53 protein-coding genes and 1 riboswitch (1 of these 54 running past the window's edge) are annotated in these 55800 nt (G+C 66.9%); of the genes, 24 read left to right on the top strand and 29 right to left on the bottom strand.

Translation table 11 applies throughout. From position 1 onward, the window contains the following. Positions 1-54, top strand: partial view of a malate synthase G gene (locus tag ACN0SE_RS06000; RefSeq protein ID WP_417523591.1) — the 3' portion only. Its footprint begins 2091 nt before the window's first position; the window shows 54 of its 2145 coding nt (coding positions 2092-2145); its start codon lies off the left edge, out of view; it ends in the stop codon at positions 52-54. Between the two features lie 289 nt (positions 55-343). Here ACN0SE_RS06000 and ACN0SE_RS05995 read toward each other — a convergent pair whose 3' ends face one another. Then, the gene (locus tag ACN0SE_RS05995; protein WP_417523590.1) at positions 344-817 is read right to left on the bottom strand and encodes a ferritin-like domain-containing protein; all 474 of its coding nucleotides are present in this window, start codon (positions 815-817) and stop codon (positions 344-346) included. A 154-nt stretch (positions 818-971) separates the two neighbouring features. Here ACN0SE_RS05995 and ACN0SE_RS05990 point away from each other — a divergent pair, with 154 nt between their 5' ends. Beyond that, positions 972-1745 (top strand): gamma-glutamyl-gamma-aminobutyrate hydrolase family protein, encoded by a 774-nt coding sequence (locus ACN0SE_RS05990; RefSeq protein WP_417523589.1) that lies wholly within the window; start codon positions 972-974, stop codon positions 1743-1745. A 30-nt stretch (positions 1746-1775) separates the two neighbouring features. Beyond that, positions 1776-2537 (top strand): HpcH/HpaI aldolase family protein, encoded by a 762-nt coding sequence (locus ACN0SE_RS05985; protein WP_417523588.1) that lies wholly within the window; start codon positions 1776-1778, stop codon positions 2535-2537. Between the two features lie 113 nt (positions 2538-2650). On the opposite strand, the gene ACN0SE_RS05980 is transcribed toward ACN0SE_RS05985, so the two are convergent. After that, positions 2651-3352: a lytic transglycosylase gene (locus ACN0SE_RS05980; protein ID WP_417523587.1), complete on the bottom strand. Its 702-nt coding sequence runs from the start codon at positions 3350-3352 to the stop codon at positions 2651-2653. Between the two features lie 158 nt (positions 3353-3510). Here ACN0SE_RS05980 and ACN0SE_RS05975 point away from each other — a divergent pair, with 158 nt between their 5' ends. The 6 genes from ACN0SE_RS05975 (at position 3511) to ACN0SE_RS05950 (ending at position 8552) form a co-directional block, all read left to right on the top strand. Beyond that, positions 3511-4782 (top strand): hypothetical protein, encoded by a 1272-nt coding sequence (locus tag ACN0SE_RS05975; protein ID WP_417523586.1) that lies wholly within the window; start codon positions 3511-3513, stop codon positions 4780-4782. A 657-nt stretch (positions 4783-5439) separates the two neighbouring features. Beyond that, positions 5440-6951: an Asp-tRNA(Asn)/Glu-tRNA(Gln) amidotransferase subunit GatB gene (gene gatB / locus ACN0SE_RS05970; protein WP_417523585.1), complete on the top strand. Its 1512-nt coding sequence runs from the start codon at positions 5440-5442 to the stop codon at positions 6949-6951. Between the two features lie 4 nt (positions 6952-6955). Then, positions 6956-7192, top strand: a complete 237-nt coding sequence (locus ACN0SE_RS05965; protein WP_417523584.1) for a hypothetical protein — start codon at positions 6956-6958, stop codon at positions 7190-7192. Beyond that, positions 7182-7313: a hypothetical protein gene (locus ACN0SE_RS05960; protein ID WP_417523583.1), complete on the top strand. Its 132-nt coding sequence runs from the start codon at positions 7182-7184 to the stop codon at positions 7311-7313. The genes ACN0SE_RS05965 and ACN0SE_RS05960 overlap by 11 nt, the downstream gene beginning before the upstream one ends. Before the next feature lie 399 nt (positions 7314-7712). Then, the gene (locus ACN0SE_RS05955) at positions 7713-7988 is read left to right on the top strand and encodes a CBU_0592 family membrane protein (RefSeq protein WP_417523582.1); all 276 of its coding nucleotides are present in this window, start codon (positions 7713-7715) and stop codon (positions 7986-7988) included. 42 nt (positions 7989-8030) lie between these two features. Further along, positions 8031-8552, top strand: a complete 522-nt coding sequence (locus tag ACN0SE_RS05950) for a hypothetical protein (protein WP_417523581.1) — start codon at positions 8031-8033, stop codon at positions 8550-8552. A gap of 7 nt (positions 8553-8559) precedes the next feature. Here the strand turns inward: ACN0SE_RS05950 and ACN0SE_RS05945 are convergent, their stop codons facing one another. Then, the gene (locus tag ACN0SE_RS05945; RefSeq protein ID WP_417523580.1) at positions 8560-8820 is read right to left on the bottom strand and encodes a BolA family protein; all 261 of its coding nucleotides are present in this window, start codon (positions 8818-8820) and stop codon (positions 8560-8562) included. Positions 8821-8895: 75 nt separating this feature from the next. On the opposite strand from ACN0SE_RS05945, the gene ACN0SE_RS05940 reads away from it, so the two are divergent. Continuing rightward, positions 8896-9528, top strand: a complete 633-nt coding sequence (locus ACN0SE_RS05940) for a DnaJ domain-containing protein (RefSeq protein ID WP_417523579.1) — start codon at positions 8896-8898, stop codon at positions 9526-9528. Positions 9529-9684: 156 nt separating this feature from the next. Here ACN0SE_RS05940 and msrB read toward each other — a convergent pair whose 3' ends face one another. The 3 genes from msrB to ACN0SE_RS05925 form a co-directional block, all read right to left on the bottom strand. Next, positions 9685-10149, bottom strand: coding sequence for a peptide-methionine (R)-S-oxide reductase MsrB (msrB, locus tag ACN0SE_RS05935; protein ID WP_417523684.1), 465 nt, complete (start codon positions 10147-10149; stop codon positions 9685-9687). Positions 10150-10283: 134 nt separating this feature from the next. After that, a complete protein-coding gene (locus tag ACN0SE_RS05930) occupies positions 10284-10964 on the bottom strand; it encodes an anti-sigma factor domain-containing protein (protein WP_417523578.1) in 681 nt (226 codons plus the stop codon). Continuing rightward, on the bottom strand, positions 10961-11473 hold the full coding sequence (locus tag ACN0SE_RS05925) for a sigma-70 family RNA polymerase sigma factor (RefSeq protein ID WP_417523683.1): 513 nt from the start codon (positions 11471-11473) through the stop codon (positions 10961-10963). The genes ACN0SE_RS05930 and ACN0SE_RS05925 overlap by 4 nt, the downstream gene beginning before the upstream one ends. 210 nt (positions 11474-11683) lie before the next feature. Here ACN0SE_RS05925 and cobS point away from each other — a divergent pair, with 210 nt between their 5' ends. The 6 genes from cobS (at position 11684) to ACN0SE_RS05895 (ending at position 17954) form a co-directional block, all read left to right on the top strand. Then, positions 11684-12670: a cobaltochelatase subunit CobS gene (cobS, locus tag ACN0SE_RS05920; protein WP_417523577.1), complete on the top strand. Its 987-nt coding sequence runs from the start codon at positions 11684-11686 to the stop codon at positions 12668-12670. A gap of 163 nt (positions 12671-12833) precedes the next feature. After that, entirely contained in the window at positions 12834-13220 is a 387-nt protein-coding gene (locus ACN0SE_RS05915) for a hypothetical protein (protein WP_417523576.1), read from the top strand. A gap of 93 nt (positions 13221-13313) precedes the next feature. Further along, positions 13314-13706, top strand: a complete 393-nt coding sequence (locus ACN0SE_RS05910) for a hypothetical protein (RefSeq protein WP_417523575.1) — start codon at positions 13314-13316, stop codon at positions 13704-13706. Positions 13707-13796: 90 nt separating this feature from the next. Then, a complete protein-coding gene (cobT, locus tag ACN0SE_RS05905) occupies positions 13797-15671 on the top strand; it encodes a cobaltochelatase subunit CobT (protein WP_417523574.1) in 1875 nt (624 codons plus the stop codon). 106 nt (positions 15672-15777) lie between these two features. Continuing rightward, complete coding sequence (locus tag ACN0SE_RS05900) at positions 15778-17556, top strand: aminopeptidase P family protein (RefSeq protein WP_417523573.1); 1779 nt, start codon at positions 15778-15780, stop codon at positions 17554-17556. Positions 17557-17615: 59 nt separating this feature from the next. After that, complete coding sequence (locus tag ACN0SE_RS05895; RefSeq protein ID WP_417523572.1) at positions 17616-17954, top strand: DUF427 domain-containing protein; 339 nt, start codon at positions 17616-17618, stop codon at positions 17952-17954. A gap of 3 nt (positions 17955-17957) precedes the next feature. Here ACN0SE_RS05895 and ACN0SE_RS05890 read toward each other — a convergent pair whose 3' ends face one another. Beyond that, positions 17958-19601 (bottom strand): chloride channel protein, encoded by a 1644-nt coding sequence (locus ACN0SE_RS05890; protein ID WP_417523571.1) that lies wholly within the window; start codon positions 19599-19601, stop codon positions 17958-17960. Positions 19602-19722: 121 nt separating this feature from the next. Here ACN0SE_RS05890 and ACN0SE_RS05885 point away from each other — a divergent pair, with 121 nt between their 5' ends. Then, positions 19723-21114 (top strand): FAD-binding oxidoreductase, encoded by a 1392-nt coding sequence (locus tag ACN0SE_RS05885; RefSeq protein WP_417523570.1) that lies wholly within the window; start codon positions 19723-19725, stop codon positions 21112-21114. A gap of 470 nt (positions 21115-21584) precedes the next feature. On the opposite strand, the gene recN is transcribed toward ACN0SE_RS05885, so the two are convergent. The 13 genes from recN to ACN0SE_RS05820 form a co-directional block, all read right to left on the bottom strand. After that, positions 21585-23234, bottom strand: coding sequence for a DNA repair protein RecN (gene recN, locus ACN0SE_RS05880; protein WP_417523569.1), 1650 nt, complete (start codon positions 23232-23234; stop codon positions 21585-21587). Between the two features lie 39 nt (positions 23235-23273). Continuing rightward, on the bottom strand, positions 23274-24155 hold the full coding sequence (locus ACN0SE_RS05875; protein WP_417523568.1) for an outer membrane protein assembly factor BamD: 882 nt from the start codon (positions 24153-24155) through the stop codon (positions 23274-23276). 172 nt (positions 24156-24327) lie between these two features. Next, positions 24328-25248, bottom strand: a complete 921-nt coding sequence (gene lpxC / locus ACN0SE_RS05870) for a UDP-3-O-acyl-N-acetylglucosamine deacetylase (protein WP_417523567.1) — start codon at positions 25246-25248, stop codon at positions 24328-24330. Between the two features lie 704 nt (positions 25249-25952). Further along, entirely contained in the window at positions 25953-27554 is a 1602-nt protein-coding gene (gene ftsZ / locus ACN0SE_RS05865) for a cell division protein FtsZ (protein ID WP_417523566.1), read from the bottom strand. Positions 27555-27817: 263 nt separating this feature from the next. Next, on the bottom strand, positions 27818-29149 hold the full coding sequence (gene ftsA / locus ACN0SE_RS05860; protein ID WP_417523565.1) for a cell division protein FtsA: 1332 nt from the start codon (positions 29147-29149) through the stop codon (positions 27818-27820). Then, complete coding sequence (locus ACN0SE_RS05855) at positions 29146-30114, bottom strand: cell division protein FtsQ/DivIB (protein WP_417523564.1); 969 nt, start codon at positions 30112-30114, stop codon at positions 29146-29148. The genes ftsA and ACN0SE_RS05855 overlap by 4 nt, the downstream gene beginning before the upstream one ends. Continuing rightward, positions 30102-31022, bottom strand: a complete 921-nt coding sequence (locus tag ACN0SE_RS05850) for a D-alanine--D-alanine ligase (RefSeq protein ID WP_417523563.1) — start codon at positions 31020-31022, stop codon at positions 30102-30104. The genes ACN0SE_RS05855 and ACN0SE_RS05850 overlap by 13 nt, the downstream gene beginning before the upstream one ends. A 153-nt stretch (positions 31023-31175) precedes the next feature. Beyond that, complete coding sequence (gene murB / locus ACN0SE_RS05845; RefSeq protein WP_417523682.1) at positions 31176-32087, bottom strand: UDP-N-acetylmuramate dehydrogenase; 912 nt, start codon at positions 32085-32087, stop codon at positions 31176-31178. 79 nt (positions 32088-32166) lie between these two features. Continuing rightward, on the bottom strand, positions 32167-32451 hold the full coding sequence (locus ACN0SE_RS05840; protein WP_417523562.1) for a hypothetical protein: 285 nt from the start codon (positions 32449-32451) through the stop codon (positions 32167-32169). 186 nt (positions 32452-32637) lie between these two features. Next, a complete protein-coding gene (locus ACN0SE_RS05835) occupies positions 32638-32892 on the bottom strand; it encodes a DUF2484 family protein (protein ID WP_417523561.1) in 255 nt (84 codons plus the stop codon). Next, positions 32889-34292 (bottom strand): UDP-N-acetylmuramate--L-alanine ligase, encoded by a 1404-nt coding sequence (gene murC, locus ACN0SE_RS05830; RefSeq protein WP_417523560.1) that lies wholly within the window; start codon positions 34290-34292, stop codon positions 32889-32891. Before murC ends, ACN0SE_RS05835 begins: the two co-directional genes overlap by 4 nt. Beyond that, entirely contained in the window at positions 34289-35410 is a 1122-nt protein-coding gene (gene murG, locus ACN0SE_RS05825; protein WP_417523559.1) for an undecaprenyldiphospho-muramoylpentapeptide beta-N-acetylglucosaminyltransferase, read from the bottom strand. The genes murC and murG overlap by 4 nt, the downstream gene beginning before the upstream one ends. 31 nt (positions 35411-35441) lie before the next feature. Beyond that, on the bottom strand, positions 35442-36608 hold the full coding sequence (locus ACN0SE_RS05820; protein ID WP_417523558.1) for a peptidoglycan glycosyltransferase FtsW: 1167 nt from the start codon (positions 36606-36608) through the stop codon (positions 35442-35444). A 172-nt stretch (positions 36609-36780) separates the two neighbouring features. Here ACN0SE_RS05820 and ACN0SE_RS05815 point away from each other — a divergent pair, with 172 nt between their 5' ends. Together ACN0SE_RS05815 and ACN0SE_RS05810 are read left to right on the top strand one after the other, a co-directional pair. Next, complete coding sequence (locus tag ACN0SE_RS05815; RefSeq protein WP_417523557.1) at positions 36781-37965, top strand: NAD(P)/FAD-dependent oxidoreductase; 1185 nt, start codon at positions 36781-36783, stop codon at positions 37963-37965. Between the two features lie 67 nt (positions 37966-38032). Next, a complete protein-coding gene (locus tag ACN0SE_RS05810; RefSeq protein WP_417523556.1) occupies positions 38033-38725 on the top strand; it encodes a hypothetical protein in 693 nt (230 codons plus the stop codon). A gap of 82 nt (positions 38726-38807) precedes the next feature. Here the strand turns inward: ACN0SE_RS05810 and murD are convergent, their stop codons facing one another. From murD to mraZ, 8 genes are all read right to left on the bottom strand, one after another. After that, positions 38808-40214 carry a UDP-N-acetylmuramoyl-L-alanine--D-glutamate ligase gene (murD, locus tag ACN0SE_RS05805; RefSeq protein ID WP_417523555.1) on the bottom strand — a complete coding sequence of 469 codons (1407 nt, stop codon included), beginning with the start codon at positions 40212-40214 and terminating at the stop codon, positions 38808-38810. 101 nt (positions 40215-40315) lie between these two features. Next, the gene (gene mraY, locus ACN0SE_RS05800; RefSeq protein ID WP_417523554.1) at positions 40316-41398 is read right to left on the bottom strand and encodes a phospho-N-acetylmuramoyl-pentapeptide-transferase; all 1083 of its coding nucleotides are present in this window, start codon (positions 41396-41398) and stop codon (positions 40316-40318) included. A gap of 21 nt (positions 41399-41419) precedes the next feature. Then, positions 41420-42829: a UDP-N-acetylmuramoyl-tripeptide--D-alanyl-D-alanine ligase gene (locus ACN0SE_RS05795; RefSeq protein WP_417523553.1), complete on the bottom strand. Its 1410-nt coding sequence runs from the start codon at positions 42827-42829 to the stop codon at positions 41420-41422. Next, positions 42826-44310: a UDP-N-acetylmuramoyl-L-alanyl-D-glutamate--2,6-diaminopimelate ligase gene (locus ACN0SE_RS05790; RefSeq protein WP_417523552.1), complete on the bottom strand. Its 1485-nt coding sequence runs from the start codon at positions 44308-44310 to the stop codon at positions 42826-42828. The genes ACN0SE_RS05795 and ACN0SE_RS05790 overlap by 4 nt, the downstream gene beginning before the upstream one ends. 11 nt (positions 44311-44321) lie before the next feature. Next, on the bottom strand, positions 44322-46109 hold the full coding sequence (locus ACN0SE_RS05785; RefSeq protein WP_417523551.1) for a peptidoglycan D,D-transpeptidase FtsI family protein: 1788 nt from the start codon (positions 46107-46109) through the stop codon (positions 44322-44324). Then, on the bottom strand, positions 46106-46471 hold the full coding sequence (gene ftsL, locus ACN0SE_RS05780) for a cell division protein FtsL (protein ID WP_417523550.1): 366 nt from the start codon (positions 46469-46471) through the stop codon (positions 46106-46108). Before ftsL ends, ACN0SE_RS05785 begins: the two co-directional genes overlap by 4 nt. Next, positions 46472-47464: a 16S rRNA (cytosine(1402)-N(4))-methyltransferase RsmH gene (gene rsmH / locus ACN0SE_RS05775; RefSeq protein WP_417523549.1), complete on the bottom strand. Its 993-nt coding sequence runs from the start codon at positions 47462-47464 to the stop codon at positions 46472-46474. Between the two features lie 3 nt (positions 47465-47467). Continuing rightward, entirely contained in the window at positions 47468-47974 is a 507-nt protein-coding gene (gene mraZ, locus ACN0SE_RS05770) for a division/cell wall cluster transcriptional repressor MraZ (RefSeq protein WP_417523548.1), read from the bottom strand. An 800-nt stretch (positions 47975-48774) separates the two neighbouring features. Continuing rightward, positions 48775-48972, top strand: a riboswitch (cobalamin riboswitch). Between the two features lie 115 nt (positions 48973-49087). Between mraZ and ACN0SE_RS05765 the strand changes: the two genes are divergently transcribed. From ACN0SE_RS05765 to ACN0SE_RS05750, 4 genes are read left to right on the top strand one after another with little or no spacing between them, the layout of a single operon-like run. Next, a complete protein-coding gene (locus ACN0SE_RS05765; RefSeq protein WP_417523547.1) occupies positions 49088-50983 on the top strand; it encodes a TonB-dependent receptor plug domain-containing protein in 1896 nt (631 codons plus the stop codon). Beyond that, a complete protein-coding gene (locus tag ACN0SE_RS05760) occupies positions 50970-51800 on the top strand; it encodes an ABC transporter substrate-binding protein (RefSeq protein ID WP_417523546.1) in 831 nt (276 codons plus the stop codon). The genes ACN0SE_RS05765 and ACN0SE_RS05760 overlap by 14 nt, the downstream gene beginning before the upstream one ends. Then, positions 51797-52780, top strand: a complete 984-nt coding sequence (locus ACN0SE_RS05755; RefSeq protein WP_417523545.1) for a FecCD family ABC transporter permease — start codon at positions 51797-51799, stop codon at positions 52778-52780. Before ACN0SE_RS05760 ends, ACN0SE_RS05755 begins: the two co-directional genes overlap by 4 nt. Beyond that, positions 52777-53538 carry an ABC transporter ATP-binding protein gene (locus ACN0SE_RS05750; protein WP_417523544.1) on the top strand — a complete coding sequence of 254 codons (762 nt, stop codon included), beginning with the start codon at positions 52777-52779 and terminating at the stop codon, positions 53536-53538. The genes ACN0SE_RS05755 and ACN0SE_RS05750 overlap by 4 nt, the downstream gene beginning before the upstream one ends. Before the next feature lie 88 nt (positions 53539-53626). Here the strand turns inward: ACN0SE_RS05750 and ACN0SE_RS05745 are convergent, their stop codons facing one another. Beyond that, entirely contained in the window at positions 53627-54679 is a 1053-nt protein-coding gene (locus ACN0SE_RS05745; RefSeq protein WP_417523543.1) for a P-loop NTPase, read from the bottom strand. A 236-nt stretch (positions 54680-54915) separates the two neighbouring features. On the opposite strand from ACN0SE_RS05745, the gene ACN0SE_RS05740 reads away from it, so the two are divergent. After that, positions 54916-55128, top strand: a complete 213-nt coding sequence (locus ACN0SE_RS05740) for a DUF1127 domain-containing protein (RefSeq protein WP_417523542.1) — start codon at positions 54916-54918, stop codon at positions 55126-55128. Positions 55129-55800: the final 672 nt, after the last annotated feature.

Genomic DNA, 55800 nt, shown 5'->3' with positions numbered 1-55800 from the left:
ACCGAGCCGGTGCTGCACGCCCGGCGGCTGGAGTTGAAGGCCGCCCGGGGGTGATGTGGATGGTGGGCAGGGGCTGCCCACCCTGCGGCTCCCGGATCGGACGTGACTAAACGCGGAGGGTGGGCAGTTTGCCCACCTTTTTTGTTTGGTCAGCGGGACGGTGGGCAAGCCTTACCCCGCCTAATCTCGCGTCCCGTAGGGTGGGTATCCTACCCACCATTTCCGCGGTTCGGCAAACGCCGGTGGGCAAGACCGACCATCACCCCACCAGACAAAAAGGGCGCGCCCGAAAGCGCACCCTCTCCGATCAAGCGATGCGCCCCAAAGCCGCACCCCGACCAATTCACCCGTTGTTGATCTCCGACACCGCCAGGTTGGTCAGCTTGCTGTTGGCCGCCTTCTCCTGATCGAGGATTTCCGTCAGCAGGTCATGCGCCTCGTTGTGGCCCAGCACCTTGGCCCATTCGCGCAGGGTGCCGTAACGGGCGATCTCGTAGTGCTCGACCGCCTGACAGGCCGCCAGCAGCGCGGCATTCTTGGCCTCGCCGGTCATCTCGTCCATGATGCCCTCGGCTTCCTTGATCAGGCCTTCGATGGCATCGCATTTCTCGCCCTTGGCTTCCTTGCCAAGGCTTTTGAACACCTTCTCGAGCGTCTTGACCTGGCCCTTGGTCTCTTCGAGGTGCTCAGAGACCGCCTGCTTCAGCTTCTTGCCATTGGCCGCACTTTCGACCTTGGGCAGCGCCTTCACCAGCTGGTTCTCGGCAAAGTAGATATCCTGCAGCGTGTGTTCGAATGCGTCGGACAGAGTTTTCATGACATACCCTTTCAATGATAACCTGACTGAGAACCCGGCAGGGGCCACAAGGTTCCCCGCTGACCGGACGACACCTGTCCGCCGGAAGGCTTGGCCGTTGTAAAGCTCCGCGGCGCCGCCTTATATTAGGCCGACTCCTGTTCGAGAGGACTGCATGACCCGCCCCATCGTCGGCATCATCGGCAACCAGTACCTGATCAACGATCAATATCCCGCCCATGCCGGCGGCACGATGAACTCCGAGGCGGTGTCGCTGGTGTCGGGCTGCATGCCGCTGCTGATCCCGGCCGATCCGCGGTTTCTCTCGGTCGCCGAACTGCTCGAGACCTGCGACGGATTCCTGCTCACCGGCGGCCGGCCCAATGTCCACCCCGAGGAATACGGCGTCGCCGCCACCGAGGCGCATGGCGCCTTTGACCGGGCGCGCGATGCCATCGCCCTGCCGCTGGTGCGCGCCTGTGTCGAGCGCGGCCAGCCTTTCCTCGGCATCTGCCGCGGCTATCAGGAGGTGGCGGTGGCCATGGGCTCGACCCTGCATCCCGAGATCCGCGAACTGCCCGGCCGGATGAACCACCGCATGCCTCCCGACGGCACCATCGAAGAGAAATTTGCCCTGCGCCACAAGGTGCGCTTTACCGAGGGCGGGGTCTTTCATCGGCTGATGGGCGCGCAGGAGGTGATGACCAACACCCTGCATGGCCAAGGCGTGATGCAGCCCGGCAAACGCTTTGTCATCGACGGCTGGGCGCCGGACGAGACGCCAGAGGCCGCCTATATCAAGGATGCGCCGGGCTTCACCCTTTCTGTGCAATGGCACCCGGAGTGGGACGCCGCCAACGACCCGGTGTCGCGCCCGCTCTTTACCGCCTTCGGCGACGCCGTGCGCGCCTGGGCCGAGGCCCGCCGGCCGCTGCGCGCCAGCGCCTGACCTCTCCGAACCTGAACAGGGAAGACACCGATGGACCTGCCGCGCAATGCCTTCAAGGCCGCCCTGTCACAGGGCAAACGCCAGATCGGCTTCTGGAGCACCCTGCCCGACAGCGGGCTGGTCGAGCTGCTGGCCGGCTGCGGCTATGACTGGCTGCTGATCGACAGCGAACATGCGCCGGTCGACCCGCGCGCCATGCTGCCGCTGTTGCAGGCGGCGGCGCCCTACCCGACCTCGGTCATGGTGCGTGCCGGCTGGAACGACCCTGTCGAGATCAAGCGGCTGCTCGACGCCGGCGCGCAGTCTATCATGGTGCCCTACGTGCAATCGGCCGACGAGGCGCGCAAGGCGGTCTCGGCGGTGCGCTATCCGCCGCAGGGCACCCGCGGCGTCGCCGGCACCACCCGCGCCAGCCACTGGGGCGCGATCAAGAGCTACACCCAGCGCGCCAACGACGAGATCTGTCTGGTGGTTCAGGTCGAGACCGTGGCCGCCGCCGAGCAGATCGAGGCGATTGCCGCGGTCGAGGGCGTCGACGGTATCTTCATCGGTCCGGCGGACCTCGCGGCCTCGATGGGCTTCCCAGGCGAGACCGGCCACCCGGAAGTGCGCGCGGCGGTCTGCGACGCGGTGCGCCGGATCGTGGCGGCAGGCAAGCCCGCAGGATTTCTGTCGTCAGATCAGAGCTATGTGCGCGAGGTGGCCGAGGCCGGGGCGAGCTTCCTCGCCGTGGGTATCGACGGCGCGCTGATGCGCCGCGCGGCGGTGGACCTGCTGGAGAGCTGGTGCTGAGCGCCCGGCCTGCCTATCGTCTCAGCGCAGGCCGGTGTTCCTGATCGGGTGGCATGCTCCAGCGACTGGGCCATCCTTGCAGTCCGGGAAATTACGTCAAAGTTTGAGTAACTTCAGGCCGCCGGCGGCCAGCTGGCCGGGCGCAAACGCGGACGGGTGGTCTCGATCGGCTGGCAATAGCTCTGTTTGCTCAGCCAGCGCGCCATATCGCGGCGCTTGGCGTCCGAGCGCATCGGCCCCCAATCCGCCGCAACCCCGCGCCAGCGGCTGTCACGCAACGAGATCGCCTGATCGCGCGGCACCGTGCGCGCCATGATCCGCAAGGCGCAGGAGAGGTTGGCGGCGCCGTCCTGCAAGGCCGGCCCGCTGGTCGCGCTGCACTTGTTGAACTGCGCCGTGCCCGGCAGGATCTGCAGAAGCCCGTGCCAGAGCCCGCCGCCGCCCACCGCATGGGGCCGCCAGGTGCTTTCGTATTTCGCCAGTGTCGAGGCAAAGCCGGCCCAGAAGGCCGCCCGCGCCGAGGGCGGATTGTCGGGATAGGCCGGGCACCATTCGGCGATGTCACGCGGCACGGTCTCGACCAGCGGCTTGGCATGGCCCTTCTCCAGTGCACTCAGCATCACCCGGGTCCAGAGCGCCGCCTCCTGCGTGCCCGACGGCCAGCGCATGCGCGGATTGCGGGTGGCGCGCGCCGCCGGGCGCAGGCTTTGACCGGGCGCCAGCAGCGAGGCTTCGGGCGCCTTGGGCGCCGGATCGGCCGGCGCGGCCAGTGGCAGCATCAGCAGAAGAATCGTCAGCACTCCCCGACGCATCATCCCAAACCCCTCGAACTGCGGAACATTTGACAGAACTTTGCCGCATTGCGGCACGCTCCGCCGGTTTCTGCCATTCTCTATCTTTCCGCTGCCATGACCACGCCCAAAACGTCGCAGAGGTTGGCCAGAGCGAAATTTTGCCGACTGGTTGTATCCTTATGTTCAAGACTCTCACCGCCATCACCGACAAGACCCGTGCCGCGCTGCGCCTGGCCTCGCCGTCTGCGCCGCGGGCGTCCGCACATCAGTCCCGCAACGTCCCGGCGCTGCAGGGGGACGACCCCGGCGTGCTGTCTGCCGAACTGCTGGATCGGATCGGCCGGCCGCTGCGGACCGACACCCCCGAGCTGGAGGAATGCCGCACGCTGCTGGACCGCGGCCGCGACCTCGCCCGACAGGAGAACTGGGACAGGCTGAGCGCCCTGATCGGCGCCGCCGATGCCGCCCGCGCCTGCACCGCTGCCGGCACGCCAGAGGCCGAACTGCTCGCCGCCGGCGCGCGGTCTGACCTGAGCCGCGCGCTGGAAGAGGCCTCTTCCGCCGGTGTACTGTCGCGCAACAACCGGATGCTGGACGGGCTGCGTGCCATGGACGAGATCGCCGACGAGATGCCCGGCGACCCGGGTTGCGCCGCCGTCGTGGCGCTGAGCCACATGGACGCCGGCTGGGCCTGGTACAAGCAGGGTTGGCGCCGGGGCAAGCCCGAGCAGCACCTCGCGCCCTTCCGCGAGGCCTTTGTCCGCGCCGAGGAAATCCTCGCGCCCTTCGACAGCGACAGCGCGACCTCGCCGTTGCTGGCCTCGACCCGCTGCGCCCTGCTGGCCGGCCAGCCCGGTGCCGATGCCCAGGTGGTGACGCGCTACGAGACGCTGGTCACCCTTGCGCCGCAGGTGCCCGGCCACATGCGCGCCTTCGGCCTGCATCTGCTGCCCTGCTGGTTCGGCAGCTACGCCGCGCTCGACCTTGCCGCGCGCCGCATGGCCGCCGCCACCGGCGAGACCTGGGGCAGCGGCGCCTATGCCTGGGTCTATTTCGATGCGCTGCTGCAGGACGCCGGCGCGCTGCTGGCGCTCGACACCGGCTATTTCGTCGAAGCGGTGGAGGATATCCTGCGCCGCCACCCCGGCCAGCACATGGTCAACCTCTTTGCCGCCGGGCTGTGCCAGGTGCTTGCCGCCGGCCGCGACATGCCGCGGAGCCAGCGCCGTCCGCTCGAGAAGCTGCGCAACCGGCTGATCCGGTCCGAGATGACCGAGACGCATGGCTGGGTCTGGACCCTGACCGACATCGGCTACGCCACCCCCGGCAGCGGTCACGACACCGGGCCCTCCGGCGCCGAATGCGGTGCGCGTCAGGCCGGGGCGGCCTTGAGCAGCGTGATGTCGCGCGAGGCGCGCCGCCGGCCTGTTCAGCCGAGCCCGGCGCCTTGATTTGAGCGGTTCGGTCGGCGTATTGCCGCGCGCGCCCCGGACCTGATCCGGGGCCTCCCGCTCCGATCATCCCGTCTTCACGTCGATCAATGCCCCCGGCGCGGAATCAAGGCCGCAGGCCGCCGCGCCATCGCCGGGCCGCCCCCTCGGCCCGGCGATCGGGTTGCCGCAGGCGCTTCGCTCATTCAAAGCGCGCCAGTGGCGGGGATAAATCGAACAGAACTGCGGTAGGATCGCCGCGCCGCGGCCCGTCAATGGCGCGGCTTTCGCGGTGGGGCATTGCGAGGCGCTGGCGTCGGCCGGGAGGTCCCGGATCAAGTCCGGGACGTGGGGTACTGGCCTCGGCCGGGAGGCCCCGGATCAAGTCCGGGGCGAGTGGCGCTGGCGTCAGCCGGGAGGTCCCGGATCAAGTCCGGGACGTGGGGTACTGGCGTCGGCCGGGAGGTCCCGGATCGAGTCCGGGGCGTGTGGCGCTGGCCACGGCCGGGAGGCCCCGGATCAAGTCCGGGGCGCGGAGCGCTTCAGGACCAACGTACCGTCCTTCATGTCAAGCGAGCCATCGTTTCCCATCCTCACCTCCCAACCCCCGAACTGCCTCTTGCCCCCTTCCCGCCCCTGCCCTAGAACCCGTTTCGTTCCGAGCTGAAGGAGACGGCCATGCTGGACCTGACATATGAGACCCCCAAACCCAAGGTGATCGCCGGGGCGAAGCACGATTGGGAGCTGGTGATCGGCATGGAGGTCCATGCCCAGGTGTCCTCGCAGGCCAAGCTGTTCTCCGGCGCCTCGACGCAATTCGGCGCCGAGCCCAATTCCAACGTCGCCTTCGTCGACGCGGCGATGCCGGGCATGCTGCCGGTGATCAACGAATACTGCATCGAACAGGCGGTGCGCACCGGGCTGGGGCTCAAGGCGCAGATCAACCTGAAATCGGCCTTCGACCGCAAGAACTATTTCTACCCCGACCTGCCGCAAGGCTACCAGATTTCGCAGCTTTACGAACCGCTTGTCGGTGAAGGCGAGGTTCTGGTGGAGCTTGGCGACGGCACCGCGCGGCTGGTGCGGATCGAGCGCATCCACGTCGAGCAGGACGCCGGCAAGTCGATCCACGACATGGACCCCAACATGTCCTTCGTCGACCTCAACCGCACCGGCGTGGCGCTGATGGAGATCGTCTCACGCCCTGACATCCGCGGTCCCGAGGAAGCTGCGGCCTATGTGGTGAAACTGCGCCAGATCCTGCAATATCTCGGCACCTGCGACGGCAACATGCAGAACGGCAACCTGCGCGCCGACGTCAACGTCTCGGTCTGCCGGCCCGGCCAATACGAGAAATACCAGGAGACCCAGGATTTCAGCCACCTCGGCACCCGCTGCGAGATCAAGAACATGAACTCGATGCGCTTCATCCAGCAGGCCATCGACTATGAAGCCAAGCGCCAGATCGCCATTCTGGAAGCCGGCGGCTCGGTCGACCAGGAAACCCGGCTCTATGATCCGGACAAGGGCGAGACCCGCTCCATGCGCTCGAAGGAAGAGGCGCACGACTACCGCTATTTCCCCGATCCCGACCTGCTGCCGCTGGAAATCGAGCAGGCCTGGGTGGACGACATCGAAGCCAACCTGCCCGAGCTGCCCGACGACAAGAAAGCCCGGTTCATCAAGGACTACGGTCTGTCGGATTACGACGCATCGGTGCTGACAGCCGAAACCGTGTCGGCCGACTTCTTCGAAAAGGTCGCCGAAGGCCGCGACGGCAAGATGGCCGCCAACTGGGTGATCAACGAGCTCTTCGGCCGGCTGAAGAAGGAAGACCATTCGCTGGCCGACAGCCCGGTCTCGCCGGAACAGCTGGGTGGCATCATCGCGCTGATCCAAAAGGGCGAGATCTCCGGCAAGATCGCCAAGGACCTGTTCGAGATCGTCTACACCGAGGGCGGCGACCCGGCGAAGATCGTCGAGGAGCGCGGCATGAAGCAGGTCACCGATACCGGCGCCATCGAGACGGCGGTGGACGAGGTGATCGCCGCCAACCCGGCGCAGGTCGAGAAGGCCAAGGCCAACCCCAAGCTCGCCGGCTGGTTCGTCGGCCAGGTGATGAAGGCCACCGGCGGCAAGGCCAACCCCAAGGCGGTCAACGAGATCGTGAGCGCCAAGCTGGGGCTCTGAGCGCATGCGTCTGCGCGACGCGCTGCTCATCCACAACGAGCGGGTGAAGCTGCTGGCCAGCTTCGCCAATGCCATTGCGCTGGGGCTGATCGCCTTTGCCATCCTGCGGCCTCTGACCGAGGGTCGGTTGCAATTCGACAGGCTCAGCGCCGGCTGGGGCTTCGGCGGACTGGCAATTCACGGGCTTTCGCACTATATTCTGGGTATGCTTCGCAAGGAGGAGCCCGATGATGAGCCTTGAATTCACAGTGCCGGTGATGGCCTTTCTGGTCGTTGGCGTCGGTATCCTGATCCTCAAGCGCGACACCCGCCGGCTGGACGCCCGCTTGGAGCGGGCCAGACACCGCCACCCCGCCGAGTAGGCGCGGGCCAGACATTGTCACCCTGCTGAATGGGCCCGGGGTAGGCAATTTGTCCGCCGGTGAGGCGTGACGTTCGATATTCCGTGAGGGGATGGGGCGCCGGGTTGACGGGCGCTCTTTTTGTTTTTGGCGATGGTGGGTTGGAAACCCACCCTGCGTCTTGCGCGCGCGGCGGTGGGTTGGAAACCCACCCTACGTCTTGTGCGCGCGGCGGTGGGTTGGAAACCAACCCCACGTCTTGTGCGCGCGGGGGTGGGTTGGAAACCCACCCTACGCCTTGCGCCTAACCTCGGGGCCTTGCCCGTAGGGTGGGTTTTCAACCCACCACCACATGCCGCCCCCTTGTCCCCCTGCCCCCGAACCGGCAGGATCGCGGCATTCAAGGGTAAGGATTTCACGGTGGAGACCTTTCAGCTGTCGCTCGACACACGCGGCTTCTTCGAAGCGCTGGGGGTCACCGGCTTCCTGTTTTACGTCGGCTCTTTCGCGGCGCTGCAGCTGCGGCTGCTGGACGGAAATTCGGTGGCTTATACGCTCTGCAACATCGCCGCCGCGGGGCTGGTGCTGGTCTCGCTGATCCACGATTTCAACCTCGCCTCGGCGCTGATCCAGACCTCCTGGGTGATCATCGGATTGGGCGGATTGGGGCTCAGGATGCGGCGTCCGAAAGGCTGACAGCGATTGCGCTCGGGCGCGAAGTATGCTCTTGGGCAGGCCATGACGAGATATGATTACAAGGTGGTTCCCGCCCCCTCTCAGGGGCGCCGGGCCAAGGGCGTGAAGGGGGCTGAGGGGCGGTTTGCCTTCGCTCTCGAATGCGTGATGAACGAGATGGCTGGTGACGGCTGGGAATACGTGCGCGCCGAGACCCTGCCCAGCGAAGAGCGGCAGGGGCTGTCGGGCAAGCACACGGTGTTCCGCAACGTGCTGGTGTTTCGCCGGGCGCGCGAGGATGAGGTCGCGAGCTTCGAGCCGCGGCTGCTCGACCCGCCCAAGGAGATCCCCGTGTTGGACGCCGCCCGCGCGATGAAGAGCGAGAGTGCCAATGGCGATGCGCGCTTCGAGGACGGGGCGGTGACGGCTGAGATCGCGGGCGAGACTGCGGAGGGTGAGAGCGCGCCGGAGGATCGCAAGGACAGCGACGGCGAGGCTGCTCAGGATGCCGCCGAAGACGCAACCAGCGACGCGGAAGAGACCGGCGACGAGGCGGCGCAAGCGGCCGAGAAGCCGCCTGCCTGAGCGCCCCTCAGGGCGTGTCGAGATCCAGCGCCAGCGCGTGGATCGCGGCCATCAGATCGGCGCCGAGCGCGGCATGGACCGCGCGGTGCCTGGCGATGCGGGACTGGCCGGCGAAGGCCTCTGACCGCAGCTTTACCCGGAAGTGGCTTTCGCCCCCTTCCTGATACCCGGCGTGGCCGCGATGGGCCTCGCTTTCATCTTCAACCTGCAGCTCGACCGGCGCAAAAGCGGCCTCGAGTCTTTGGCGAATTTCTTCTGATCTCGGCATGATTTTGACCTCGGCCCCTTCCCTCTGGTTCCCGATGGTCTAAACTGCCACGTCCGAGTCGAAAAGGTGCGAACCATGAGTAAACCAGACCCCTTCGGATTCGATATGTCCGTGTCCTCTGCCAAGAAGAAAAACCCGCGCGGCCGGCGCGGGATGTCCGGCGCGTCCGAGACCTCGACCCGGGTCTGCGATCATGACGGCTGCGGCGAGAAAGGCCTGTATCGCGCGCCCAAGGCGCCCGATGTGCTCGATGATTTCTTCTGGTTCTGCAAGGATCACGTGCGCGAATACAACGCCAAGTGGAGCTTCTTCGACGGCAAGACCGAAGCCGAGATGAACGCCCAGGAAAGCGCCGACAAGGTCTGGGAGCGCAAGACCAAGGATTTCCGCGACCCCGAGGCCAAGGCCTGGGCCCGGCTCGGCATCGAGGACCCGCACCAGGTGCTGGGCCAGAACGCCACCCGCAACCCCGGCCGCGGCGGCACCGCCGCCGGACGCCGCCTGCCGCCGACCGAGCGGCGCGCGATCGAGATCCTCGAGGCCAAGGAGACCTGGACCAAGGTCGAGATCCGCAAGGCCTACAAGGCGCTCATCAAAGTGCTGCACCCGGACATGAACGGCGGCGACCGCAGCCAGGAAGAACAGCTGGGCGAGGTCATGTGGGCCTGGGAGCAGATCAAGGACAGCCGGAGTTTTCCGGACAAGTGATCGGGGCCTGAGGGGCGGACGCTGGCGGCTTTGGCGGGCGTTGCGGGTTTGGGGGCTCTGCCCCCGTCGCCAGGGGCGACTCCCCCGAGGGTATTTTTGAACAGAAGAAGACTGGGATCGGCGCTTTTCGGGCGCCGGTCCTTTTGGTTTGCAGGGTCAGGCGGGGCGGAAGACCAGGGCGACGCCGTTGAGGCAGTGGCGCTTGCCGGTGGGCGGCGGGCCGTCGTCGAAGATATGGCCGAGGTGCGAGCCGCAGCGGCTGCAGTGGCATTCGGTGCGGCTGATGAAGAGCTTGCGGTCGCGGCGGGTGCCGATGGCCCCGGGCAGCGATTGCCAGAAGCTCGGCCAGCCGGTGCCGCTGTCGTATTTGTGGTTCGAGGAATAAAGCGCCTGGTCGCAGCCGCGGCAGTGGTAGCGGCCGGGCGTCTTCTGGTCGTGCAGCGGCGAGGAGAACGGCGGTTCGGTGCCGGCCTCGCGCATCACCTCGTATTCCAGCGCGGTCAGCCGCTTGCGCCACTCGGCCTCGCTGCGGGTCACCGCGAAGGTGCCCTCGTCGGCGCGGGGCGCAGCCGGAAGCACGAGCGCGGCGGCGCTGGCGGCAAGGAACTGGCGGCGATGCAGGGTCATTCAGGGTCTCCTGGTTGCGGGCGGTAACAGGCCCGGGCGGAGCGGCCCGTTTGGCCGCCCCTGCCGGGGCCGGAGCAGCTAGACGCGCGAGGCGGCGGTTTGTTTCCTGCACGCGCCTCCGGCGTCGATCACGATGCGGTGACCGCGCCGGTGGCCAGCACCGCGCCGGTGGGCTGACCGGTGGGCGAGCCGCCCGCAGGCTCGTCCGAGATGGCCAGCACCGCGCCGTCGAGCGATTGCCAGAGTGCCGCCGGCATCGTCAGCGCCACCACCGTGCCCGGCGCCAGCAGGCCGAGCGAGACCGGCGCATTGCCGCCCTGGATCAGCCAGAGCTCGCGGGCGCGGCCGGCATCGGGGAAGAGCCCGACCAGTTCCGCCTCGACCATCCCGGTGTCGGTGTCGAGGGTGATGCGGGCCACCTCGCCCGCGGCCTCGCTGGTCAGCTGGGCGGTCAGCGGCAGGGTCTCTGGCTCGAGCCAGCCGAAGCGCAAGGCGGCAAAGGCGAGTCCTGCTGCCAGCGCCGTGCCGATCACCGCGGTGCCGAGGTTCAGCCGGCGCCAGAACGGGATCGGCGGGCCGTAGACCCGTTCCTCGATCGCGGGCCAGAGCCTGGCGGGAGGCTTCACCTCCTGGCCCGCCGCGGCCATGGCGGCGAAATGCGCGCTCCAATTGTCGCAGGCGTGGCGCAGGTCGGCCTCGAGGAACAGCCGCCTTGCAAAGGCGTCCTCCTCGGCCTCCGACAGCAGACCAAGCACGTATTCCGCGGCCAGCACGGAGTCGTCGTCGGATATGTCTGTCGCATCGGTCATCGGGTCAGGCAGGCTCTCAGGGCTAGCAGGCTGCGGCGCAGCCAGGTTCTCATGGTATTCAGCGGCACGTCGTAATGCGCCGCCAGTTCGGCATAGGTGGCGCCCTGCAGGTAGGCGAGGCGCACGGCATCGGCCTTGTCGGGGGCCAGTTCGTTGAGGCAGGCGTCGATTTGCGCGCCTTCGTCTTTTTGCAGCAGCTGCTCGGCCGGGCCGGGCTCTGGCGCTTCGAGACGGTCGATCCGGGTCTCGTCCGGGTCGGCGTTGTCGGTGGCCGCCGCGCGACGCTTGCGCAGCTGGTCGATGGCATGGTTGCGGGCGATGGTGATCAGCCATGTCATCGGCTGAACCCGCCCGGGGCGATAGGCGTCGGCACGTCTCCAGATCTTGACGTAGACATCCTGAAGCGCATCCTCTGCCAGCGCCCTGTCCTTGAGTATACGCAGGCAGATTCCGAAAAGTTTCGCGGACGTCGCGGAATAGAGCGCGGCAAAGGCCTTGCGATCGGCCATGGCAACGCGGGTCAGAAGTGTATCCAGGTCCTGGCTCGCCAAATCGTTCGCTCCTCTCGCTCTGGTCCCAGAGGATAGGCCTCTGCCCCGCCGAAACAAGGCCGCAGCGAAATCTGGCTGTCGCCGCTCTTGCCACTCCGGCGAATTTGGTGCACCAACCGGGGCGCATATTCAGCGATCAGGCGATCAGGCACCGGAAAGGACGCACCCATGGCGGACGGGCAGATGGACCCCAATACCAGACCTTCCGAGGAAATCTCGGTCCGGGATGTCTTTGGCATCGACACCGACATGGTGGTCAAGGGCTTTGCCGACCGCAGCGAGCGGGTGCCCGACGTCGACAGCACCTACAAGTTCGACCCCGACACCACGCTGGCCATTCTCGCAGGCTTTTCCCACAATCGCCGGGTGATGATCCAGGGCTACCACGGTACCGGGAAATCCACCCATATCGAACAGGTCGCGGCGCGGCTGAACTGGCCGACGGTGCGGGTCAACCTCGACAGCCACATCTCCCGGATCGACCTGATCGGCAAGGACGCGATCAAGCTCAAGGACGGCAAGCAGGTCACCGAGTTCCAGGAAGGCATCCTGCCCTGGGCGCTGCGCACCCCCACGGCCATCGTGTTCGACGAATATGACGCCGGCCGCGCCGACGTGATGTTCGTGATCCAGCGGGTGCTCGAGGTTGACGGCAAGCTGACGCTGCTCGACCAGAACCAGGTGATCCACCCGCATCCCTATTTCCGCATCTTCGCCACCGCCAACACCGTGGGTCTGGGTGATACGACGGGCCTCTACCATGGCACCCAGCAGATCAACCAGGGCCAGATGGACCGCTGGTCGCTGGTGGCGACGCTGAACTACCTGTCGATCGACGCCGAATGCGCCATCGTCCTGGCGAAATGCCCGCATTACAACACCGAGAAAGGCCGTCGCAAGATCAAGCAGATGGTGACCGTGGCCGACCTGACCCGGACCGCCTTCATGAACGGGGACCTCTCGACGGTGATGTCCCCCCGGACGGTGATCGCCTGGGCGCAGAATGCCGAGATCTTCCGCAACGTGGGCTATGCCTTCCGGCTGTCCTTCCTGAACAAATGCGACGAGCTCGAGCGCCAGACCGTGGCCGAGTTCTACCAGCGCTGCTTCGACGAGGAACTGCCCGAGAGCGCGGCGAGCCTGTCGATGGGCTGACCTGTCCCACAGGTGAAGACACCCGCAAGGGTGGATGAACGGCGTCCCTCGGGGCGCCGTTTCTGCATCTGCAGCCGTGACCGAAGGATGACACCGGGGAAAGTTTTCATTCTGCCCAATCGGTGACACGATATTTTAGTGTTATGCTCAAATCATGAGCGGTATGAAAACTTTTTCCCTGTTCCTTGTGCTGGCGGTGTTTTCCTCCCTGCCGCCAGCACGGGCCATGCCGCTGGCCCCTGACAGCCCGGTCGTGACCTTTGCCACCTGTGCCGGGCGGCTGTCGGCGATGATGGAATACCAGTGGATGTTCGACGGCCCGGCCTCGGAACAGACCAAGGCGCAGCGCGCGGCGATGATCGACCTGCTCGAAGCGGTGCAACCCGAGGGCAAGGGCCGCGACGTGCTGCACCTGCGGCTCGAGGCCAAGATGGCGCAGGCGGCGCTGCTGACCCGGGCGACCTTCAACCGCGATGCCGAGGATGCCCGCCGCGCGCTGGTGCTGGCGCATCAGAAGCTGGCGCAATGCACCGGTCTGCTGCTGGGCTGAGCCCCCGGAAATCCCCGACAATCTTATAGACTTTGTATATACTTCTTGTTGACCGGAGCGGCGCCAGCAGCTTAGCCTCGGGGGATGATATCGGTGTTGCGCCCTCTCACGCTGGCGGTGCTGCTGGGGCTTTGGCCCCTCTCGGCCGCCCTCGCCTCGCCACCCCCGCCGGGGGAGCGGGCCGAGGCCTTCGCGATCTGCGCCGGGCGGCTCTCGGCGCTGTCGGTGCGGCAAGCGGCCACCGGGGATCCGGCGTCGGAGGCGACCTCGCGGCTGCGCGACGATTTCGACATGCTGCTGGGCGCGGTGCTGCCCGATGCGCCGCGCGATCGGCAGGCGCAGCGCTGGCGGGTCGATGGCTGGGTGCAGATCGCCCATCTGCTGGCGCGCCACCAGTATGGCGCGACGCCACGCCGGCGCGACCTTGCCGCCGCGCGGATGGCGGCGCGGATCGACACCTGCCGGCGGATGATCCTCGGGCGCTAGGCGCTTGCGAAATCCCCTGCCCTGGTCTCTGGCCATTGCCTGCGCGAGCGATTACGTTGACGCTGTTTCAATCCCGACCGCAGGCACCCCATGGCGCAGACCGACAATCCCGCAGACCCGTTCAAGAAGGCGCTGGCCGAGGCCACCAAGGTGATGGCGGACAATCCAGACCTCACGGTGTCCTATTCCGTCGACCCTTCCGGCGTCTCGGGGGATGCCATGCGGCTGCCGCAGGTCAGCCGCCGGATGACCCGCGACGAGGTGCTGCTGGCGCGCGGCACGGCGGATGCGCTGGCGCTCAAGCACAAGTATCACGACACCACCACGCACAATCGCTATGCCCCGCCGGGCGACATGGCGCGCGAGCTTTACGAGGCGATGGAGACTGCCCGCTGCGAGGCGATGGGCGCACGCGACATGCCCGGCACCGCCGGCAATATCGACGCCAAGATCAGCAACGAGGCCGCCAAGCGCGGCTATGACCAGATCACCAAGGCCGCCGATGCGCCGCTGTCGGTCGCCGCCGGCTACCTTGTGCGCCATCTCGCCACCGGGCGGGCGATGCCGCCGGGGGCGGCCAACATCATGGACCTCTGGCGCGGCTTCATCGAGGACCAGGCCGGCGGCCAGTTCGACGACCTGCAGGAGACGCTCGCCGATCAGAGCCAGTTCGCCAAGCTCGCCCGCCGGGTGATCCAGGACCTGGGCTACGGCGACCAGCTGGGCGAGGACCCCGACGATCTCGAGGAAGAGTCGGAGGACCAGGCCGAGGACACCGAGGACGACGACCGCGATCCCGACAGCACCGGCCAGGACGACGACCAGGACGACCAGTCCGAGGCCAGCCCCGAGCAGAGCCAGGAAGAGCAGCAGGACCCGAGCCAGGCCCAGGTGACCATGGACGACATGGCCGACACCGAGGCCGGCGAAGAGACCGAGCTGCCCGAGGGCGAGGCGCCGCTGGAGCCGCCGGCCCCTGCCCCGGTGTCCGAGGCCGACCCGGATTACACCGTCTTCACCACCGAGTTCGACGAGGAAATCCACGCCGAGGACCTTGCCGATCCGGCCGAGCTGGAGCGGCTGCGCGCCTATCTCGACCAGCAGCTCGAACCGCTGAAAGGCGCGGTGAGCCGGCTGGCCAACAAGCTGCAGCGCCGGTTGCAGGCGCAGCAGAGCCGGTCCTGGGAGTTCGACCTCGAGGAAGGCATTCTCGATGCCGGCCGGCTGGCCCGCGTGGTGGCCAATCCGACGACGCCGCTGAGCTTCAAGATCGAGAAGGACACCGAGTTCCGCGACACCGTGGTGACGCTGCTGCTCGACAACTCCGGCTCGATGCGCGGCCGGCCGATTTCCATTGCGGCGATCTGCGCCGATGTGCTGGCGCGCACGCTGGAGCGTTGCTCGGTCAAGGTCGAAATCCTGGGCTTCACCACCCGCGCCTGGAAAGGCGGGCTGAGCCGCGAGAAGTGGCTGGGCGAAGGCCGGGCGCAGCAGCCGGGCCGGCTCAACGACCTGCGCCACATCGTCTACAAGAGCGCCGATGCGCCCTGGCGCCGGGCGCGGCCAAATCTTGGCCTGATGATGAAAGAGGGCCTGTTGAAGGAGAACATCGACGGCGAGGCGCTGGAATGGGCGCATCGCCGGATGATCTACAGGCCCGAGGCGCGCAAGATCCTGATGGTGATCTCCGATGGTGCGCCGGTGGACGATTCCACGCTCTCGGTGAACCCGGCCAACTTCCTCGAGAAGCACCTGCGCGACGTGATCGCCATGGTCGAGCGGCGGCGGATGGTGGAACTGCTGGCGATCGGCATCGGCCACGACGTGACGCGGTATTACGACCGGGCGGTGACGATCACCGATGTCGAGCAGCTGGCCGGCGCGATGACCGAGCAGTTGGCGGCGCTGTTCGACACCGATCCACGGGCACGCGCCCGGGTGATGGGGATGCGCCGGGCGAGCTGACGGCGCGACGTGAGGGCCGGCGTGGCGGTTTGGGGGCGCTGCCCCCGTCGCCCAAGGGCGACTCCCCCGAGGGTATTTTCGGCAAGAGGAAGAACTGGGTAGCACGATGTTTCAATCCTTCGAGGTAAAGGCCCGGCCCGAACAGGGCCCGCCGCGGCTGGCGGCACTGCGCGAGGTGATGGCGGCCGAAGGGCTGGCCGGGCTTCTCGTGCCCAAGGCGGATGTGCACCAGGGCGAATACGTGGCGCCGCGCGACGACCGGCTGGCCTGGCTTACCGGGTTCACCGGCTCGGCGGGGTTTGCGGCGATCCTGGCCGACAAGGCCGGCGTCTTTGTCGATGGACGCTACCGCGTGCAGGCGCGCCAGCAATTGGCTGATGTGTTCACGCCGGTGGACTGGCCCGAGGTGCAGTTGGCGGATTGGCTGAAGGGCGAGCTTTCGGACGGGGAACTGGGGATCGATCCCTGGCTGCATACGGTGCAGCAGGTGCGGGCGCTGGAAGAGGCGCTGGCGGGGTCTGGCCTGACGCTCAGGCGGATGGAGAACCTGGTCGACCGGGTCTGGGACGACCAGCCGGCACCGCCGCTGGCACCGGTCAGGACGCATCCCGATGCGCTGGCCGGGCACTCGTCGGCCGAAAAGCGCGCGGCGCTGGCCGAGGGGCTGCGGGAAAAGGGCGCCAAGGTGGCGGTGATCACCCTGCCGGATTCGCTCTGCTGGCTGCTCAACATCCGCGGCAGTGACATTCCGCGCATCCCGGTGGCGCATGGCTTTGCGTTGCTGTTCGACGATGGCAGCGTCGATCTGTTCATGGCGGGCGAGAAGCTGGCCGGGGTCGACCTGGGGGCGGATGTACGCCATCGGGCGCCGGGGGAGTTTGCCGGGGCGCTGACCGGGCTCGAGGGGCCGGTGCTGGTGGATCCGGTCTCGGTGCCGCTGGCGGTGCTGGATGCGCTGGAGGCCGAGGTCATCGAGGGGCGCGATCCCTGCGTCCTGCCCAAAGCCTGCAAGACGCCCGAGGAACTGGCCGGGATGCGCGCCGCGCATGAGCGGGACGCGGTGGCGATGTGCGAGTTTCTCGCCTGGCTCGACGAGACCGCGCCCGGCGATCTGACCGAGATCGACGTCGTGAAAGCCCTGGAGGGCTTTCGCCGCGACACCGGGGCGCTCATGGACATTTCCTTCGAGACGATCAGCGGCTCTGGCCCCAATGGTGCCATCGTGCATTACCGGGTGAGCGAGGAGAGCAACCGCAAGCTGGCCGAGGGCGAATTGCTGCTGGTCGACAGCGGCGGGCAGTATCTTGACGGCACCACCGACATCACCCGCACCATGGCCGTAGGCGACGCGCCAGAGGAGGCCAGGGAGGCCTTTACCCGCGTGCTGCAGGGGATGATCGCCATGAGCCGGGCGCGCTGGCCCAAGGGGCTCGCGGGGCGCGATCTGGATGCCTTGGCGCGGATGCCGCTGTGGATGGCCGGTCAGGACTACGGCCATGGCACCGGCCATGGCGTCGGCGCCTATCTCTGCGTGCACGAGGGCCCGGCGCGGCTGGCGCGGACCGGGATGGAGGAGCTTCTGGCCGGGATGATCCTGTCGAACGAGCCGGGGTTCTACAAGGAAGGCGCCTTTGGCATCCGCATCGAGAACCTGATGGCGGTACGAGAGGCGGCCCCCCTGCCCCAGGGCACCGTCAGGGAGATGCTGGAGTGGGAGACGCTGACCTTCGTGCCGATCGACCGCCGGCTGATCCTGGCCGAGCGTCTGACCGCGGCCGAGCGCGACTGGCTCAACGCCTACCATGCGACCTGCCGACACATGCTGCGTCCGAGTCTGGGCAACCGGGCCGCGATATGGTTGGATGTTGCAACCGCAGAAATCTGACACAGAACGGTTACAGGCCTCTGGTCCTGTAGCGCGTACATCGTATTGGGAGAGTGAAGATGACGATCAGGATCGTGAAGGCCAGAGGCAAATGGGTGGTGCGCGCAAGCGGAGCCGTTCTGGGCGAAAGCTCGAATGCGCTGGAACTGCTCGAGGATGGCCATGCGCCGGTGATCTATTTCCCGCGCGAGGACATCGCCATGGCGCTGCTTGACCGGTCCGACAAGGTGACGACCTGCCCGCACAAGGGCGAGGCCAGCTATTTCTCGATCGATGCCAAGAACCGGACGCTGAAGGATGCGGTCTGGTCCTACGAGGCCCCCAAGGACGACGTTGCGGCGATCAAAGGCTACCTCGCCTTTCAGCCCGGCGATTACCTGCAGGTCGAAGAGCTCTGAGCCCTAGCTGTGTTCCTCTTCCGCGGTGGCGGCCAGGGCGCGGTTGTAGGCCTTGAGCGCATCGACATGGAACAGCGCGCCGCGCAGTTCCGGCGGCTGGTCCTCGCCGCGGATCGCCACCACCGGCAGGAAGCTGACCCCCGAGGTCTCGAACATCGGCAGGGCGGTTTCCAGCGTGGCATTGGCGTCGAGGTAGACGCCGGTTTCGACCATCTCCCAGCAGGCGGCCTCTGACGGGGCCTTTTCATGCTCCATCGGGCGCATCACCTGGGCCACCCGGAACATCGCCAGCAGATAGGCCTGCGGCCCCGCCGCCAGGTGCACGCCGCGGCGTTCCAGCTGGGTGAGGAAGAACGACCGGTCCACCAGCCGCGAGGCCAGGGCGGTGGACATCGACACCGAAACCATCACAGCCAGCCCGGTTTGCCAGTCGCCTGTCAGCTCGAAGACGATCAGCGTGGTCGAGATCGGCGCGCCCAGCACCGCCGCCGCCACCGCACCCATGCCGGCCAGCGCATAGAGCGTGAAGGCGCCGGATTGATCGGGGAAGAGGCTGGTGGCGATCAGCCCGAAGGCCATCCCGGTCATCGCGCCCACCATCAGCGAGGGCGAGAACATGCCGCCGCCCATGCGGCCGGCCATGGTGACCGCCACGGCAATCACCTTGATCACCGTATAGACAATCGCCTGCCACAGCAGCAGCTGGCCGGTGAGCGCCAGCGAGGTCGTCTCGTAGCCCACGCCGATGATATGCGGAAAGGGGATCGCCATGGCGCCGAGGATCGCCCCGGCCAGCATCGGGCGGATCCAGTATGGCAGGCCGATGCGGCTCTGGATCCGGCTCTCGACGTCATCGGCCCAGAAGATGCCGCGGATCATGATCACCGAAACCAGCCCGCAGACCAGCCCGAGGATCAGGAAGGCCGGCAGCTCGAGGTAGAACTCCAGCGCCGAGGTGCCCGGCAGCGTGAACTCGGTCACATCGCCAAAGGCCAGCCGGTTGATCACCGTGCCGGCGGCGCTGGCCACCACGATGGGGGCAAAGCTGTGCAGGGCAAAGTGGCGCAGCACCACCTCGAGCGCAAAAAGCGCGCCGGCGATGGGCGCGTTGAAGCTGGCCGAGACGGCGGCGGCCACGGCGCAGCCCAGCAGGTCACGCCCGGTGATGCCATCGGCGTGCAAGAGGTTCGACACCCAGGACGAGATCATCGCGGCGATATGCACCACAGGCCCTTCCCGCCCGGTGGAGCCGCCGGTCGACAGCGTGATCAGCGAGCAGAATGCCGAGGCGATCCCCGCCTTCTTTTCCACGCGGCCATCATTGAGCGCCGCGCCCTCGATCACGTCGGCCACCGCCCGCACCCGACCGTCGTCGGTGAAGAAATAGAGGATCAGCCCCACCGCCACCCCGCCGCCCATCGGGATGACCAGCACCCAGAACCAGTCGAGCGAATTGGCGAAGGTGTGCAGCTGGGTGATGTCGTCGGTTCCATAGACCGTGGCCTGCAGCCATTCGATCGCCCGGCGGAACAGCAGCGCGGCAAAGCCCGCGGCAATGCCGATGATCAGGGCGATGAACCAGAACTGGATTTGGCTCGGCCCGCGGTGGCGCAGAAGCTGCCAGCCCCGGCTGAAGACAGCGGTCATTTCACGGAGCTGGCGGACGGCGAGATTTCTGTCGTTATATGCCATATCGCTCGTTAACGTCTTTGCGCGCTGGGACCGCTGCGGTAGGAATGCGCGATTTCCGAAATCAGGCGGAGGAGCCATGACCAGACAAAGGGCGCAGGACGACGGGGCTTTGACGACCCTCAAGTCCTTGTTAGGCCAGAGATTGTCTCTGTCCAAGTCGGATCTGGCCCTGCATGGCCGATCAGAGAGCTATTTTCCCGAAACCCTGCCTGATGCCGTGGCCTATCCCGAGACCACCGAAGAGGTGGCGCAGCTGGTGACGATCTGCGCCGAGGCCGGCGTTCCGGTGGTGGCCTGGGGCACCGGCACCTCGCTCGAGGGGCACTCGCTGGCGACCCAAGGCGGCGTCGTGGTGGATTTCTCGCGCATGACCCGGGTGCTCGATCTGCGGGCCGAAGACATGACCGTCTCGGTGCAGCCCGGCCTGACCCGGGAGGCGCTGAACGAAGAGCTGCGCGCCACGGGGCTGTTTTTTCCGGTCGATCCCGGCGCCAATGCCGCGCTTGGCGGCATGGCCGCGACCCGCGCCAGCGGCACCACGGCAGTGCGCTACGGCACGATGCGCAACAATGTCCTGGCGCTCGAGGTGGTGCTGGCCGATGGCCGGGTGATCCGCACCGGAAGCCGGGCGCGCAAGTCCGCCGCCGGTTTCGACCTGACGGCGCTGATGGTGGGCAGCGAGGGCACGCTGGGGCTGATCACCGAGCTGACTCTGCGACTGCACGGCCAGCCCGAGGCGATCTCGGCCGGGGTCTGCGCCTTTCCCGACATGGGCGCCGCCGTGGCGGCGGTGACCGACACCATCCAGATGGGCCTGCCGATGGCGCGGATCGAATTCGTCGATGCCGCCTGCGCCGCGGCGGTCTATGCCTATGCCGGGATGGACTTTCCGCTGCTGCCGCATCTGCTGCTCGAGTTTCACGGGACGGAGGCGGCGGTGGCCGAACAGGCGCGTCTCTTCGGTGAAATCGCCGGGGACCACGGCGCGCTGGGCTTTGACTGGTCGGTCAAGCCCGAGGACCGCAAGGCGCTCTGGGCAATGCGCCACAACGCTTATTACGCGATCCTCGCCTCCCGCCCCGGCGCGCGGGCGCTGGTGACCGACATCTGCGTGCCGATCTCGCGCCTGGCCGAGGCGGTGGAGGCCGCCCAGGCCGATATCGCCGCCGCCTCTGTCTCCGGGCCGATCCTCGGGCATGTGGGGGACGGGAATTTCCATGCTGTTCTGCTGGTCGATCCCGAGAACCCGGAGGAACTGGCCGAGGCCAAGGCCCTGTCGGACCGGATGGTCCGACGCGCCCTGGCGCTTGGCGGGACCTCGACCGGAGAGCATGGCGTGGGGCTCGGCAAGCTGGGGTTCATGGCGGCGGAACACGGTGACGGCTGGGCAGTGATGGGCGAGATCAAGCGGGCGCTGGACCCGAAGAACATCCTCAACCCCGGGAAGCTCGTACCGCCGTGGCAGTAAAGCGCAAGCCGCGCATCGCCGGGCCGCGGTGCGGCGAAGCGCGGCGGCCGTTGGCGGTGTTGACGCGCTTGGGACGAGAGACCTTTGTCCAACTCGAGCCGCGCATCGTTGGGCCGCGGTGCGGCGATCCTCCCTTGGTTCGGCAGCGCTTTATCTCGGCCAAGTCCGGAAGAGATCGGATCGACGCGCCCACGTCAGCCAAATCGCCGTGCCGGGGGGGCGGCCCGGCGATGCGCGGCGGCTTACAGCCGCTGTTAACGCGCTTGGGACAAATGACCGACGTTCAACGCGAGCCGTGTATCGTCGGGCCGTGGTGCGGCGAACCACGGAAGTTCTGCAGCGCTTTCTCTCGGCCAAGTCCGAAAATGATCCGCGCGACGCGCTCACGTCAGCCAAATCGCCCTGCCGGGCGGCGGCCCGGCGATGCGCGGCGGCTTTCAGCCGCTGTTTACGCGCCGGGGACAAGCCCCCTACCCCGCCAGCAAAGCCCTTGCGGCGGCGCGGGCCTCGTCGGTCACCGTGTCGCCTGCCACCATGCGGGCGATCTCGTCGACCCGCTCACCGGCCCCCAGCGGCACTACGCGCGACAGGGTCTGCTCGGCCACCACGCTCTTCTCGACCCGCCAGTGATGCGCGCCGAGCGCCGCGACCTGCGGCGAATGGGTCACCACCAGCACCTGCCCCTGCGCGGCCAGCGCCGCCAGACGGCGGCCCACCGCATCGGCGGTCGCCCCGCCGACACCGCGGTCGATCTCGTCGAAGATCATCGTCACGCCGGAGGTGCCCTCGGCCAGGCAGACCTTGAGCGCCAGCAGGAACCGGCTCAACTCGCCGCCCGAGGCGATCTTGCCGATCGGCCCGGCCGGGGCGCCCGGGTTGGTGGCGACGGTAAAGGCCACGGCGTCGCGGCCCTCGGGGCCGGCCGGTTCTTCGCTGATCTTTGTTTCAAAGACCGCCCGCTCCATCTTCAGCGGCGCGAGCTCGGCAGTGACGGCGGCGTCCAGCCGGCTGGCGGCGGCGCGGCGCGCGGTGCTCAGGGCGTCGGCGGTGGCGTCATAGGCCGTTTCGGCCGCCTTGGTGGCCTTGCGCAGATCAGCGATGTCTGCATCACCCGCATCCAGCCGGGCGAGCCTGGCCGACAGGGTCTCGGCCAGCTCCGGCAGGTCTTCGGAGGTCACCTGATGCTTGCGGGCCAGACCGCGGATGGCAAAAAGCCGCTCTTCCGCCTCCTCCAGCTCGTGCGGGTTGAAGGCCAAGGCCTCGAGGCAATCCTCGACTCCGCGCGCGGCCTGATCGAGTTCTTCCATCGCCCGCGCCAGCGCCGCCAGCGGCGCATCGAGCTGGCCCTCGGCGCGGTCGGCCACACCGTCGAGCCAGCGCATGGCGTCGCCCATGGCGCCCTCGGCGCCGTCGTTGCCAAGCGCCTGGCCGGCGCGCTGGATGTCCTCGCGGATGCGCTCGGCCTGTTGCATCATCCGGCGCTTGGCATCGAGCGCGGCATCCTCGCCGGGCTGCGGCGCCAGCGCCTCCAGTTCGGCCACCGCATGGCGCAGAAAATCCTCTTCCTCGCGCATCGCCGCCAGCGCCTCTTCGGCCTCTGCCAACGCGCGACGGGCCTGCACCAGACCCCGCCAGGCCCCGCGGGTGGCGGCCAATTCAGCCTCGACCCCGGCGAACTCGTCGAGAATGCGGCGATGGCCGCGCGGGTTCAGCAAGCCCCGGTCGTCATGCTGACCATGCAGCTCGACCAGCGTCTCGGACAGCTGCCGCAGCACCTCGCCGGAACAGCGCCGGTCGTTGACCCAGGCGGTCTTGCGCCCTTCGGCGGTGTTCACCCGGCGCAGGATCAGCTCATCTGCCACCGGCAGCCCGGCCTCTTCCAGCACCGCAAAGGCAGCATGGCCCGGCGGCAGGTCGAACTCCGCCACCACCTCGCCCTGCGCTGCCCCCGCGCGCACCAGCTCGGCCCGGCCACGCCAGCCCAGCACAAAGCCCAAGGAGTCGAGCAGGATCGACTTGCCGGCACCGGTCTCGCCGGTCAGCACGTTCAGCCCGGGCTGGAAGGCCAGCTCGAGGTGATCGATGATCAACATGTCGCGGATATCAAGCGTTCGCAGCATCAGATGCCCCGTCGGGTGGGCAGGCTGCCCACCGCTGACCTATAGCCATTCACCCTTGACCATCTGGCGATAGATGGAGCCGAGCCAGTTGTTGTCGAAGACCTCGGGCTTGAGCCCCTGACCGGTCAGCAGACGATAGCTGTCCTCGTACCATTCGGTCGACTGGTAGTTGTAGCCGAGGATCGCGCCAGCGGTCTGCGCCTCTTGCGTCAGGCCCAGCGACAGGTAGCTCTCGACCAGGCGGTGCAGCGCCTCGGCGGTGTGGGTAGTGGTCTGGAAATCCTCGACAACCACGCGGAAGCGGTTGATCCCCGAGGTGTAATGCTTGCGCTTGAGGTAGTAGCGCCCGATTTCCATCTCCTTGGCGGCGAGATGGTCGAAGGCCAGGTCGAACTTCAGGATCGCCGAGCGGGCATATTCGCTGTCGGGATAGCGTTCGATCACCGTGCGCAGCGCCTGCAGGGCCTGGAAGGTCAGGCCCTGGTCGCGGCCGACCTCGTCGATCTGGTCATAGTAGCTGAGCGCCAGCAGGTATTGCGCATAGGCCGCATCGTCATCGGCCGGATAGAAATCGACATAGCGCTGCGCGGCGGCGCGGGCGTCTTCGTATTCCTTGTCCTTGTGATGGGCAAAGGCCTGCATGATCAGCGCCCGCTTGGCCCATTCCGAATAGGGATAGAGCCGCTCGATTTCCGAGAAGAAGCGCGCCGCCTCGCTGTAGCTGTTGCGCTCGAGCTCGTATTCGCCGCGCTCGAAGATCTGTTCGGCGGTGTAGGATTCGATCGGGGTGTTGCTGAAACCGATGTTGCCGCGGGAATTGAGAAAGGCACCGCCGGAGCAGCTGGCCAACGTCAGACCGGCCGCCAGCGCAATCACGATGGCCCGCGATGTCCTGCCTCTCAGCGGTCTGTCGCCCGTCATGCCTGTCACTTCCTCACCCAAGGTCCCGGGTCGATGGCGCCGCCGGCGCGGCCCGGTTATGCGTCACGTCCTAACACGAAGCGTTAAGTCTCTGAAAGGGCATACGACACATCGTCAAAGATGGAAACGCCCGCCAGGGACTGGCGGACGCAAAAGTCGGTGATCGCGGATTTCACGCCACGGCGGGCATGTCGCGCGGCACCACGCCCACACCGGGAAGACGGGCCGCATCGGCGGCATCGCATTCCACCAGGCGCAGCGCGCCGGGGGTGTTGAACAGTGCATGCAGCAGCATGTTGGTCATCGAGTGACCGGCGCGGTGACCGGTGTAATGGCCGATGATCGGCGCACCGGCGAGCGCCAGGTCCCCCAGCGCATCAAGCATCTTGTGGCGCACCGGCTCGTCGCGGTGACGCAGGCCACCGGGGCTTAGCACCCGGTCGCCATCGACCACAACGGCGTTTTCCAGCGTGCCGCCGAGGGCCAGGCCATTGGCACGCATGGTGTCGACATCGGACTGCCGGCAGAAGGTGCGGCTGTCGCAGAGCTCACGCACGAAGGTACCATTCGACAGCACCAACTGCTTGTCTTGGCTGCCGATGGCGGCGTCCTGGAAATCGATATGGAACGACATGGTGAAGGTGTCGGCCGGCGACAGGCGCGCCCAGCCGCTGTCGGTCTCGACGGTGACGGTCTTGTCGACCTTGATCGCCATGACCGGGGTATCCAGACGCTGTATGCCGCGGCCGAGGATCGCGTCGACGAAAGGCGCAGCCGAGCCGTCGAGGATCGGCACTTCGGGGCCGTCGATCTCGATCAGGGCGTTGTGCACGCCGCAGCCGGCCAGCGCCGCCATGACATGCTCGATGGTGCTGACTTCGACGCCGGATGCGTTGCGGATGCGGGTGCAGAGCGGCGAGCGCTCGACCGCGTCCCAGCGGGCCGGAACCATGGTATCGCCGAAGTGGATGTCGGTTCGCTTGAACCAGATGCCATAGCCGGCCGAGGCCGGAGAGATCACCATGCGGACCGGGCGGCCGGAGTGCAGGCCGACACCGTCAAAGCGGACTTTGGTCTTGAGCGTGGCTTGCATCGGTCTTCCCTTCGGCTTCATCGTCGCGCCGGGCCCTGTGCCCGAACATGCAGTGGAGGTGCTGGTTGCAGAGCCGGCGTCATCCACTGCGGACCGGCGATGAGAGTGAATTAGGATCTCGGGAGGGATTGCTCAAATAACGTATTGCAACGCTATGAAACATATCAGTAACAGCGTCGGCGGGAACTCGCGGTTCGTGGTCAAGGTGTTGAGTTTGTTCATGAATTGCGCGCGTCTAAAAGGCGTTTGGTGGGGCGAACGTGACCGGTAACACGCCATATTTCAGGCTTTGTGACAAAATTATCCGGGTCGTGAACGACACGAGACGCCCCCTGCCCTGACGGAAACCGACATCGGTCAAGGGTCTGAGCGGCGGTATGGTTAACGCTATCAGGTCAGCGACTGCCTGTCCCTCGGCACGATTACCGCTCCACCGGCGCGGAACAAGGCCGCAGGCCGCCGCGCCATCGCCATGCTGGAAGCATGCCTCTGGCATGACCCACCCCCATGGCCCGGCGATTGGGTGACGTCGGAGCACCGATCATTCGAAGCGCGCCGGTGGCCGAGATAAACCGTGCAGACTCAGGGTCGGTTCACCGCTCCGTGGCCCGTCGACGGCACGGCCCATGGTCCGGCGCGTTATCCCCTCAAAGCAGAAGGGCCCCCTCTCGGGAGCCCTTCGCAAATCGTCCGGTGAGTGGTGCTCAATTGGCCTGACGGCGCAGGAAGGCGGGGATTTCGATCCGCTCCTGCTCGGGGTCGGCCTGAGGCTCGGGCGCATAGTTGGTGGCCGGCGACTGTACCGGCGGCTGCTGACGGCGCGCTTGCTGCTGGCCCTGGCTGTCCTGGCCATTGCCGGTCATCCGGCCGATCAGCGAGTTGATGCCGAAGCGCGGGCGCTCGACCTCGGCCGGAGCCTGGGGCGCGGCCTGCTGTTCCTGCGGGAAGCCTCCACCGGCGCGGGCGGCGGCGGCCTGAAGCCGGGCCATCGCTTCGGGCGACGGGGTGCCGGCAGCAGGCGCCTTGGGCGCCACGAAGCTCTCGGCCTCGTCGTCCTCGAACTGCGCGGTGCGCGGCTCGAACTGAGGCACCTCGGGCTGGTAGGCCGGCGGCGGCACGTCGTCTTCGACGACAGCGTCGTTGCGCGGCTCGAAGCCTTCGAAGAGCGAGGGCTCCTCGGCTTCGGCGACCTGAGGCTCGGCCTCTTCGTAGGCCGGCTCCTGATACTCTTCCACGCGGGCGGCAACCTGCTCTTCGGCGCGCTCTTCAGCCGGTGCGGGCACCTGCTTGAGCGGCTCGGCCAGCGAACGGCGCGGCACCGGGATGTCATGCTGCACGCCCGAGGCGTCGATGCCGGTGGCGACAACGCTGACGCGCATCTGGCCGCCCATGGCTTCGTCCAGGGTGGAGCCGACGATGATGTTGGCGTCGGCGTCCACTTCCTCGCGGATGCGGTTGGCGGCTTCGTCCAGTTCGAACAGCGTCAGATCGGTGCCGCCGGTGATGTTGATCAGCACGCCCTTGGCGCCGCGCAGCGAAATCTCGTCGAGCAGCGGGTTGGCAATCGCCTTCTCGGCGGCCTGGATTGCGCGATCTTCGCCATCGGCCTCGCCGGTGCCCATCATCGCCTTGCCCATCTCGTCCATCACGGCGCGGACGTCGGCAAAGTCGAGGTTGATCAGGCCCGGGCGGACCATCAGATCGGTGACACCCTTGACGCCCTGATACAGAACGTCGTCAGCCATGCTGAATGCATCGGTGAAGGTGGTCTTTTCGTTGGCCAGCCGGAACAGGTTCTGGTTGGGAATGATGATCAGCGTGTCGACGACCTTCTGCAGCGCCTCGACGCCGTCCTCGGCCTGTTTCATCCGCTTGCCGCCCTCGAACTGGAAGGGCTTGGTCACCACGCCGACGGTCAGAACACCCAGCTCGCGTGCAGCCTGGGCGATGATCGGGGCCGCACCGGTGCCGGTGCCGCCGCCCATGCCGGCGGTGATGAAGCACATATGCGCGCCGGCCAGGTGATCGACGATCTGTTCGATGCTTTCTTCGGCGGCGGCAGCGCCGATCGAGGCCTTGGCGCCGGCGCCCAGACCCTCGGTCACTTTCACGCCCAGCTGCACCCGCGCCTCGGCGTTGGATTGCTGCAATGCCTGGGCATCGGTGTTGGCAACCACGAACTCGACACCTTCGAGCTTCTTCTCGATCATGTTGTTGACCGCGTTACCGCCTGCACCGCCCACGCCGAATACCGTGATGCGGGGCCGCAGTTCATCGTGTCCGGGTACCGAAAGATTCAATGTCATAACTGTCCGCCTTGTCCGCCTGCTTTTCACGCCCTGAACGGGCATTTTGCTGCCTATTACCGCCCATTATGACGAAGCGATACCCGGGCGTCACGTAAAAAACTGAAAAACGCAGCAAAATGTGGGCAAAAACTTGCCACATTTCGCCCGATGTCGGGGATTGCGCCAGATATGGCGGGGAGGCACAGTAACGCCTACTAGGCGGCCCTCTGACTGGCCACCTTATCCACCGAATCGTCCACAGGGATCGCGCCGCTTCGGCGCTACCAGTTGTCGCGGAACCACTTGACCGCGCGCTTCAGGGACCGGGCCGGATAGCGGTCGACCGGAAGGTCGAAATCCCACCATTCGTCCTGGGGATGGGCGGCAAAGAGGCAAAGCCCCACCGCCGCCGAAAAGCCCGGGCCCGTGACCGCCTGCGGCAGTCCGTGGACCCGCAAGGGCCGGCCGAGGCGCACCTGGTGGCCGAGGATACGGCTCGCCAGGGCATCAAGTCCGGGGATCTGGCTGGCACCGCCGGTCAGAACGATCTGCTGGCTGGGCAGATGTTCGAAGCCCGCCGCATCCAGACGCACCCGCACCTCTTCGAGGATTTCCTCGACCCGCGGCCGCATGATGCCGATCAGCTCGGCGCGCGACGCGGTGCGACGGTCGTGTTCCCAATCGCCGGTCTCGCCGCCGATGCCGATCATCTCGCGGTCGTCCATGCCGGTGGCGACGAGCCCGCCGTGCACCGTCTTGATGCGCTCGGCCATGGTCATCGGCACCTGCAGGCCCATCGAGATGTCCGAGGTGACGTGATCGCCGCCCATGCGCACCGCATCGGCGTAGATCATGTGTTTCTTCATGAAGATCGAGATGCCGGTCGAGCCGCCGCCCATGTCGATGCAGGCAGCGCCCAGCTGCTGTTCATCCTCGACCAGCGCGGCAATGCCGCCGACATAGGCCGAAGAGGCCAGGCCCGCGAGTTCGAGATCGCAGCGCTTGACGCAATGGGCGAGGTTCTGGATCGCCTGGCCGGAGACAGTCAGCATGTGCATGTCGGTCGAAAGCGTATGGCCGATCTGGCCGCGCGGATCCGACAGGCCCGAGCGGTGATCGAGCGCAAAGTTCACCGGCTGGGCGTGCAGCACCTCGCGGCCATGGCCGAAGTCCGACACATCGCAAGCGGAAAGCACGCGGGCCACATCCTGTTCGTCCACCGTCTGGCCGTGTACCTCGACCTGCCCGGCCAGCCCGTAAGACCGCGGCTCAGCGCCCGAGAAACAGGCGATCACGTGGTCGACCCGGATACCGGCCATCTTCTGCGCCGATTGCAGCGCGGTGCGGATGGCGCGCTCGGTCTCGCCCATCGCCGCGATCTCGCCGAAGCGGACCCCGCGCGACCGGGTGGTGGCGGCGCCGATCACCCGGAAACCGCTCTGCCCTGCCAGCGATCCGACACCGGCGTCAGAGACCTTTTCGGTGCCATCAAACCGAAGGACGAGGCAGGCGATCTTGGCGCTGCCCACGTCGAGAATGGCAATCACGCCACGTTGCATGGCGGCCTTGCGCATGTTGCGCATTGCGCGCTGGGATTCGTACAGCTCGATCATCGTGACGTCACTCCAAGCTCGTCTGCCTTGATTTTCCGCAGTTCTTCGACCGCGTTGGTATTCATTCTTATCGTGGGCCGGTGCGGCAGGCGCATGTCGACGACCGCAAGGTCGCGCTCCAGCATGCCGTTCGGCGTGATCGAATCGAGCGCGAGGACGCGTTCGAGCGTCTGCACCGGCTTTTCCTTGGGCAGCAGGATGCGCTGGTCGCGGTCAAGCACCACGTCCCAGCGGCGCTGGCCGATCCATTCCAGCCCGCGCAGCCGGTTGGCGACGGGAGCCGCCGCCGCGACCAGTCGCAGCGCCTGTCGCACATGCTTGTCGGCGCCCTCGCCGGCGATCACCGGCAGGTCGGGGCGTTCGTGACGGCCCTTGAGCGGCGCCACGCGGTAGCCGCCGGCGTCCAGCAGTTCGAGCCCGCGGGTCGAGCGCCAGACCACGGCCGGAATGCGTTCGGTCACGTCGACCTGAAGGATGCCGCCGGGCTTGATCCGCAGGCTGACCTTCTCGACGGCATCGAGGCCGGCGATGGTGTCGCGCATGTGGTCAAGCTCGAGATGAAAGGAGGAGACCGGGAATTCAACCGGCAGGATCTCGCGGATGTCCTGCGCCACCTCTTCACCGGCGCCGTCGACCTGCATCAGCTTGACCATGAATTCCTCGCGCTGCTCGATCGCATCGCGCATGTCGGCGAGGGTCTGGTTGAAGGCGACGCGGCGTGTCTCGCTGGCAAAATAGACGCTGCCGATCAGGAAGGCCAAGGCCATCGGCAGACCAAGCCGCAGCCCTTGGCGGAACAGCGGCGTCAGCATCAGGCGCTGCATCCGGTAGGCCCAGCGCGAGGGCGCTGGATCGGCCTTGGGGCGGGGCATGGCCTGCGGTGCCGGCTGTGGCTCGGGCCCGCCATGGGCCGGATGATAGGCGCGGTGGATGCGGCCGCGAACGCCGTCGGTCAGCGATGGCATGAGGCATCCTCCACCATCCAGGCGCAGAGCGCGCCGAAGGAAATGCCTTCGTGCGCCGCCTGTTCCGGGGCCAGAGAGGTCGGCGTCATGCCGGGCTGGGTGTTGGTCTCGAGCAGGATCAACCCGTCGAGCCCCCTGCCCTCGTCCCAGCGGAAATCGGTGCGGCTGACACCGCGGCAGCCCAGGGCATTGTGGGCGCGCAGGGCGTAGTCGCGGCAGGCGTCGAAGATCTCGGCCGGAATGTCGGCGGGCAGCACGTGGCGCGAGCCGCCTTCCTTGTACTTGGCGTCGTAGTCATACCAGCCGGTGGTGATGATGTCGGTTACCGTCAGGGCGCGGTCGCCCATCACCGTGGTGGTCAACTCGCGACCCGGCGCAAAAGCCTCGACCATCACCTCGTCGGGCATGTCGTCCGACAGCTGCGGCGGGCCGTTGTTTTCCTCTTCGATGAGGTAGACGCCCACCGAAGAGCCTTCGTTGTTGGGCTTGACCACATAAGGCGGGCTCAGCACGTGGCGCTGGCGGACCTCGGCGGCCTTGGCGATCACGCTTTCGACCACCGGCAATCCGGCGGTGCGGTAGACCTCTTTCGAGCGTTGCTTGTCCATCGCCAGCGCCGAAGCCAGCACGCCCGAATGAGTGTAGGGCAGACGCAGCCATTCCAGCAGGCCCTGAACGCAGCCGTCTTCGCCCCAACGGCCATGCAGCGCGTTGAAGACCACGTCGGGTTGAACCTCTGCGAGCCGTGCAGAGAGATCCTCTGCGGCGTCTATTTCAATGACTTCAAAGCCTTCGCCCCTGAGCGCCTTGGCGCATTCGCGCCCGGAAGACAGTGACACTTCGCGCTCGGCAGAAGGGCCACCCATCAACACCGCTACTCGGGAGCCTGCCCTGCTCGACATGCCCACTCGTGCCTCAACTTGTCTGGACCTGCCCGGTCCCTCGTCTGTGTTCGCGCCTTTTGCGACGCGTTTTTATGCTGAACCTGCCGGTCCCTGGTGTTTCCGCGCCATTCCGATCGGGTTGTGGCGCGAAAGCGGGCCTTTGCGGCCTTTGGCGGATCAGGCTTTTTCGCCGACCCGCATGATTTCCCAGTGTAACTCTATTCCACTGCTTTGAAAAACCCTTTTTCGCACTTCCTCGCCCAGGGACTCCAGATCTTCGGCCGTGGCTGCCCCTGTATTGATCAGAAAGTTCGAATGTTTCTCGCTCATCTGCGCGCCGCCGATGCAAAAGCCGCGCAATCCGGCGTCGTCGATCAGCTTCCAGGCCTTGAGATCATGGGTATCGTCGGCTTTTCCGGTGCTGGAGAAGCCGGCCGGGTTGCGGAAGGTCGAGCCGGCGGTACGGTCCTTGGTGGGTTGCGTGGCGTCACGCTTGGCCAGTTGATCGGCCATTTTCTGCGCAAGCGCCTCGGGATCGCCCTCGGTGCCGCGGAACGTCGCCTCGGTGATCACCCAGCCCTCTGGCAGATCGGTCTGGCGGTAGCGGAAGTTCAGGTCTTGGGCGGTCAGCGTGACCTCTTCACCCTGCCGTGTGACCGCCTCCGCCTCGACGAAATGATCAGCAACATAAGCACCATAGCAGCCGGCGTTCATCCGCACCGCGCCGCCGACGGCCCCCGGGATGGTGCGCAGGAAGGTCAGGTCGACGCCCGCCTCGGCAGCCTTTTTCGCCACATGTGCATCGAGCGCGGCGGCGCCGGCGGTGACCCGGTCGCCCTCGATCGAAATGCCGTTGAAGCCGCGGCCCATGCGGATCACCACCGCACGCAACCCGCCGTCACGCACGATCAGGTTGGACCCGACGCCCATGGGAAAGACCGGCACATCCTCCGGCAGCGCCTTGAGGAACGCGGCCAGGTCGTCGACATCCGCCGGCTGGAACAGCCAGTCCGCAGGCCCGCCGACGCGCAGCCATGTGAGATCGGCCAGCACCCGGTCTTCGGTCAGCCGGCCGCGCACCTGCGGCATGTGAGAGTGATCGTCCATTGCCCGCCCCCTTGAGGTTTCGCCCGTCATAAATCGGATCGGGCGCGGCGAAAAGGGGCGATCACCGACGCCTGCGCTTGCGCCACCAGGCCAACGCCCCGCCGAGCCCCAGCCCGGCCAGCGCCGGGGCAATCAGGAAGACGACGATGAGGAAATGCCCCAGCGCGTCCCAGCCCTGGGCCCGTTGCGCCATGGTCATGAAGACGACGCCGAGGGCAAAGACCGCGGCCGCGAGGACATAGAACCATGTGAGCGCCGCCCGGCGCACCAAGACAAAGCCGGTCAGCCCGCAGACGGCGATGACCCCACCCACGAAGAGCGCAATTCGGATTTGTGTCGGGTCCATCGGAGCCTCCCTCGGCGGGAGGTTAGCGGGTTCGCGCAGCTGCGCAATTGGGGAATTCTGTATTTAGGGGGGCATTGGACTCTGCGGAGCGGTGGGTTGCAAACCCACCCTACGCCATCCCCGTAGGGTGGGTTTGCAACCCACCGTCCCGGGCCGACATATGCCAACCGCCGGGCAACCTCGCCGTTACGCGTCACTCCGCGCGCGGCGGCGCAGCCAGCGGCCGAAGTAGATCACCGGCCAGCGCAGCACGCTCATGCCAGCCATCAGCACGAAGAGCCCGACCCAAGGGCCGTTCTGATAGGTGACATAGCCAAGCAGCGGCACGCCGATGGCAATCAGCGCATAGGCCCGGCGCCAGTGGTTGTCGCGCGAGGGCATCGCCGCCAGAAGATTAGCCGCCAGCGCCCAGAGGCAGGCAAGGATCAGCGACATCGTCATTTTGCCAGCTGCTCCGGCAGCGCGTTGGCCCAGGCGCTGATCGTGCCGGCGCCGAGGCAGACCACCATGTCGCCAGGCCCGGCATTCTCGCGCACGAAATCGGCCAGCGCCTCTTCGCCCTCGAGCGCCGAGGCGTGCCGGTGCCCGTGACGGCGCAGCCCCGCCACGAGGTCATCGCGCGAGGCGCCCTCGATCGGGTCTTCGCCGGCGGCAAAGACATCGGCAATCGCCACCACGTCGGCCTCGTTGAAGCAGGCGCAGAAGTCCTCGAACAGGTTCGACAGCCGCGAATAGCGGTGCGGCTGGTGCACGGCGATCACCCGCCCGTCAGAGGCCTGCCGCGCCGCGCGCAGCACGGCGGCGATCTCTACCGGGTGGTGGCCGTAATCGTCGATGATCGTCACGCCATCAACTTCGCCGACTTTGGTGAAGCGGCGGTTAACGCCGCCGAAACTGGCCAGCGCCTTGCGAATCTCGTCGATCTTCATGCCGAGGTGCCGGCAGACCGCCACCGCGCTCAGCGCGTTCGAGACGTTGTGATCGCCGGGCATCGGCAGGGCGCAGTCCTCGATCATCTGGCCTTCGGCCTGCAGCGCGATGTCGAAATGCGCCACCCCGCCTTCGTAGCGCAGGTTGACCGCGCGCACATCGGCCTGCGAGTTGAAGCCATAGGTCACGACGCGCCGGTCGGTGACCTTGCCCACCAGCCGCTGCACCTCTTCGTGGTCGGTGCAACAGACTGCAAGGCCGTAGAACGGGATGTTCGAGACGAAATCAAGGAAACCCTGGCGCAGTCGGTCGAAATCGCCCCAGTGCTCCATGTGCTCGGGGTCGATGTTGGTGACCACGCCGATGGTGGCGGGCAGACGGTTGAAGGTGCCGTCGCTCTCATCGGCCTCGACCACCATCCATTCGCCCTGCCCCATCCGGGCGTTCGAGCCGTAGGCGTGAATGATGCCGCCGTTGACCACGGTCGGGTCAAAGCCGCCGGCGACCATCAGTTCGGCCATCATCGTGGTGGTGGTGGTCTTGCCGTGGGTGCCGGCAATGGCGATGTTCGACTTGAGCCGCATCAGCTCGGCCAGCATCTCGGCGCGGCGCACCACCGGCAGGCCCATGTTGCGGGCCTCGTCGAGTTCAGGGTTGCCCGGCTTGATCGCGGTCGAGATCACCACCACCTCGGCCTCGGCCAGGTTGGCGGCCGACTGGCCGACGAAGATCCGTGCACCCAGCCGTTCCAGCCGCTCGGTGATCTTCGAGCCCTTGAGATCGCTGCCCTGCACCCGGTAACCTAGGTTCAGCAGCACTTCGGCAATGCCGGACATGCCGATGCCGCCGATGCCGACGAAATGGATGGGGCCCACGTCGGTGGGCAGTTTGGTGACGGCAGCAGCGTTCATTCGGGGTCCTTTCCAGGCTGGAGATGCTGGCCGTCCGCCAGCGCCTCGACCATGGCGGCCAGCTCTCGGGCCGCATCAGGTTTGCCAAGCCCGAGCGCCGCCGCAGACATCTGGCGGGCGGTATCGGGCTGATTGAGAATGTCGTGGATCGCCGCGGTCAGCGGCTCCACATGAAGGTCGGATTCCGGCACGACGAGGGCGGCGCCCGCCTCGGCCATGCCGCGGGCATTGGCGCTCTGGTGGTCGCCGGTGGCCAGCGCATAAGGCACAAGGATCGCCGGGCGGCCGATCACCGTCAGGTCGGCAATCGACGAGGCCCCGGCGCGGCTGATGACCAGCTGCGCCTCTGACATCCGCCGCGGCACGTCCTGAAAGAACGGCTGCACGTCGGCGTCGATATTGTGATCCTCGTAGTATTTTGCCACGCGCTCGTGGTCTTCACCGCGGGCCTGGTGGCTGACGCGGATGTTCTCGAGCACATTCATCGGCAGGCCGGCAATCGCCGGCGGCACCACGTCGGACAGGATGCGCGCCCCCTGGCTGCCGCCCATCACCAGGATCGACATCGGGTAATCGCCGGGCGGGATGTAGCTGGCCTGAGCGCGCTCGAGGATGGCGGCGCGCACCGGGTTGCCGGTGTGAAAGCCCTCGACGCCCTCTGGCAGGTCTGTGGGCCAGGTGCCGCAGGCCATGGCGTCGACCCGCTTGGCAAAGAGCTTGTTGACCTTGCCCAGAATGCCGTTCTGTTCATGGATCATCCGCGGCCGCCGCAGCAACCAGGCCGCCGAGAGCGCCGGGATCGACGGATAGCCGCCGAAGCCCACCACCACGTCAGGCCGGTCGCGCACCATGCCCGCGATCGCCGCGCAGACGCCGCCCAAGATACGGAACGGTGCCAGCGCCTTGGCGGCAAGACCGCCGCGGGCAAAGGTGGCGGAGCTGATCTGGTCGATCTCGACGGTATGGGGAAAGCCCTGAGTGTAGCGCGCGCCGCGCGGATCGGTCGACAGTTTGACCCGCCAGCCCCGCGCCAGCATCTCCTCGGCAAGCGACTGCGCGGGGAACATATGTCCCCCGGTGCCCCCTGCCGCAATCACGAGCAGTCTCTGCCGGTCCATCAGCCCCGGCCCTTCTGCCTTGGGGAAGGGCTCACCGGACACGTCCCCTCAGGATATCGCCGATCTCGCCCTGCGGCCGGGTCCGGGTAAAGGACAACAGCATGCCCACCGCGATGCCGGTGGCAATCAGCGACGAACCGCCATAGCTCACGAAGGGCAGCGTCATGCCCTTGGCGGGCAGCAGCCGCACCGCGACACCCATGTTGATCATGGCCTGGACTCCGAACATGCAGGCGAGCCCGGTTCCGGCCAGCCGGATAAAGGGATCGCGTTCACGCATCAGCCGCATCAGCGACGAGATCACCACGCCGGCATAAAGCGCGATGATCGCCAGCACAAGGATCAGGCCGTATTCCTCGGCCGCGACGGCGATGATGAAGTCGGTATGGGCATCGGGCAGCGACCATTTCACCTGGCCTTCACCGACGCCGACGCCGACGAAACCGCCTTCGCGGATCGCATTGGTGGCATAGCCCAGCTGGGTGGTCGGATCGACATCGGCGGTCAGAAAGCCGTCGATACGGCGGGCAAAGTGCTCGGAATTGGAATAAGCGACGGTGCCGGCCAGCACCACCAGCAGGGCGATCCCCACCAGCAGAAGCATCGGCGCACCGGCGACGAAATACATCACGCCCCAGCCGAACAGCACCAGGCAGGCCTGGCCGAAGTCGGGCTGCAGCGCCAGCATCAGCACGATGGTCACGCAGAGGCCAAAGGACCAGAGCCGCCCCGGAGGGCCGTTGATCTCCTGGTTGGCGGCCATCATCCAGGCCGCGACCACGACAAACCCGGGCTTGAGGAATTCCGACGGCTGCACCGAGGCGAAGCCCAGCGAATACCAGCGCACCGCGCCCTTGCCGAAGTCGGTGCCGAATGCCGGCAGCAGCGCCAGCGCCACGAAGGCCAGGGCAAAACCCACCACCGCCAGGCGGCGCACCAGCACCGGTGTCATCATCGAGGTGATCAGCATCGCCACCAGCGCCGCGCCGCCGAACACCGCCTGCCTCGAGACATAGTGGAACGGCTCGAAGCCGTTCTTGGCCGCCAGCGGCGGCGAGGCCGCCAGGCCCAGCAGGATGCCGATGGTGAACAGGATCAGGATAAACGACATCGACATCTTGTCGATCGTGCGCCACCATTTCGGGAGCACAGGCTCGACGTCCCTCACGGGGGCCGCGCCATAGACCATCTCAGTCATGGGAATCTGCCACTCAATCTGCCTCGGGTGCCCCGTTTTTCGGGGTCTGGGTCGAAGTTTATCGCAAACCCCCGGACAAGGCTAGGAAAAACGGCGGTTTTGCGGCCCTGCCGCGTCGGCAGCCGGGCCCTGCCCCTTGTGCTTGCCGGCATTTCGGGGCACCGCTCGGGGCATGGACGTCACCACCCTCATCCTCGGCGCCGGCGCTGCCGGCATGATGTGCGCCGCGCAGGCCGGCCCCGGCACGCTGGTCATCGACCACGCCAAGGCGCCGGGCGAGAAAATCCGCATCTCCGGCGGCGGCCGCTGCAACTTCACCAACCTGCACGCCGGCCCGGGAAATTTCCTGTCGCAGAACCCGCATTTCTGCAAATCCGCGCTCAAGCGCTACACCCAGTGGGATTTCATCGAGCTGGTCGACCGCCACGGCATTGCCTGGCATGAAAAGACCCTGGGCCAGCTGTTCTGCGACGGCAAATCCGCCCAGATCGTCGAGATGCTGGTGCGGGAGCTACGCGCCGCCGGGGCCGATCTCTGGCTCGGAACCAGCGTTGTCGGCGTCAGCCACGACGGCAGCCGCTTTTCGGTGATCCTCGACCGCGAGGGCCGCCGCATCCCCGTCACTGCGCAGAACCTCGTGCTCGCCACCGGCGGCAAGTCGATCCCCAAGATGGGCGCCACGGGCCTGGCCTATGACATCGCCCGGCAATTCGGCCTCTCGGTGACCGAGACCCGCCCTGCGCTGGTGCCGCTGACCTTCTCGGACCAGCGCTTTGCCGCCCTCTCCGGCGTCTCGCTGCCCGCCACCACCAGCGCCAATGGCACCAGCTTCGACGAGGCGCTGCTGTTCACCCACCGCGGCCTCTCGGGCCCTGCGATCCTGCAGATCTCGTCGTTCTGGCGCGAAGGCGACGAGATCGCCCTGCGCCTCGCCCCCGCCACCCTCTACGAGGACCTGCGCGCCGCCCGGCAAGAGGCCGGTCGCGTCAACCTCACCACCGCGCTGGCCCGTCACCTGCCAGCCCGTCTGGTCGAACACCTGGCAGGCCCGCTGCGGCTCACCGGCAATCTCGCCGACCAGTCCGACGCCCGCCTGCGCGCGATTTGTGATGCGCTCTCCGATTGGCGGCACAAACCCACAGGCTCCGAAGGCTACCGCACCGCCGAGGTCACCCTGGGCGGCATCGACACCGCCGGTCTGAATTCCCGCGACATGCAGGCCAAGGCGCTGCCTGGCCTTTATGCGATCGGCGAAGCGGTGGATGTCACCGGGTGGCTCGGCGGCTACAACTTCCAATGGGCCTGGGCCTCTGGCCATGCCGCGGGCACCGCCATTGCCGCCGGGGCCCGCGCCTGACCACTGGAATATTTACACAACGGCCACATATCCGTTACAGACGCCGTCACAGACAACGGAGTGCCGGATGGCTCTGAACGACTACCCGCCTCTGAAGCCCGGCAATTTCCTGCGCGCCCTCGAAGCCAAGGTGCCGCAGAAATTCGCCCGCGACATCCTCAACCGGCTGCGCTTCCGCGACAAGGCGCCCCTGTCCGACGAGGCGCTCTTCGTGCCGCTCAAGGATGTGCACGCCGCCTATTTCCCCGACCCGAAGAACGGCGCCCCGGCCTTCCGCCGCCGCCACAGCGGGTTGGTGCGCGGCGGCGACTGGGACCTCTCGATCCGGCCGCTGGAGGAATCCTTCAAGCACCTCGCCTGCCGACTGCACTTCGTCGACGGGCTGCCCTGGGAAGAGACCGGCGTCTACGAGCGCCACCTGCGCAACATCGAGAAACACGGCCAATCCGATGGCTGCCGCAATCTCGCGGATCTCAAGCGCCGCTACGCCGGCGTCGACCGGCTCTACGACGAGGTCAGCCAGAGCCGCCGGTTGCGCCCCCGCTCGGAAGTACCGGGCTACTTCCGCCGCGAACACGGCGGCATCTTCGTGCATATCGACCGCAACGGCCGCGCCCTGCGCCGTGGCGGCGGCGAGCACCGCTACGCCATCGCCCGCATCCTCGACCTGCCGGAAATCCCCGTGCAACCCGGCGTGATCCACATCGACGCGCTGCGCAACGGCCACCTCGACCGCCTGCGCCACTCGATCCACGCCTGAGCCGCCCTTCAGTCTTTCCTCTTGCTCCAAAAACCCTCGGGGGAGTCGCCCTCGGGCGACGGGGGCAGAGCCCCCACCCTCCCTAGAGGCCAGGCAATCTCGCCAGAACATTCTGGGTGAAATCCACCCCGCGCTGCTCGAAATTGTCGTACTGGTCGAAACTCGCGGCCGCCGGGGCCAGCAGCACGGTCTCGCCCGGCTGCGCCTCGGCCATGGCGCGCTCGACCGCGGTCGACATGTCGGTGCAGACCTCGGCCTCGACGCCCGAGAGCCCCAGCGCAAAGCCCGCCGCCTCACGGCCGATGACATAGGCCTTGGTCACATTGGCCAGACCCTCGCCAAGACCGGCAAGCCCGCCCTCCTTCTGCAACCCGCCGCAGATCCAGCGGATCCGGCTGAACGCTGCCAGCGCCTTGGCGGCGCTGTCGACATTGGTGGCCTTGCTGTCGTTGACATAGGCCACGCCGCCGGCCTCGCCGATCAGTTGCGAGCGGTGCGGCAGCCCGGCAAAGCTGTGGAAGGCCTGTTCGATCACCCGAGGGGCAAGCCCGAGGGTGCGACAGGCGGCATAGGCGGCGCAGGCGTTCTGGTGGTTGTGCGCGCCCGGCAGCCCCTTGATCTCGCGCAGGTCGATCGCTCCGGCCTGGCGGCCCTTGCGGTATTCCGACAGGAATCCCTTGCGGGCAAAGACGTGCCAGCCCGGCCCGGTCAGCTTGCCCGCCACCGATATGCGGATCACCCGGTCGTCGCCCGGCCCTTCGCTGAGTTGACCGGCGAGGAAACGCCCCTCCGGTTCGTCGACGCCCACCACCGCCCGGTCCGGCCCGCCTTCGGCAAAGAGCCGGCGCTTGGCGGCGAAATAACCGCCCATGCCGCCGTGACGATCGAGGTGATCGGGGCTGAGGTTGGTGAAGACCGCCACGTCGGGGGTCAGCGCCCGGGCCAGCTCGGTCTGGTAGGACGACAGCTCCAGCACCACCACGCCGCCATCGCCCGGCGGGTCGATATCCAGCACGCCGCGGCCGATATTGCCGGCCAGCTGCGCCTCGCGGCCCGAGGCCTGAAGGATGTGGTGGATCAGCGCCGAGGTGGTGGATTTGCCGTTCGAGCCGGTCACCGCCACCACCCGCGGCGGGCTGTCGAAGTCGTTCCAGCCGCCATGCGCCAGCGCGCGAAAGAACAACCCGATGTCATTGTCGACCGGTACGCCCGCCGCCTGTGCCGCGGCCACCACCGGGTTGGGTGTCGGGTAGAGATGCGGGATGCCGGGCGAGACGATCAGCGTGGCGATGTCGTCGAAGACGCCGGCGCGGGTCGGGTCGGTGACCTCGAAGCCCTCGTCCTCGGCGCGTTCCCGGGCCTGCGGGTTGTCGTCCCAGCAGACCGGAATGGCGCCGCCCTCGCGCAAGGCACGGGCGGCGGAGAGACCGGAACGGCCCAGGCCAAGAATGGCGACGCGGGTGTTCTCGAAGCCGGGGACAGGGATCATGGCGTTGGTTCCTTCGTCACGGGGCGGACCGGGAACCAGCCCCCGGACCCCCGCGGTATTTGCAGCAAGAGGAAGGGACGAGTCGAGGCGTGGGGGCGCCGTCAGCGCACCTTCAACGTGGCGAGACCGATGATGGCGAGGATCAGCGAGATGATCCAGAAGCGGATCACGATGGTCGGCTCGGCCCAGCCCTTCTTCTCGTAGTGGTGGTGGATCGGCGCCATCAGGAAGACACGCTTGCCGGTGCGCTTGAAGTACAGCACCTGGATGATCACCGAAAGCGCCTCGACCACGAAGAGACCGCCGACGATGCCGAGCACGATCTCGTGCTTGGTGGCCACCGCGATGGCGCCGAGGGCACCGCCGAGCGCGAGGCTGCCGGTGTCGCCCATGAAGACCGCCGCCGGCGGCGCGTTGTACCACAGGAAGCCAAGGCCGCCGCCGAAGAGACCGGCGGTAAAGATCAGGATCTCGCCGGTGCCGGGCACGTAGTGCACGTCGAGGTACTCGGTGAAGTCGACCCGGCCCACCGCATAGGCGATCACGCCCAGCGTGCCGGCTGCGATCATCACCGGCATGATCGCCAGCCCGTCGAGCCCGTCGGTGAGGTTCACCGCATTGGCCGCGCCCACTACCACGAACATGGCAAATGGCAGGTAGAGCCAGCCGAGGTTCAGCAGCGTGTCCTTGAGCACCGGCATGGCGAGCCGGAACTGCAGCCCTTCTGGGTGATAGACCGCCGCCCAATAGGCCGCGATACCGGCGATCAGGAAGCCCAGCAGCAGCCGCACCCGGCCGGGCACGCCGGCGGTGTTCTGCTTGGAGACCTTGGCGTAATCATCGGCAAAGCCGATAATGCCGAAGGCGAAGGTGACGAAAAGCACCATCAGCACATAGGGGTTGTCGAGCCGCGCCCAGAGCAGCGTCGAGGTCAAGAGCGCGCTAAGGATCAGCAGCCCGCCCATGGTGGGCGTGCCGGCCTTGGCGACATGGCCCTCGGGGCCGTCGTCGCGGATCGGCTGGCCCTTGCCCTGGCTGCGACGCAGCACGTTGATCAGCGGCTTGCCGAACATGAAGCCGAAGATCAGCGCCGTCATGAAGGCCCCGCCCGCCCGAAAGGTGATGTAGCGGAAAAGATTGAAGAAATCCCCGCCATCGGACAGTGCAGTCAACCAGTAGAGCATATGATGCCCCTTCCCTACCACTTATTGTGGGTCGCCATGGCCCATTTTGCGGATCGCGTCAACCAGAGCCGAGAGCCCGATGGAATTCGACCCCTTGATCAGCAGGACATCGCCGGCGCGCAGGTCGCGGCGCACATCCTTGACGATGTCGCCGACGTTCGGCTGCCACTTGCCGCGCCGGTCGGCGGGCAGCGCCTGCCAGAGATGCTTGCTGAGCGGGCCGACGCAGTGCACCCGGTCGATCTCTTCCATCGCCGGCAGCCGCGCCAGCGCCGCATGCAGGTCCGGCGCGGTCTCGCCCAGCTCGGCCATGTCGCCAAGACAGGCGATGCGGCGGCCGCGGTCGCCGGCGGGCGTGGCGGCCAGCACCGTGAGCGAGGCCTCCATCGAGGCCGGGTTGGCGTTGTAGCTGTCGTCGATGATCTCGAGCGCCTTGGAGGGATCGGCGATGTCGAGCGCGATGCGCTGGCGTTCGCCCCTGCCCTTGACCGGCGCCCAGCGGGAGAGCGCGGCGGCGGCCAGTGCCGCGTCGAGCGAGAGCGCGTCGGCCACGGCAAGCACGCCGAGGCCGTTCATCGCGAAGTGCCGGCCGGTGGCCGCGATCTTGTAGTGCAGGTCCTCGTGGCGCACGCGGGCATGGGCCACGGTGACGCCATGCGCCATCTCGACCCCGGTCAAGCGATACTGCGCTCCGGCAACCTCGCCAAAGCCGATGTAGCTGGCCTCGGCAGAGCGGGCGGCCTCGCGCAGGATGCCGGCGGTTTCGATCTCGGCGTTGAAGACCGCGCTGCCGCCGGGTTCGAGCCCGGCGAGGATGCTGGCCTTTTCCTCGGCGATGCCCTCGATCCGGCCAAAGGCCTCGAGATGCGCCGGGGCGACGGTGGTGATCATCGCCACATGCGGGCGCGCGATGCGCGACAGGGGCGCGATCTCGCCGGGGTGGTTCATGCCGATCTCGATCACCGCGAATTCGGTGTCGGCGGGCATCCGCGCCAATGTCAGCGGCACGCCCCAATGGTTGTTGTAGCTCGCCACCGAGGCATGGGTGCGGCCAAAGGCCGAGAGCGTCTCGCGCAGCATTTCCTTGGTCGAGGTCTTGCCGACCGAGCCGGTGACCGCCACGACCCTTGCCGCCGTGCGGGCGCGGCCGGCGCGGCCCAGGGCCTCGAGCGCGGCCATGATGTCGTCGACGATCAGCAGCGGGGCGTCCGGGGCGACACCCTCGGGCACATGGGTGACCAGCGCAGCTGCGGCGCCTTTCTCCAGCGCCTGGGCCACGAAGTCATGACCGTCGCGCGCGGCTTTCAGCGCGACAAAGAGATCGCCGGGCCGCAGGGTGCGGGTGTCGATCGAGACGCCCTCGGCCTGCCACGCCTGCGTCGCCTGCCCGCCGGTGGCCGCTGCGGCCTCGGCCGCTGTCCAGAGGCTCATGGGTTGACCCCGTCAAGCGCCGAGACCGCGACGCTGGCCTGCTCGACATCATCGAAGGGATAGGTTGTGTCGCCCACCACCTGGCCGCTTTCGTGTCCCTTGCCGCAGATCAAGAGCGCATCGCCCGGCTCCAGCATGTCGACGCCGCGCAGGATCGCCTCTGCGCGGTCGCCCACCTCGAGGGCCTCTGGCCCGGCGCCCTGAAGCACCGCGGCGCGGATGGTGGCGGGATCCTCCGAGCGGGGGTTGTCGTCGGTGACGATGACGATATCGGCGTTCTCGCGTGCGGCCTGCCCCATCAGCGGGCGCTTGGCGGTGTCACGGTCGCCGCCGGCGCCAACGATGGCGATCAACCGGCCCATGACATGCGGGCGCAGCGCCGAGAGCGCGGTCTTCACCGCGTCGGGCGTGTGGGCATAATCGACAAAGGCCGCCGCGCCGTTGGCGCGGGTCGCGGCCAGCTGCATGCGGCCGCGCACGGTGCCGAGCTCGCTCAGCGCTTCGAAGACCCTTGCCGGGGCCTCGCCCGCCGCGATGACCAGACCGGCGGCGAGCAGCACATTGGCGGCCTGGAAGCCGCCGATCAGCTTGAGGCGGGTTTGATGCGCCTGCCCCAGCCACTCGAAGCGCAGGTCCTGGCCGGTGGCGTCGAAGCGCTGGGCCATCAGCCGCAGGTCGCAGCCCTGGCGCTTGCCGACGGTCAGCACCGACTGGCCGCGGGCGGCGCAGACCGGCTCGAGATCGGCAACCTTGGGGTCGTCCATGTTGAGCACGGCGGTGCCATCCTCTGGCAGCACCCGCAGGAAGAGCCCGGCCTTGGCCTCGAAATAGGCCTCGAAGGTGTGGTGATAATCCAGGTGATCCTGGGTGAAATTGGTGAACCCCGCGGCCTGCAGGTGCACGCCGTCAAGCCGGCGCTGGGCCAGACCGTGCGACGAGGCCTCCATCGCGGCGTGGGTGATGCTGTTTTCCGCCGCCGCGGCAAGCGTGCGGTGCAAGGTCACCGGCTCGGGCGTGGTATGGGCAAGCGGAGCCTCCCACGCGCCTTCGACGCCGGTGGTGCCAAGGTTGACGGCCGGCAGGTCGAGCGCCATCCAGATCTGCCGGCAGAAGGTCGAGACCGAGGTCTTGCCGTTGGTTCCGGTCACCGCGACGACGATCTCGGGCTGGCCTCCGAACCAGAGCGCGGCGGTATAGGCCAGCACCTGGCGCGGGTCTTCGGCGACGATCAGCGCAGCGTGGCTGGCGTCCAGCACATCGGCGGCAATCCGCGCACCTTCGGCATCGGTGAGCACCGCGCCGGCGCCCATGCGCAGGGCATATTGGATGAATTCTGCCCCATGCACCCGGGCGCCCGGCAGCGCGGCAAAGAGATAACCCTCCTGCACCTCGCGGCTGTCGACCGTGATGCCGGTGATCTCGGCATCGGCGCCGCCCCGGGCGCTGAGGCCCAGGTCGGCAAGCGTTTTCTTCTGGCTCATGCGGGTCCCCGTCACTGACTGGTGAGCGTTATACCAGCCAGCGTCTCGGGTTCAATCGTGGGTCTGAGGCCCAGCAGCGGCGCGAGGCGCTCGATCATCTCGGCGGCCACCGGAACCGCGGTCCAGCCGGCAGTGCGGCGCAGTTCGCCGGCGGCATGGATCTCGGGCTCGTCGAGGGTGACGACCAGCACATATTTCGGGTCGTGGATCGGGAAGATCGAGGCAAAGGTGGCGATCACCTTGTCCTTGTAATAGCCGCCCTTGGGCTTGGGCTTGTCGGCGGTGCCGGTCTTGCCGCCCACCGCATAGCCCTGAACGTCGCCAAAGCTCGCCGTGCCTTCCTTGTGGCTGACCACCAGCCGCAGCATCGCACGCGAGGCCGCAGCGGCGCGTTCCGACATCACCCGCTCGCCCAGCTTGGGCCCGGACTGGCGCATCAGCGTCGGCTGGACCATGCGGCCGCCGTTGGCGACTACCGAATAGGCCGTGGCCAGGTGCAGCGGCGAGGCCGAGAGACCGTGTCCGTAAGAGATTGTCATGGTTGAGAGCTCGGACCAGTTCGGCGGCAAAAGCGGCTTGGCGCGCTTGGCCTCCTGCAGTTCGACCGGGGTCACATCGAAGAACCCGAGCTTTTCGAGGAAAGCCTGCTGGCGCGGCGCGCCGATCATCTGTGCCAGCCGCGCGGTGCCGATGTTCGAGGATTTGACGATCACCTTGGTGACCGACAACTCCCTGCCATAGTTGTGGAAATCGCGGATGCGGTGCTTGCCCCAGGTCAGCGGGCCGCGAATGTCGACCATGGTGCCGGGGTTGACGAGGCCGAGGTCCATCGCCTGTGCCGCGGCAAAGATCTTGAAGGTCGAGCCCAGCTCGTAGACCCCCTGCACCGCGCGGTTGAAGAGCGGGCTGATCGAGGGGTCATCGCCAAGCGCCGGCAAAGGCCGGTCGTTGGGGTCGAAGTCCGGCAGGCTGGCAAGCGCCAGGATCTCGCCGTTGTGGGCGTCCATCAGGATGGCGGTGGCGCCCTTGGCGCCCATGATCTTCATGCCGCCATAGAGCACCTTCTCGGCCGCCGCCTGCAGGGTGAGGTCGATGGACAGCTCGAGCGGCGCGCCCTCGCGGGCGGGATCGCGCAGCATCTCGTCGTGGAACTTCTCGATGCCGGCGGTGCCCAGCACCTCGGCGGAATGCACGCCTTCGCGGCCAAAGCCGTAGCCGCCCAGCACATGCGCCGCGACCGCACCATTGGGATAGAGCCGCATCTCGCGCGGGCCGAACAGCAAGCCGGGCTCGCCGATGTCATGCACCGCCTGCTTCTGCTCGGGGCTCAACTTCTTGCGAATCCACATGAATTTGCGACCAGAGGTGAAGCGCTTCTTGAGGTCGGCGACGTCGAGTTCGGGGAAGATCTTGCCCAGTTCCTCGGCGGCGCGCAGCGGGTCGATCATCTGATGCGGGTGGGCGTAGAGGCTGTGCACCTCCATGTTGGTCGCGAGGATCCGGCCCTTGCGGTCGACGATATCGGCGCGCTGGCCGACGATCGAGGCGCCGTTGGTGGCGGCGCGCGGCTCGGTCGCCTCTGATGCGGCCAGACCGCCCATGCGGACGGCAATCACCAGGAAGGCGCAGAAATACATGATGCCCAACAGCAAGAGCCGCTGTTCGGCGCGCAGGCGCAGGCGGTCGCGCATCTCTTCATGCCTGAGCCGCAGGTTCTCGCGTTCGATGGCATCGGGGTTCTCGCCCTTCTGACGGGCGTCGAGGATGCGGGCCAGCGGGCGAAGGGGCGTGCGGATCATGGTTCTTGCTCTTGGTCTGCGCCTTGCGAGGAGGTGACGACGGAATTGGTGATCGGCTCGAAATCATCGAAGTCGGTCATCGGAAAGGCCACTTGGTCGACATTGCCGAAGTGCCGCGGACGCAGCGGCAAAAGGCCCAGCCGGTCAAAGTTCAGCTCGGCCAGGTCGCGCAGCCGGTCGGGGCGGTTGAGATAGGCCCATTCCGCCCGCAGCACCGAGAGCCGGATACGGGCGGCGCCGATCTCGCGCTGGAGTTTCGCCGTTTTTTCAATCGCTTCCTGCGTCTTGTAGTTCTCGTGGTAGGCCCAGAAGGCCAGCCCGATCACCGTCAGCGCTGTCATGATGTAAAGAATGGACCGCATTTACCTTGTCCCCTTGAGTTGCGGCATGGCGATGGCCTTGGCGTCGATCTCGCCGGCGGGCACCTCGGTGCGGCGCGCGACGCGCAGCCGGGCCGAGCGCGAGCGCGGGTTCTCGGCCAGTTCCTGCTTGTCGGGGCCGGCGGCCTTGCGGGTGACGATCTCGAACTGGGCCGGCACGGCATCGACCTGCGGTGCGTAGCGATTGAAGTTGCCGGAATGGCCGGCACGGGCCTGAAGGAAGCGTTTCACCATCCGGTCCTCGATGGAATGAAAGGTCACCACCGCCAGAAGACCGCCGGGCCGCAGCACCCGCTCGGCTGCCATAAGCCCCTCGAAAAGCTCGGTATATTCGTCGTTCACCGCGATTCGCAGCGCCTGGAAGGAGCGTGTGGCGGGATGGCTCTGACCGGGCTTGGAGCGCGGCAGGGAGCGTTCGATCACGCTGGCCAGTTGCAGCGTGGTCTCGAAGGGCGCCTCTTCGCGGGCGCGCACGATGTTCTTAGCGATCCGGCGCGAGGCGCGCTCTTCGCCGAAGACAAAGAGGATCTCGGCCAGCTGCTGCTCGGTCGCGGTATTGACCAGCTCGGCGGCGCTGGGGCCGTCCTGGCTCATCCGCATGTCGAGCGGGCCGTCCTTCATGAAGGAAAAGCCGCGTTCGGCGCGGTCGAGCTGCATCGACGAGACGCCGAGATCGAGCACCACGCCGTCGACCTGGCTGGCGACCTCGTCCATCTTGGAAAACACCGTCTGCTCGGGGCGGATGCGGTCGCCATAATCGCGCATCCAGTCGGCGGCCAATTCGAAGGCCAACGGATCGCGGTCGATCGCCACGACTTCGTCAGCGCCGGCGTCAAGCAGGGCGCGGGTGTAGCCCCCTGCCCCGAAGGTGCCGTCGATCCAGGTCCCCGCCACCGGCGAGACCTCCGCGATCAGCGGGCGGATCAGAACGGGGATATGTGGGGCCGCGGGGGGTGTGACAGCAGCGGCGGCCATGGATTACACCCCCTCCGCCGGACCATCGAGGAAGGACAGCGGGTCAAAATCCTCGGGCAGCTCGTCGAGCCACTCCTCGGTCTTGGCCAGCTCTTCCTTCTCGTAGGTTTCCGGGTGCCAGATTTGAAAGGTGTCGCCGGCGGCGATGAAGAAGGCCTCTTTCTCGAGACCGATCTTTTCGCGCAGCTTGGCCGGCAGCACGAGGCGGCCGGTCTCGTCGACGTTTGTGGGATAGGACTGGCCGTGGAACAGCCGCTGCAGCATCTTGCGCTGCATCGAGCCGCGCGGCAGGGCATCGATCTTGGCGTCGACCTCTTCGATCGCCTCCATCGTATAGCATTCGAGGTAATTGCGGCGGTGATCACCGTAGACGATCACCAGCTCGGGGTTTTCACCGGGGTTCCAGTTCGGGTCAGATGCTTCCAGCACACGGCGAAACGAGGCCGGGATAGACACCCTGCCCTTCGTATCCACCTTGTGGTGGCTTTCGCCTCTGAACCTGCGGCTCACTGTCCTGCCGTCCTTTGCCTCGCGCCCCCGCGAATTCCCAGGTTGTTGAATGTAAAAACGGCGGGTTGATCTGCTGCCACTGATCAACCCGCCGCGTGTCCCGCTGTGCGGGATGTCCAGCTGCGCGCGCCACCTGGGGGGATGTCTGCTCGCCCGCGCGCCGGATCTCTTTGTTCACGATGAAAGGCGGATGCCTGTATGAAACCTGTTTTTGCTTTTGTTCGGAGTTGGTTGCGGGGTCGTTTGCTGCCCCTGTCTCCGTCCCTCATCGTGGTACAAGGGATGCCATGGGAATTTATGGAAATCAACAGGCAAAATTGGGAATGATCCACATGATCTTGTTCACACCCCCTGTGGAAAACAAGATATTGGGGGTATTTTGGCGCCCATTTTGGAATTTCTAGCGGCAGCAGGAATTTGCCTATACCATATGTAGTGATTGACGCGCTGTGGCTTTTTTCCCACGAAATCCCGGAACATTTTCAATCTCGCCGCAATTCGCCCTCAGTTTCCCATTTGGCAGCGGTCTCCGCGGCGCCGAATGCGCGGCCCTCGGATAGTGAATCACATACGAATCACGGAATCGAGAGCGGATTCGGCAGTCACGCGTCGAATCTGGATCCCCCCTGCCCCGGGGCTAGCCCATGATTTCCCCTCCGTCCCATGATTTCCCGTAAGTCCCGTGAATTCCCGTCCGAGGCCCGAATTCCCAAGTCGTCCCACCCGTGGCCGTCCTGCCGCGCCGGGAAATGCCGCGGCGGCCCGGACAAATGGCGGCTTGCCACAGGCAAATCGCGCAATTACAGGAAACCTGTCTTGGTTCGGGCCTCGCAAGGGGTCCGTGAAAAGGGAACGCGGTGCAAACCCGCGACTGCCCCCGCAACTGTGAGCGGCGAGCATCCCCGGAAAAGGCCACTGTGACCGGAACGGTCGCGGGAAGGCCCGGTGCATGCGACGACCCGCAAGTCAGGAGACCTGCCAGGAGATCACCCTATCCGGCGCGGGGCGCGCATGGATAACGGTAACCCCGTCGCGGTGACTTCACTGAAACGGTGGGCGCAGGCTCCCTCCGACAATACAAACCGGCCGGAAACGGCCCTTGAGGGATAGATGATGACCCGCTCCACCTTGATGACCAGCGCCGCGCTTTCGGCGCTTTGCGCAACCCAGGCCCTGGCCCAGGACGACGCCTTTGACCTTGGCGTGCTGATCCTGTCGGCCGGGCTCGAGGCCGCGGCCGAGGATGAAACCGGCGTTTCCGCCGCCGTGATCACCGAAGAAGAGCTCGAAGCCAGCGGCGAAACCCGGGTGATCGACTTCCTCGCCCGCCAGCCCGGCGTGAGCGTGCGCGCCAACGGTCCGCTCGGCACCGCCGCCGGCGTGTCGATCCGCGGCGTCGGCCAGAACAACATTCAGGTGCGGGTCGACGGCATCGACGTCTCCGATCCCTCGGGCACCCAGGTCGCCTTTGATTTCGGCGGGCTGATGACCACCGACATTTCGCGCATCGAGATCCTGCGCGGCGCGCAATCGGCGATCTACGGCTCCGAGGCGCTTGGCGGCGTGATCAACATCACCAGCAAGAAGGCCCACAAGGACGGCTTCGGCGTTCAGATCGCCTCCGAGGTCGGCAGCTACGAGACCCTGCGCAACTCGGTGACCTTCACCACCCGCGGCGAAGGCTTCGACAGCGCCCTGACCTTTGCCCATGCGACCTCGGAAGGCTATTCCGCCGCTGACGAGAACGACGGCAATGACGAGGCCGACGGGTTCGACGCAACCCGGCTGAGCTTTTCCGGCCGCTACGAGCTGGGTTCGCCCGACCTGGTGATGCACCTGTCCTTCTTCGACGAGGAGTCGCAGTACGACTACGACGAATCCGCCGGGGGCGCGGTCTTTGACGGCTCGCCCGACGAGCTGACGGTCAAGAAACAGAACGGCGCGCGCATCGGCTTCGATTTCGTCACCGCCATGGTCGATCACTCAGTCTCGGCCAGCTGGTACCGCATCGACCGCACCCTGACCGGCACTTCGGCCAGCTTTGGCGGCGTCTCCGACGACCGCTTCGACTATACCGGCACGCGGATGGAATATCGCTATCAGGGCGGCGTCGACCTCGGGTCTTCCGCACGGCTGGTCTTTGGCGCCGACCAGACCACCGAGGAATTCGACACCGCCCTGGCGCTCGATCACTCGGTCTTCGGTCTCTTTGTCGACGGGCAGAGCCATGACACCACCGTCAACGGCACCTTTGCCGAACTGACCTGGGCCCCCGGCGCCCAGTGGAACCTCTCGGCCGCACTGCGCCACGACGTGCATTCCGAGTTCGGCGGCCATACCACTGGCCGTCTCTCGGCCGTCTATCGCCCGATGGACGACCTGATCCTGCGCGCCAATGCCGCCACCGGCTTCCGCGCGCCGTCGGGCTACGAGCTCTATGACGGCTTCGCAGGCAATCCCGATCTCGACCCCGAGACCTCCAAGAGCTTCGATCTCGGCGTCGAGAAGCGCTATGGCGAGACTGCCTTTGTCCGCGCCACCGCCTTTCATGTCGAGGCCGAGGACATCATCGACTATTCCTTCACCACCTTCGGCTATGTCCAGGCGCCCGGCACTTCGACCCGCCAGGGCCTGGAACTGGCCTTCGGCGCCGAGATCCGCGACGGCCTGAGCATCGAAGGCTCCTACACCTGGACCGACAGCTTCTCCGACGCCGCTCTCGACAGTTCGAGCTGGTCGTCGCGGGTGCCGGGACAGCAGGCGGCGCTGTCGCTCTCGGGCGATCTGGGCCAGAAGGCCTCGTTCAACGTCACCGGGCTCTGGGCCGGCAACCGGGCCGAGGGGCTCGACGATTACGGCGTGGTGAATTCCACCCTGACCTATGAGATCATGGAGGATGCCGAGGTCTATCTGCGGATCGAGAACATCTTTGACGAGGAATACCAGAGCGCGCCGGGCTACGGCACGTCGGACCGCGCTGCGTATTTCGGGGTCCGTGCGTCGCTGTAAGGCCCTCCTGCTCGCCGCCGCGCTGATCGGTGCGGCGGCCGAGGCGCAGGAGGCGCCGCGCAGGGTGGTGTCGATCAACCTCTGCACCGACCAGCTTGCCATGCTGCTGGCCGCCCCCGACCAGTTGCATTCGGTCTCCTTCGTGGCCCTCGACCGGCGCGCCTCGTCCATGGCGGACGAGGCACAGGACTACGTCATCAACCATGGCCGCGCCGAAGAGATTTACCTTATGCAGCCAGACCTGGTGCTGGCCGGGCGCTATACCGCGCGGGCCTCGGTCGAGGCGCTGCAGAACCTCGGCATTCCTGTGGTGACCTTCGATATCGTCTCGTCCATGGCGGGCGTGCGCCAGTCGCTTCTCGACATGGGCGCGGCGCTGGGGCGGGACGCAGCGGCCCAGGCCATGGTCGCCGATTTCGACAGCCGCCTCGCTGCCCTGCAGGCCGAGGTCATCCGCCGCCCGCGCGCCGCGCTTTATTATGCCAACGGCTTCACATCTGGCCGCGCCTCGCTGGCGCATGAGATCCTCACCGCCGCCGGCTTCGACAACATCGCGCTGGAGGCGGGCTATGAGCAAGGCGGCAAGCTGCCGCTGGAAATCCTCGCGCTCGCCGCTCCCGAGGCGGTGATCACCGGCCAGAGCTATCCCGGCACCAGCCGCGCCGAGGCGATCATGGATCACCCGGTGGTCCGCGCCCTGCGCGCCGAGGCCCAGGGCGCGGCGCTCACCGATGCCGACTGGGTCTGCGGCACCCCGCATGTGCTGCGCGCCATCGAGAGCCTGGTGCCGCTGCGCCAAAGCCTGGAGCGCCAATGACCCGCTTGATGACCCTGCTGGCCCTCGCGGTCTTTGCCCTTTTCGTCGCCTCGCTGCTGATCGGCCCGGCGCCGGTGGGCGCCTGGGACAGCCTTTCGGCGCTGATCCTCGACGACGGCACGCCGATGACCCTGGTGATGCGCGAAATCCGCCTGCCCCGCGCGCTCCTGGCGGTGATTGTCGGCGCCTCTCTCGGCATGGCCGGCGCGGCCATGCAGGGCTACCTGCGCAACCCGCTGGCCGAGCCGGGGCTGATCGGCGTCTCGGCCTCAGCCGCCCTTGGCGCGGTGATCGCCCTGCAGACCGGCCTCGCGGCCGCCTTCACCCTCGCCCTGCCGCTGACGGCCCTCGGCACCGCGCTGATCGGCGTGCTGCTGCTATTGACGCTGGCCGGCCCGCGCGGCGCCTCGCTGACGCTGATCCTCGCCGGCATTGCCATCTCGGCGCTGGCCAGCGCGCTGTTGTCACTGGTGCTGAACCTCTCGCCCAACCCCTTTGCCACCTCCGAGATTGTCTTCTGGATGATGGGCTCTTTGGCCGACCGCTCGATGACCCATGTCTGGCTGGCGCTGCCCCTGTCGCTGCTGGGCTGGCTGCTGCTGGCGACCCTGGGCCGCGGCCTGGATGCGCTGACGCTGGGCGAAGACGCCGCCCAGGCGCTTGGCATAGGGCTGACCCGCCTGCGGCTGACGCTGGTGCTGGCCACGGCCTGCGTCGTCGGGGCCGCCACCGCCGTGGCCGGCGCCATCGGCTTTGTCGGTCTCGTGGTGCCGCATATCCTGCGGCCCCTGGTGGGCGCCCGCCCCTCGCGCCTGCTCTTTGCCTCGGCCTTCGGCGGCGCGGCGCTGGTGCTGGCGGCGGATATCGCGGTGCGGCTGATCCTGCCCGACCGCGATCTCAAGCTCGGCGTGGTCATGGCGCTGATCGGCGCGCCGCTCTTCCTGCACCTGATCTACAAGACCCGGAAGGAGTTCGCATGACCGCCCTTCTCGAGCTCTCCGATCTCACCGTCCGCCGCGGCGCCACCACGGTGGTCGACCGGGTTTCCCTGCGCGTGGCCCCCGGTGAATGCGTCGGCCTGATCGGCCCCAACGGCGCCGGCAAGACCTCGCTGCTGCGCGCCGCGCTGGGCCTGTTGCCGCACGACGGCCGCAGCTCCATCGCCAGCCTGCCCGCCGGCACCCGCGCCCGCCAGGCCGCCTGGATCCCCCAGGTCCGCGAGATCGCCTGGGGCATCGACGTCGAGGCGGTGATCGCGCTCGGCCGCACCCCCTGGCTGCCGCGTGGCGGCAAGCTGCGGCCAGAGGACCGCGCCGCCGTCGACCGCGCCATTCGCCGGATGAAGCTGGAAGCCTTCCGCATCCGCCCCGCCAATCACCTGTCAGGCGGCGAACAGGCCCGGGTGCTGATCGCCCGCGCGCTGGCGCAGGAGACGCCGCTCCTGATGGCCGACGAGCCAATCGCCGGGCTTGATCCGGCGGCACAGATCACCACGATGGAGGTCTTCGGCCGCATCGCCGCCGAGGGCAAGGCCGTCGTCGTCTCGCTGCACGATCTGGGCCTCGCCGCCCGCCACTGCTCGCGTCTGGTCATGATGAACCACGGCCGCGCCGTGGCCGACGGCCCCCCCGCCCAGGTCCTCACCCCTGACCGCCTGGAAGAGGTCTTCGCGCTGCGCGCCCATTACACCCGCAGCGCCGACGGCCCGATCTTCCAACCCCTGGAGAGCCTCCGCTAGCCTCTCCAGGTGCCCCCCGGGTCTTCTTCTCTTTCCAAATACGCCACACCCGGCCAGCCAGAGAGCCCGCCACCCGGAAACGGTCACCTCACACCAACCCACCCCGGATCATGCCCTGGGCCAATTGCGCATAGGCCTCGCTCATCGCACCCTCGCCCACGGCCACCGGCGTCCCGGCATCGCCGGCAAGCCTTGTATCCAGATCAATCGGCAGCTGCGCCAGCAAGGGCACCCCCAGCCCCTCGGCCTCGCTCGCCACGCCGCCGTGACCGAAGATATGCGCCTCGAAGCCGCAATTCGGGCAATGAAACAGCGACATGTTCTCGATCATCCCGAGGATCGGCGTCTTCAGCGTGTTGAACATGTCGATCGCCTTGCGCGCATCGATCAGCGCCACGTCCTGCGGGGTCGAGACGACGATCGCTCCGGACAGCTCCGATTTCTGACAGAGCGTCAGCTGCACGTCACCGGTGCCAGGCGGCAGGTCGACCAGCAGCACATCGAGTTCGCCCCAGTTCACCTGTCCCAGCATCTGCTGCAGCGCGCCCATCAGCATCGGGCCGCGCCAGACCACCGCCTTGGCCGGATCGACCATCAGACCGATCGACATCAGGGTGACGCCATGGGCGCGCAGCGGCTCGATGGTCTTGCCGTCGGGGCTGGCCGGGCGCTGCGACACCCCCATCATCCGCGGCTGCGACGGACCGTATATATCGGCATCCAGCAGACCGACCCTCTTGCCTGCGCGCGCCAGCGCCACGGCGAGGTTGGACGAGACGGTGGATTTGCCCACACCGCCCTTGCCGGAGCCGATGGCGATGATGCGCTGGACGCCGGCCGGTTTCATCGGGCCCGCCTGAGGCTTGGGATGACCGCCGACCTTGAGGCTCGGCGGCGCCTTGGCCTCATGCGCGGTCAGCACTGCGCGCACCTCGCGCACGCCGGGCAGCGCGGCCACCGCCCGCTCGGTCGCGGCGCGCAGCGGCTCCATCTGCCGGGCCATGTCGGCCGAAGGCGCCTCGATCACGTAGCGGACAAGACCGTCCTCGATGCTCAGGGCACGAATCAAATCGCGCGAGATCAGGTCGCCGCCACCGGGCAATTCGAACTTTGCCAGCTCTTTTCGGATGAGATCTTCCATGATTTTCCTGCACAAATTTGGGTTAGAGTTCCGCGTATCCCCTCACAAACCCGTGAAATTCAACCTATGCGAGTAATTTACGACCTTTGTCGTAGAGTTAACTCGCGTCTAAGCGATGACACATGCAATTGCTGCATAGCAGCATTGACGGCAGTCGGGATTGTGCACACGCAGCATTCGACTACATTGATGTCAACGAAACGCACAGACACCGACGACAAAAAAGGCTCAACGCCATGGCAGACATCACCACGAACACCCCCGTTCAGGCCGGACTGGCCAAGCGCTTTCAGGCTGCGCTGAAGTCCCTCACCGCACGTTACGCCCAATACCGCGTGTATCGGGAAACGTTCAACGAGTTGCAAGGCCTCTCTAACCGCGAGCTCGCCGACCTCGGCCTGAGCCGCAGCGAAATCCGCCGCGTGGCCTATCACGCAGCTTACAACTGACAACCGGATCAGAAGGCTCTCTCCTCCTCCCTGAGTCTTCTGTGTCTCAGCGGCGACATCTCTCCTCCTCCCTGATGTCGCCGCCTTTTACACCGGGCCCATTGGCCCAGCAGAATTCCCGCCGTTCTCCTCCCATTGCGGCCGGGAATACCAGAACCAAGGGCTCCTCCTCCCAATAGGCCCGAGGTTCGCGACAACCGGCGCTTCGTCTCCTCCCATTCAGGAGCGCTGGTGATGAAAAGACGGCGGCGCATCCTCCCGCGCCGCCGTTCTTCTCCCCCCGAAAAGAAATGGGGGCCAGTTTCAGGGCCACGGCCCGTCGCCATGCCAGAGGCATGATGCCGGCAAAGAGAACAGAATTCCCGCCGCTCTCCTCCCTTTGCGGCCGGGATGCCAGGACCAAAGGCCACTCCTCCCAATAGGCCCGAGGTCCTGTACAGCCAACGCTTCGTCTCCTCCCATTCAGGAGCGTTGGTGGTGAAAGACGGCGGCGCATCCTCCCGCGCCGCCGTTCTTCCCCCCCCGAATAAAAATGGGGGCCAGTTTCAGGGCCACGGCCCGCCGCCATGCCAGATGCATGATGTCGGCAAAGAGCACAGAATTCCCGCCGCTCTCCTCCCTTTGCGGCCGGGATGCCAGGACCAAAGGCCACTCCTCCCAATAGGCCCGAGG

Origin of the sequence: Marinovum sp. (assembly GCF_048263515.1) — a bacterium.
Lineage (GTDB): Bacteria > Pseudomonadota > Alphaproteobacteria > Rhodobacterales > Rhodobacteraceae > Marinovum.
Note: the sequence above shows the minus strand (reverse complement) of the source record. Positions and strands in the feature narration are given on the sequence as shown.

What these genes read in the sequence shown, in the direction of transcription:
- ACN0SE_RS05995 (WP_417523590.1), bottom strand. Translation starts at nt 817, where the DNA reads ATGAAAACTCTGTCCGACGCATTCGAACACACGCTGCAGGATATCTAC.
- ACN0SE_RS05990 (WP_417523589.1), top strand. Translation starts at nt 972, where the DNA reads ATGACCCGCCCCATCGTCGGCATCATCGGCAACCAGTACCTGATCAAC.
- ACN0SE_RS05985 (WP_417523588.1), top strand. Translation starts at nt 1,776, where the DNA reads ATGGACCTGCCGCGCAATGCCTTCAAGGCCGCCCTGTCACAGGGCAAA.
- ACN0SE_RS05980 (WP_417523587.1), bottom strand. Translation starts at nt 3,352, where the DNA reads ATGATGCGTCGGGGAGTGCTGACGATTCTTCTGCTGATGCTGCCACTG.
- ACN0SE_RS05975 (WP_417523586.1), top strand. Translation starts at nt 3,511, where the DNA reads ATGTTCAAGACTCTCACCGCCATCACCGACAAGACCCGTGCCGCGCTG.
- gatB (WP_417523585.1), top strand. Translation starts at nt 5,440, where the DNA reads ATGCTGGACCTGACATATGAGACCCCCAAACCCAAGGTGATCGCCGGG.
- ACN0SE_RS05965 (WP_417523584.1), top strand. Translation starts at nt 6,956, where the DNA reads ATGCGTCTGCGCGACGCGCTGCTCATCCACAACGAGCGGGTGAAGCTG.
- ACN0SE_RS05960 (WP_417523583.1), top strand. Translation starts at nt 7,182, where the DNA reads ATGAGCCTTGAATTCACAGTGCCGGTGATGGCCTTTCTGGTCGTTGGC.
- ACN0SE_RS05950 (WP_417523581.1), top strand. Translation starts at nt 8,031, where the DNA reads ATGACGAGATATGATTACAAGGTGGTTCCCGCCCCCTCTCAGGGGCGC.
- ACN0SE_RS05945 (WP_417523580.1), bottom strand. Translation starts at nt 8,820, where the DNA reads ATGCCGAGATCAGAAGAAATTCGCCAAAGACTCGAGGCCGCTTTTGCG.
- ACN0SE_RS05940 (WP_417523579.1), top strand. Translation starts at nt 8,896, where the DNA reads ATGAGTAAACCAGACCCCTTCGGATTCGATATGTCCGTGTCCTCTGCC.
- ACN0SE_RS05930 (WP_417523578.1), bottom strand. Translation starts at nt 10,964, where the DNA reads ATGACCGATGCGACAGACATATCCGACGACGACTCCGTGCTGGCCGCG.
- ACN0SE_RS05925 (WP_417523683.1), bottom strand. Translation starts at nt 11,473, where the DNA reads ATGGCCGATCGCAAGGCCTTTGCCGCGCTCTATTCCGCGACGTCCGCG.
- cobS (WP_417523577.1), top strand. Translation starts at nt 11,684, where the DNA reads ATGGCGGACGGGCAGATGGACCCCAATACCAGACCTTCCGAGGAAATC.
- ACN0SE_RS05915 (WP_417523576.1), top strand. Translation starts at nt 12,834, where the DNA reads ATGAAAACTTTTTCCCTGTTCCTTGTGCTGGCGGTGTTTTCCTCCCTG.
- cobT (WP_417523574.1), top strand. Translation starts at nt 13,797, where the DNA reads ATGGCGCAGACCGACAATCCCGCAGACCCGTTCAAGAAGGCGCTGGCC.
- ACN0SE_RS05900 (WP_417523573.1), top strand. Translation starts at nt 15,778, where the DNA reads ATGTTTCAATCCTTCGAGGTAAAGGCCCGGCCCGAACAGGGCCCGCCG.
- ACN0SE_RS05895 (WP_417523572.1), top strand. Translation starts at nt 17,616, where the DNA reads ATGACGATCAGGATCGTGAAGGCCAGAGGCAAATGGGTGGTGCGCGCA.
- ACN0SE_RS05890 (WP_417523571.1), bottom strand. Translation starts at nt 19,601, where the DNA reads ATGACCGCTGTCTTCAGCCGGGGCTGGCAGCTTCTGCGCCACCGCGGG.
- ACN0SE_RS05885 (WP_417523570.1), top strand. Translation starts at nt 19,723, where the DNA reads ATGACCAGACAAAGGGCGCAGGACGACGGGGCTTTGACGACCCTCAAG.
- recN (WP_417523569.1), bottom strand. Translation starts at nt 23,234, where the DNA reads ATGCTGCGAACGCTTGATATCCGCGACATGTTGATCATCGATCACCTC.
- ACN0SE_RS05875 (WP_417523568.1), bottom strand. Translation starts at nt 24,155, where the DNA reads ATGACGGGCGACAGACCGCTGAGAGGCAGGACATCGCGGGCCATCGTG.
- lpxC (WP_417523567.1), bottom strand. Translation starts at nt 25,248, where the DNA reads ATGCAAGCCACGCTCAAGACCAAAGTCCGCTTTGACGGTGTCGGCCTG.
- ftsZ (WP_417523566.1), bottom strand. Translation starts at nt 27,554, where the DNA reads ATGACATTGAATCTTTCGGTACCCGGACACGATGAACTGCGGCCCCGC.
- ftsA (WP_417523565.1), bottom strand. Translation starts at nt 29,149, where the DNA reads ATGATCGAGCTGTACGAATCCCAGCGCGCAATGCGCAACATGCGCAAG.
- ACN0SE_RS05855 (WP_417523564.1), bottom strand. Translation starts at nt 30,114, where the DNA reads ATGCCATCGCTGACCGACGGCGTTCGCGGCCGCATCCACCGCGCCTAT.
- murB (WP_417523682.1), bottom strand. Translation starts at nt 32,087, where the DNA reads ATGCCGCAGGTGCGCGGCCGGCTGACCGAAGACCGGGTGCTGGCCGAT.
- ACN0SE_RS05840 (WP_417523562.1), bottom strand. Translation starts at nt 32,451, where the DNA reads ATGGACCCGACACAAATCCGAATTGCGCTCTTCGTGGGTGGGGTCATC.
- ACN0SE_RS05835 (WP_417523561.1), bottom strand. Translation starts at nt 32,892, where the DNA reads ATGACGATGTCGCTGATCCTTGCCTGCCTCTGGGCGCTGGCGGCTAAT.
- murC (WP_417523560.1), bottom strand. Translation starts at nt 34,292, where the DNA reads ATGAACGCTGCTGCCGTCACCAAACTGCCCACCGACGTGGGCCCCATC.
- murG (WP_417523559.1), bottom strand. Translation starts at nt 35,410, where the DNA reads ATGGACCGGCAGAGACTGCTCGTGATTGCGGCAGGGGGCACCGGGGGA.
- ACN0SE_RS05820 (WP_417523558.1), bottom strand. Translation starts at nt 36,608, where the DNA reads ATGACTGAGATGGTCTATGGCGCGGCCCCCGTGAGGGACGTCGAGCCT.
- ACN0SE_RS05815 (WP_417523557.1), top strand. Translation starts at nt 36,781, where the DNA reads ATGGACGTCACCACCCTCATCCTCGGCGCCGGCGCTGCCGGCATGATG.
- ACN0SE_RS05810 (WP_417523556.1), top strand. Translation starts at nt 38,033, where the DNA reads ATGGCTCTGAACGACTACCCGCCTCTGAAGCCCGGCAATTTCCTGCGC.
- murD (WP_417523555.1), bottom strand. Translation starts at nt 40,214, where the DNA reads ATGATCCCTGTCCCCGGCTTCGAGAACACCCGCGTCGCCATTCTTGGC.
- mraY (WP_417523554.1), bottom strand. Translation starts at nt 41,398, where the DNA reads ATGCTCTACTGGTTGACTGCACTGTCCGATGGCGGGGATTTCTTCAAT.
- ACN0SE_RS05795 (WP_417523553.1), bottom strand. Translation starts at nt 42,829, where the DNA reads ATGAGCCTCTGGACAGCGGCCGAGGCCGCAGCGGCCACCGGCGGGCAG.
- ACN0SE_RS05790 (WP_417523552.1), bottom strand. Translation starts at nt 44,310, where the DNA reads ATGAGCCAGAAGAAAACGCTTGCCGACCTGGGCCTCAGCGCCCGGGGC.
- ACN0SE_RS05785 (WP_417523551.1), bottom strand. Translation starts at nt 46,109, where the DNA reads ATGATCCGCACGCCCCTTCGCCCGCTGGCCCGCATCCTCGACGCCCGT.
- ftsL (WP_417523550.1), bottom strand. Translation starts at nt 46,471, where the DNA reads ATGCGGTCCATTCTTTACATCATGACAGCGCTGACGGTGATCGGGCTG.
- rsmH (WP_417523549.1), bottom strand. Translation starts at nt 47,464, where the DNA reads ATGGCCGCCGCTGCTGTCACACCCCCCGCGGCCCCACATATCCCCGTT.
- ACN0SE_RS05765 (WP_417523547.1), top strand. Translation starts at nt 49,088, where the DNA reads ATGACCCGCTCCACCTTGATGACCAGCGCCGCGCTTTCGGCGCTTTGC.
- ACN0SE_RS05755 (WP_417523545.1), top strand. Translation starts at nt 51,797, where the DNA reads ATGACCCGCTTGATGACCCTGCTGGCCCTCGCGGTCTTTGCCCTTTTC.
- ACN0SE_RS05750 (WP_417523544.1), top strand. Translation starts at nt 52,777, where the DNA reads ATGACCGCCCTTCTCGAGCTCTCCGATCTCACCGTCCGCCGCGGCGCC.
- ACN0SE_RS05745 (WP_417523543.1), bottom strand. Translation starts at nt 54,679, where the DNA reads ATGGAAGATCTCATCCGAAAAGAGCTGGCAAAGTTCGAATTGCCCGGT.
- ACN0SE_RS05740 (WP_417523542.1), top strand. Translation starts at nt 54,916, where the DNA reads ATGGCAGACATCACCACGAACACCCCCGTTCAGGCCGGACTGGCCAAG.